This window comes from Arthrobacter sp. 2RAF6 (assembly GCF_052115205.1).
In the GTDB taxonomy this organism is placed as follows: domain Bacteria; phylum Actinomycetota; class Actinomycetes; order Actinomycetales; family Micrococcaceae; genus Arthrobacter.
On the sequence record NZ_JBFRGF010000024.1, the window covers coordinates 1 to 56585 of the forward strand.

Sequence of the window (56585 nt, forward strand, 5' to 3'; positions counted from 1 at the left end):
TGGGGATGTCGGAGGTGATGGTCCACTGCACGTTGTCGCCGAGCTTGAGGACGGAGGCATCGTTGACGGTCTTCGTCGCGGTCGTGACCGCGTTCTTGGGATAGACATTCACGTCATACAGCCAGCCGTTCCCGCCGGCCGGGTCCGTCATGGGAAGCGTGACCAGGAACGGGGCCGAAGGAGTCACACCCGCCGGGTAGCCGGTCTCCGTCACCAGGTACAGGCCCAGGGGAAGGTTCCCCAGGGTCGCCGTCCCGGCCGCGCCGGTCGTGGTGGTCGTGCCGGGGCTGGCCGCCTGCGCCGCGGCCTGGGCCGGCGTCAGGGCTGCCGCGGCGGTCCAGCCCGCATTGGTCGTCAGGTCGATGTTGTTCACCTTCTGCACCGTGAACGTCACCCCTGCCATCGGCGTCAGTCCCTGCAACTGGGCCGCGCTCAGAGCCGTTCCGTCATGGGGCAGGTTGGTCGGCGCGGCCGGCTTCTCATACTTATGGATCGTGAGCGAACCCATCCGCGGAACAGGGTTCGTGATGCCGGTTCCGGAATCAACCACCCTGGCCGTCTCCTGCGGAGCAGGAACCGCTTCGGGCACGGCTGGCGCGGGCGCCAGAGGCCGCGGCTCGGCCAGGGCGGGAGGGCCCGACGTCGGCGCCGGGCTTGGCGCGGGCGCCGTGGGGGTGCGTTCCGGCGCGGACTGCTGGGCTGACGGCACGCTGCTCGGAACATTGGCTTCAGCGATTGGCGCCGGGCTGGTCTGACCAAGCCACATGAGGATGCCTACAATCGCGACGCCTCCCAGGACCAGCGCGGCGACCGCGATCTTCCAGAATCCCCCTACCGACCGCAGTCCGGCTGCAGCCGGTTCGGCCCCTCCCTGAAGGAACGGCTCCTGAAGTAACGGCCCCGAAAGGAACGGCTCCGGGAGGAGAACCCCTCCGGGAAGAAGCGACTCCAGCATTACGGTTCCGGGGAGGAATCCGGCGGTCACTGCCGGTGTGAAGACCACCCCGACCACCAAGGGGAAGACGAGCGCCCTCATGCCTGCCTGGACATCGTTGAGTTCCACCAGCACAGCCGTGCACTTCGGACACTCCTCCAAGTGGGCCTTGACCTTCTCGTATGACGCACGTTTCAGGCCGCCTCGGGCGTACTTTCCCAGCTGGCTCGAAAATTCAGCGCATGAGTCGTCACTGGCCACCTTGATGTGGTTCTGCAAGTAGGCCTGCCGGAGCCCCTCACGCGCCCGTATCACGAGCGAGGAGACGCCGTTGGGGCTCAATCCGATGAAGGGTGCGGCTGCGGCGGGTTTCAGGCCTTCGATGTCCACGTGCCAGAGGGCAGCCTGCCAACGTTCGGGAAGCGATTTGAACGCCTTCGCCATGGTGGTGGACTCAAAGGCGTCCAGAACGGTGTCCGCATCGAGGACAGCGGTATCCAAGTCGTCAACGTCGCCGACGACCTGAGTGCGCCTGGCCTTCCGGTTCCGGTCGTAGGCAATTCGCCGCACGGCAGTCAGAAGATAGGAGCGGAAGAACTGGTCCGGTCCCTTTCCCTCAGTGAGGGCTTGGAAAATCGAAGCAAACGCCTCGGACACGACGTCGTCGGCGTCGCTGACATTGTCCGTCTGGGCGCGGGCGACAAACTTGGCCGCTGCCAAATGTCGCTCGAACAGCACATCGAAAGCGGAAGAATCGCCGTCACGCACCATGTCCATGATTTGAGGGTCGCTGTGCCCGACGGCCATCGACGCGTCCCCACCATTCGAACCGTCCTTTGAAACCTGCCCCATAGCAACCCAGTGTGACAGCCGAAATTGCATGTGACTTGAATCTTACGCAAGGACAGGTTCTCAAACGGAGCGAGTTTCACCCTCGGCAACACGATTCCGCCCCGAACCACACTCAACTGGCATGAGCCGACTCCGCCGCCCACCACAAGCAACCGCAGTCGCGCGGGGAGTTCCGGCACGGAGGCGAGCTTGTCAGCGCCATGGAGGTCACCGGCATGTCCCGCGGCCGGGCAATCCGCGACGAACACGACGCCATTGTCGCCCTCAAACAATAGATCCCAGGCAAAACTGCGTCACGATCCCGCCGCTGCGCCCACTTATCAGTGACAGGACCAATCAATGAACGCCAGCCGACGGGAAATTCAGATGATTCAACGCACGCCGCGAGCCCGCGACGGAAGTTCCGGGGTGTTCTATGTGACCCTTGATTGCAGGGACGGGGTTCACGCGGCGTGCACTGTATGCCATTGCCTTTGCCATGCACACAGGCACGCGCCCGGTGTGCTGCGGCAGCACAGCGCGGGGTCTGACTACTCGTTGTCCGGCTCCCCCACCGGCGGTTCCGGCGGCCAATCAACGTCGAGATCGTAGCCCTCATGCTTGCGCAGATAGGCGGCGATGAACGGGCAATGCGGAATGATCCGCTTGCCCGAGGCCAGCACGTCGTCCAAGGCAAAGTGCGCCAGGACCTTGGCCAGCCCGCGGCCTTTGAACTGGGGGCGTGTCTCGGTGTGGAGGAAGTCGATGTGGCCGGGTTTGTCCATAAACTGCGAGATCACGGCTACTTCACCGTCAACCAGAAGCTCGTAGCGGTGGAATTTGTCGTTCCTGAGCGTTGTGACGTCCGGGCTGAACGACTCTGCGGTTGAATCCGTGAACTCAGTCATGAGTCGAGATTCGCACGTAAACCGGGCTCTGGCAATGGCACCGCAGGGGCATCTGAAACCGCGACGGAAAGGACTCGGGCCGGCACCCGTCCCAGCAGCAACACTCCCAGCGCGAAGCATGCCGCGCCCCCACCGAGAAGGGTCAGCGTGAGTCCGTTGAAGGCGGCGTCCACCACCGGAATGAAGACCACGACGCCGGCGGTCACCACCGCGACGTGCGTCCTGCCGCGCGCGTGGCTGGCCGCCGTCGGGCGCTCCTCAAGCCTGCCGCACAGCAGCAGGACCGGGAGTAGAAGCACGAGGACGCCCAGCAGAACCAGCGGGCGGGCCCACCACCATCCGGCGGTACCGGCCTCTGGCTTGGGGAAGTCAGTGAGCAGAAGCACCCCGGACATGGCTGCGAGCAGGGGCAAATGCCACAAATAGACCGTCATGGACCGCCGGCCCGCCACGGCCACCACCCAACGGATCCAGCGCACGCCAGCCACCCAGGCAAGGGCGGGGCGCAGCAATTGGAGGGTTGCCGCCTGGGAGAGTCCCAGTAGCAGCATGCAGAAGTTTGGCGGATTCAGGTCCACGATCATGTTTCCTGAGTAGACCCCGATTCCTGTCACGAACCCCAGCAGCAGGTTGCTACCGACGATCAACCCCGCGAACCAGCCCCGGCTGCGTCCAGCGAAGATGCCGTCGGCGATGAAGAAACCGAATTGCTGGACCGCGCACCACACAAAGAGCATGTTGACGAAGGCGAGCATCGGAAACGCCCCGCGCAGGGAGTCCAGGGTGATCACGGCGGCCACGAGCCCGCCGAGGGTCAACCACGGGGAATGTCCGTGCAGCCGGGCCAGCAGGGGGACGCTCAATTGAGTAGCGAGGTACGCGGCCAGGAACCACAAGGGCATGCCCGCGCCCGTCACGATGAGCTGGACCACTTCCGGGTCGACGCCAAGTAGCCGTGCGACCCACAACCCCACGAACATCGAGGCCAGCAATGCAGTTGCCGGACGGATGAGGCGCAAGAGCCGCAGTTGCGCATAGTCGACGCCGGAGCCGCCGCGCGCACACAAGCGACGCCACGATTCCAGACCCGTGATGCCGCCAAGGACGAAGAACAGCGGCATCACTTGGAACACCCACAAGACGGGTTCGAACCAGTGCTGCTCCATGAGGGTGTTTTCGGTGGTGACGGTGCCATCCGGGTGCAGGACCGGGCTGACCATCATGCAGTGCGAGAGCACCACCAGGATGAGGCAGAAGAACCGGGCGAGATCGATCACGGGATCACGTGAGCGGCCAAATGCGGCCATGCCCGCCGACGTCTTTTGTTGCCTCGAGAATCCCATTGCGCTCCCTCGCGAACTGCTGAGACCATTGTCCGCCCGCTCGACGGCGGGAACCATAGCGGGCGACGGCGTGAATTCGCGGGTGCGGTTCCACAGCTGCGTTCCGGAACGCAGCTGTGGAACCGCACCCACGGTCGCGGCGTTTAGCGAAACAGCCGTTCCCGTTGCCGCGGATCCCTGGCCACCGCGCACGCCGCCAGGGCCAGGCCGAAGGCCCCGTCCAGGACCGCCCGGTCCGCGGAGGCGGAGGAGCCGTGGGCAGCAAACTCGGCGGTGTGGTGGGCGGCCCCGCCCACGTCGTAGCCGAGCAACGGATGGATGCTTGGGACCAATTGCGAGACGTTGCCCATATCCGTGGAAGCCACTGGATCTTCGTTGAACGCAACAGCCCTCCCTCGGGCCGACATCGCTTTCCGGTAGGCTTCGGAAAGGTACCGGTCCTGCCTGAGTTCGGCGTAGGCATTGCCCGTGGGCGTGACCTTGAGGGCGCTTCCGCTGGCAAGTGCGCCTGCCTCCAGGCAACGCCGCACGCGTTCCTCGATGATTCGCAGATTCTTAATGCTGGGTGAACGCATTTCCACGCTCGCCCGGGCCCGCTCCGGTATGACGTTGACGGCGCTCCCGCCTTCCGTCACGATCAACGAAACAACCGAGCCGGACGGAAGTTGCTGCCGTGCCAAGGCAATGGCCGTCTGTGCAATCACGAGCGCATCGAGGGCATTGACCCCCTCGGACGGAGCGGCCGCGGCATGCGCGGGGCGCCCTTCATAGAGCACGTCCCACATACCCATAGCCAGGGACGAGCCGCCGATGACGTCCTCGGCGCCGGCATGGGCCATCATCGCCAGGGATACGTCGTCGAAAAAGCCCTCGCCGATGAGATCGACCTTGCCGCCGCTCGTCTCTTCCGCCGGAGTGCCGAGGACCTTGACAGTGATCCCGAGCTCGTCGGCGACGGAGGCGAGCGCGAGTGCCGCCCCCACAGCGCAGGCGGCGTTCACGTTGTGCCCGCAGGCATGCCCGATGGTCGGCAACGCGTCGTACTCAACGCATAGGGCGACCACCAGCTCACCCGTCCCGAACCTCGCGCTAAAGGAAGCAGGGAGCAGCGGCTGCGGTCCGTCAAAGCTGAAGCCCGCGCTCCGGAGAAGCCGGCTAACCCGCTTGGCGGCCCGGAACTCCTGTCCGCTGAGCTCGGGATCGGCGTGGATCGCGTGGCTCAGGCCAAGGACTTCCGGCTTCCACCTTTCCAGCGCGGCGGAGACGGAGCGCTCGACGGCGGCAGGCGAGGTCGTCGCGGGCGTTGCGGTTTCCGGGGACCCGGCTTTCATGGCGGCGGCTTTCATGCGGCTGTCACCGCGGCTTGGCGCTTCGGGTAACGGGCGGCGGCTGCCGCAGCTATCAGGGCCGCGACGGCCAGCGCAATCCAGATCGACAGGAGGCCACCCTCGCTGATGTGCCCGGACTGGACTGAAGACGAGGAGATGAGCTTCACGACGGCGGCACCCACCGCAATGCCCACGGAAAGCGCCAGTTCGTTGAGGCCGGCCGCCGTCGAGGTTTCCTCGAGCGGAACGCCCTCGACGGACAGTGCCCGGGTTCCTGCCTGGTACATGCCAAGGCTCAGGTTAAACATGGCGAAACCGGCGCAGTAGCCGGCCAGGGAGCCGTGCGCAACTGCCATGACCAGGAAGCCGCCCGCCAGCAGGAGACCGGCAAAAACCAAGGTGGCACGTTCGCCGAAGAGGCTGAGCGCCTTTGAGGTCAAAAGGGAAGAGAGCAGAGAGAGCACCGATGCCACCGCCAGAACGATGGCGATCATGAGGGGACTCAGCGCGAAGCCGTAGCCGGTCTTGTCCGGATTTGAATACAGGAAGATCCCGTTGGTGCCGAAGTAGCTGATGGAGGCAAAACCGAAGAAGAAGGTGGCCAGCGAGACCGTCCGGATGCGCGGGATGGCAAGCATCCGCAGGTCCATGAAGCGCTTCCCGTTGACGTTGCGGGAGTCCAGGACCACCCAGTAGGCCAACAGCGCGAGCCCGATGATTCCGGATCCGAGGGTCTTGGCATCCAGCCAACCCCAGTCCGGGCCCATCGAAAGAGCCACCACGAAGCCGATCAGTCCGAGGGAACATGCCAGGAGCGGCACCAAGGCGAGTCCTTCGCGGGTGGGGGTCCCGGCGTCGGGCAGGACGAAGGAACAAAGCAGCCCCACAACCGCGAACGGCACCGCTACCCAGAAACCGAGGGTGGGATCGTCGACGCCGATGATCCCGGCAAGCAGGCCGCCTGCGCCAACCATGATCATGAGCATGCCGATCATCACGCTGACTCCGGTGCGGGTCTGCGCCGGGCTGCTCACCCGCAGGATGCCCATCATCAGCGGGATGAAGCCGACCACGCACGTGAGCATGACGACGCCGATTGTCACCGTCCACAGCGACGGCCAGAACGCCATCATGAGCACGCCGGCCGCGACTACCGCCGTCGACCAGCGGAGTACGAGCCTGTAGCCATAGCTGTCGCCGAGCCGCGAGATGATCGGCGTGAGCACGGCAAAGCTCACGTTTGAGATCAGGAAGATGCCGTTGATGGTGGGGTCATCGATCGAGAAGTTCGGCCCCAAGGCGGGGAGGATGGGGTTCAGGTAACCCTGGGTGACTCCACTGAGCGATTCGATCAGGGCCATCGCCACGATCATTCCAGTGATGGTCCGGCGAGCGATGGCCGCCGTCGCTGGAGGTGCTGTCTTGCTTGCCATGTGCTTCCTTGAGTGTTGGGGGCGTCGTTGCCTGGGTCTTCGGATGCGAGCGGGTGATGCGAGTCACAACGTTAGATCCGCCGTCTACACTGGCTAGGAATTTGTTTGAAACCATCTGAGAATCGTAAATTTTGAAGGAATCATCCATGATCTCCGAAATTGATCTTGAAATCGTCAATGCCCTGCAGATCAATCCACGTGCCGATTGGAGCCGCGTCGGGGATGTCCTGGGCTTGTCCGGGCCTACTGTCGCGCGCCGCTGGAACTCCCTTGATGAGCACGGACTGGCTTGGATCACCCCGGCTCCGGGTCCGCGCTATCTGAGTGCTGGCTGGTCGGCGTTCATCAGCCTTTCTTCACTTCCAAGCGAGAACGAAGCCCTGGTTCAAAAGCTGTGCGCGGAGCCGGCATTCGGCACCGTTTCGCTGGTGTCCGGCTCGCACGACCTCTTCGTGGACTGCTTCGCCTCAAGCCACGAAGAGCTCATGGACATCGTCACCGGCTCCTTTGCAGGCCTCCCCGGAGTGACTCACCGGGAGGTCGTTTTCGTCACCAAGCTGTATCGGCAGGCTTCCGACTGGCGCAGCGGCACCCTTGAACCGGCGAGGGCCCGGCTCATGTCGGCAGATCCCCTGCCCGCCCCGGCCGCCTACGCTCCCGACCGGCTGGATGCATCCCTCCTGGAGGAACTGGCCAAGGACGGGCGGGCCAGTTGGGCGGACCTGGGAGCCGCCTGCGGCGTCTCTCCCCAAACGGCACGACGGCGGGTGGAGCGGTTCCTCGCGTCCGGATACATGACGCTGCGGTGCGATACGTCCGTTTCCGCCCAACAAGGACTGAGGGAAGTGAGCCTGATCCTCAACGTGCCCGCCCACCATGTTGACGCCGTCGGGCGCTACTTCGCTGCCCTGCCGAACTGCAGGCTCAGCGCCCAGGTTCTGGGCGCCCAGAACCTCCTCGTGACACTTTGGGTCCGCGACTACTTGGAGGTCCAGGGCCACGAGCGCGAACTGGCGGAGCGCGCGCCAGGGAGCGCCGTGATCTCCCGGCAAGCCGTGGTCCGGAATTACAAACGCCTCGGGCACGTGTTGGACGAGTCCGGATGCAGCCGCAGCGTTGTCCCGTTGCCGCTGTGGCGTGAAGGGTAGCTGCCCGACCCGTCCCCAACGCTCGCTCACCTATGCCGCCAAATCCCCCAACGCTCGCTCACCTATGCCGCCAAATCCCCCAACGCTCGCTCACCTATGACCGGAAGAGCCGCGCCCATCTGGAAACCCAGACGGCAACCCGAACATTTGCCGTACACCGCGACGGCCCGCGGCGTTTAGTAGAGAGTGCTATCAATCCATGACAAAGGAGTCATCGTGGCACGCGCCGATTTCGCGACAGTGCAGTCAGCCCCATTTCCTCTCGCTCCAGCCGCCCTCGCCGGCGGCGCATCGCTTGGCCTCGGTTTGGCGGCGCGGCCAAACGCCGACGACGATTCAGCGGCCGGCGGCGAAGTACCCAGCAGTGCCTGGCGGGTGCGCGCCGACACCTGGGAGTTCCTTGGCTACGCCGTCAAACAGCTTTCCGCCGCCACATCGCGTTCCGGGGGTGGTCGAGCGCCGCGGGAATTGCCGCGGGATGTCCGAAGGCTGTTGCCGCTGCTGGAATCCCTCGAAATGTATTGGGCGTCTCCGGGGCAGCAATATGTCATGGAATTGCGGCGAATCCTGGAGGCCGGGGACTACCTTGAGGCGCTAAGCCTCATCGAACCGGTCGCGCGACGCGTTGCCGGCCACAACCAACACGCCCAGGAACGCTCGCCGGACCCGGAACGCGAAGCGGACCGGGTTGAAGAACCCACCGAATCGCGCAAGCGATTCGAGGTCCTCGTGATCGATGACGTCTCCAGCGCCGACCGTGAAGCCCTTCAAACAGAACTGTTCAGCCAGCGCCGCCCCGCCGACGCCTTCAACTACGAGCTCGTGTTCGTGCCGAGCTTCGAGGACGCCGTCGTGGCAATCCTGCTCAACCCCGACATCCAGGCGTGTGTGTTGCGGCCGGGATTCGTCCCCAAGAGCAAGCAGGGCCTGAGCCGGGATGTGCGCAGCTTCCTGGATCGGTTCTAGGCGAAGTCGCTCCCCGAGCGCCCCTTGGACCGCATTCTGAGCTTGGCCGAGAAACTGGGCGAACTCCGCCCCGAACTTGATCTCTACCTTGTGGCGGGAGTAGGAATCGAAGAACTCGCCGGTTCCTTGACCCGCCGATTCCGCCGGATATTCCGCCGCCAGGACGGACTGGAACTCCACTTGTCCTTGCTGGCCGGCATCGCGGAACGATACGAAGCGCCGTTCTTCCACGCTGTCCAGCAATACAGCCGCAAGCCCGCCGGTGTTTTCCATGCCCTGCCGGTGTCCAGGGGCGGATCGGTCATCCATTCCAAGTGGATCAACGATCTCGGCGAGTTCTACGGTCTCAACCTGCTTCTGGCAGAAACTTCCGCCACGTCCGGCGGACTCGACTCGCTCTTGGATCCGCATGGCTCCCTCAAACAGGCCCAGAAGCTGGCGGCCCGGGCATTTGGTGCCCAAAAATCGCTCTTCGTCACCAACGGAACGTCAACGGCCAACAAGATCGTGCACCAATCGATCCTGGCTCCCGGCGATGTGGTCCTGGTCGACCGGAACTGCCATAAATCGCACCACTACGCCCTCATGCTGGCCGGCGCGCAGGTCTCATATTTGGATGCGTACCCGTTGAACGATTTCTCCTTCTATGGCGCGGTTCCCTTGGAAAGCATCAAGCGGATGCTCCTGGATTACCGCCGGGCAGGCAGGCTCCACGAGGTCAAGATGCTGGCCCTCACCAACTGCACATTCGACGGCATTGTGTACGACGTCGAACGAGTGATGGAGGAGTGCCTCGCCATCAAACCGGACCTGGTGTTCCTCTGGGACGAGGCGTGGTTCGCGTTCGCAGGCTTCCACCACATCTACCGCCGTCGCACGGCCATGGCTTCGGCCCGGTCGCTTGAAAGATCGTTCGCGGATCCGGCCTACGCCCGGCGCCACGCCCAGCAATTGCGCGAGCTTGGGGCGGCTGACGTCGCTCCGGCAGGGGTCCATGATCCACATCCATGACCAGGACTTCGGACAGTTGAACGAGGAGAGCCTCCGGGAGGCATACATGACGCACACCTCCACCTCGCCCAACTACCAGATCCTGGCTTCCTTGGACATGGGACGGCGGCAGGTCGAGTTCGAAGGCTACGAGCTCGTGCAACGGCAGGCAGATCTCGCGGTCAGCATCGCCCACGCGGTGGCGAGGCATCCCTTGCTGAGGAAGTACTTCCGCGTCCTCGGCACCCGGGACCTTATTCCTGAGCAGTACCGCGAAACCAGCCGGCAAATGCCGCTCCGCGACGGGTTGGCAGCCATGTCAGAGGCTTGGGAGCGTGACGAATTCGTTGTTGATCCGAGCCGTTTGACCCTGCACATCGGCCTCACCGGCGTGGACGGCGATACCTTCAAGCACGACTACCTGATGGACAAGTACGGGATCCAGGTCAACAAGACATCAAGGAACAGCGTTCTCTTCATGACCAACATCGGCACCTCGCGGAGTGCCGTCGCCTACCTCGTCGAGGTCCTGGTCAAGCTTGCCGAGACCTTCGAAGACGAGCAATCCGGCCTGAGCGGCCTGGGGCAGCGGGCCCGCCGTGCACGTGTCGCGGCGCTGACCAGCACGCCGCCACCCTTGCCGGACTTCAGTCGCTTCGCCGAACGATTCCGGGTAGATGCGCAGACGCCGGACGGCAACATGCGGGACGCCTATTTTGAGAGCTACAAAGCCGGATCCTGCGAGTATTTCAGCGCGGCCGAACTTGCACGGAGGGTGGCCGCGGGAGAGGAAATGGTGTCCGCCTCCTTCGTCACCCCCTATCCGCCCGGATTCCCTGTCTTGGTTCCCGGGCAGGTGATCACGGAGGAGATCCTGGCCTTCATGTCGGCATTGGATACGCGGGAGATCCATGGATTCAACCCTGAATTGGGGTTCAGGGTGTTGACGGGTGAGCTAGCGTCACCCCAAAAACCCGCATAAGTGAGCTAGCGACCGGCTTGGAGGGCACATACGTGAGCGAGGATCCGCTTAGCCGAGCGCCACGGCCAGGATGCCGAGCACGACGGCGAGTAGCGGCGTCGTGCCCTGAAGAACCGCGGCGCGGAGGTACTTTTTGCCGCTCAAGGCAAGCACGATTGCCGCCAGCAGCATGGAGCCGCACGAACTGAAGACGAGGGTCCAGCCCACTTGCGGATGACCAACCGCGACAACGATGATCCCGGCGAGCGCCCCGATGGCGAGGAAGAGGTTGTAGAAACCCTGGTTGTACGCGAGGGGCTTGGTGGTTTCGGCATCGGACTGGGAAGCGACGCTGAACCGCTTCCACGTGGCCGGACGGGTCCAGGTGATGGACTCCAAGCTGAAGATGTAGACGTGCAACAAGCCGGCAACGAGGGCGAAAATCAGGGAGGCCAGGATCATGTGCTGATCCTAGCCTCCCAACGTCGCGGCCGCCCCGCGAGCCGCGCCTAGCTACTGAGCGTGTCCAGCGTTGCTCCGGCGAACGTCGAGGCGGAGGCACTCCAGCGGCCCAGCAGGCCCTGGAGGTTCTCGCCGTCGGCCCGGTGCATAGTGGTCTCGGCTTCGAGCGTGGCGAGGATTCCGGTGCGGGGCTCGGTGTTGAAGTTCACGCATCAGTGGGCCAAACCTCCCACCAGGATCCAGGCGACATAGCTGAGCAGGAAGCCGGCGACGCCCAGGATGGTCGTAAGCACGGTCCAGGTCTTGAGCCCGTCGGACACCGTGAGGCCGTAGTAGCGCACCACCACCCAGAAACCGGCGTCGGTCACGTGGGACAGGCCCAGTCCGCCGAAGCCGATCGCGATCACGATGACGGCAATCTGCGCCGGGGTGTAGCCGCCTTGCGCCACGGCAGCCGAGAGGAGCCCGGTGGTGGTGACGATGGCAACCGTCGCCGAACCCTGCGCGGCACGCAATGCCAGGGAGATGATGAAGCCGAGCAGGATGATCGGAACGCCCAGGGAGTCCAGCGTCTGCGACAGGGCCGCGCCGATGCCCGAGACCTGCAGGACGCCGCCGAACACGCCGCCGGCAGCCACAACCATGAGGATGGATGCGATGGGAGGCAACGCGCCTTCGAAGATCTCGCTGGTTTCCTTGAGCGACCACTGGCGGCGCACTGCCAGCAGGAAGAAAGCAAGCGCAACGGCCACTAGCAGGGCGAAGAACGGGTTGCCCACGAAAGAGGCGACGCCGTACCAGTAGTCCTTCTTGTTGATCAGGAGGGTACCGGCCGTGCCAAGCAGGATCTGGACGATCGGAGCGGCGATGAGGAACATGATCAGGCCCGGACGCGGCGGGGCGACCGCGCTGGCACCGGGACCGTCGTGGCCCACGCGCACCAGGGAATCGGAGCCGAATTCTTCAATCTGGTCACGGACGCCCGGAAGCAGTTCGTAGTCCTTGCGGTTCATGATGCTGGCGACCCAGTAGGACAGGAAGCCCAGGGGCACGCAGATGATCAGCGAAATCATCGCGATGAGTCCGATGTCGGCACCCATGACGCCCGCCCCGGCAACGATGCCCGGGTGCGGGGGAACGGCGACGTGGATGGAGAGCATGATGCCGGCCATGGGAAGGCCGAACTTGATGGGGTGCAGCTTGGCGATCTTCGCGAAGGCGTAAACAATCGGCACCAGCACGATAATGCCCACTTCGAAGAACACCGGAATGGCAACGAGGAAGCCGACGGCAGTGAGTGCCACGGCGACTCGCTTGGCACCGAGCTTCGCGGTGAAGTGGTTGGCCAGCGATTGCACGCCTCCAGACACCTCGATCATGCGGCCCAATACGGCGCCGAGGGCAATCAGCAATGCGACTTTGCCCATGGTTCCGCCCACGCCGTTGGCCACAACGGTGAAGACGTCTGCCAAGGGGATCTGAGCGGCGACGGCCACAAGGATGCTCACGGCCAGCAACGCCACGAAGGCCTGGATCTTGAAGCGGATGATCATCAGCAACAGCAATGCGACGCCCGCGACGGCGATGGTCAGCAGCAGCGGGGTCCCAAGCTCCACGGCCGGCTTGATGGCAGGGGCATCAGCTGCCCGGACCGCCAAGGAATTGATGAGGGGATTCATCGGGGGTTGTCTCCTTTGACAGAGCCAGCCTTTACTCGAGGCCGGCATGAAGGGCGACGACGGCGGAGGGGGGACCGCCGTCGTCGCACGTTGTGCGAGGGGTTAGATCGTGCGCCTGGTGGGCGCGACGACCTTGATGACGGCGGAGTCGTCGGCGGCGGCGAGGCCCTGGGCCTGCCCGAGGAGGTAGAGCTGTTCGGCAGCGGCGGCAACGGGTGCTGCCAGGCCTGCGGCGCGGGTGGCCTTGCCGACGATGCCCATGTCCTTCACGAAGATGTCCAGGCGGCTGAGGACCTCGGCGCCTTCCGCGTCGTAAGCCTCGAGGATGCGGGGGCCGCGGTTGGACAGCATGAACGAGCCGGCGGCACCTGCCTCCAGGGCGGCGAGGGTCTTGGCCTGGTCCAGTCCGAGGGCGTCCGCGAGTGCCATGGCCTCGGCGGCAGCGGCGATGTGCACGCCGCAGAGGAGCTGGTTAACGGTCTTCAGCGCCTGGCCGTCACCGGGCTTGTCGCCCACGATGCTCAACGTGGAGGCCAGCAGTTCCAGCGCCGGCCGGGCCTTTGCCTGGGCGGCCGGCGTCGCGCCCACCACGATCAGGAGGTCGCCTTCGCCGGCACGCTTGGGGCCGCCGGAGAGCGGCGCGTCTACGAGCTCGACGTCGTACTCGGCCAGGCGGGCCACGGTGGCGGGAATTGCTTCGGTACCGACTGTGCTGCCGAGGATCACGACGGCGCCCGGCTTGAGCATGGGGGCGACGCCGTTCTCGCCGAAGAGGACGTCATCGAGCTGTTCGCCGTTGCGCACGGCAAGGAGCAGGGCGTCTGCGCCTTCGGAGGCCTCACGCGCTGAGGCGAAGGTGCGGATCCCGGCGTCGGCGGCGAGCTGCAGGCGCGGTTCGGCGATGTCGAAGCCGTGGACGGTGAGCTGGGTTGCCAGGCGGGTGGCCATCGGCAGGCCCATGGCGCCGAGTCCCAGGACGGCGACGGTGTAATTGCTGGTCATGGTGTTCTCCATCGAATTTGGGGTCGGCTAGAAAGTGTTGCTGAGCTTGCGCGTGACTTGCGCCAGGGATTCGTCGTCGCCCACGTTGCCGGCGAAGACGATGTACGGGATGCCTTTCGCAGGTCCGTCCACCGGTTCCCACAGTGAGACGATGCCGGGCAGCATCGGGCCGCGGACAATCGCGTGGCGGATTTCCAGGCCGTGCGCGGCCACGTCCGAGGACGTGATGCCGCCCTTGGCGATGACGAAGCGCGGCGGGAAGGTCTTGAGCGTCCGGTTCACCACCGCGACGACGGCGGCGGAGACGGTGCGGGCGATCTTCAGGCTCGCTGCGGCGTCGTCGGTCTTGATGAGCAGGCGGCTCGTGTGGACGATGACGTCGCCGTTGCGAAGGGCGTCGACGACGGCGGCGACCGTTTCGTCGAGGTAGGCTTCAGCGCCGCTAGCCTCGGCGTCGGGAGCAACGAGCTTTTCAACGTCGATCTCGATGATGCGGGCGGCGCTGTGCTGGGCCGTCAGGACGTTGAGTTGGCGCGTGGTGAGGCCGACATGCGAGCCAACAACGATCAGGCCACCGGCTGTAGAAGGGGTGTTGCCTTCGTAGGCTTCCTCTCCGCTGAGCGCCTCGCGGATTTCCTGGCCGATCCGGCCGCGGACGAAGGGCGGGCCCACCCGGTAGAGCAGCTTCTTGCCGCGGCGTTCGGCTTCTTCCAGGCCGAGGGCCAGTGCGCGGAGGTCGTTCTCGGTGACGATGTCCGCGACGATGGGCGTGGAGTTCGTGGCGGGTTCGATCGCGTCGGCGATGGTCTTGGCCGAGAGTTCGGGATCTCCGGCGGATCCGTTCGCGGCAGCCGCGCCCGCGCGGATGATGTTCAGGTCGAGGACGATCACGTCGCTGGTCGGGAAGCGGCCCTGCGACTTTTCCTCCACATATTTGGCCAGCTCGGAATTGGCGAAGCCGAAGCTCGCATCCTTGGCGAATTCGGTCTCGGCAATCGGGGTGAGCTTGCCGGCGTCGTCCCCGGTACCGCGCATGTAGTGCACGCCGCCAATGGTGATGCGCCCGGCGTCGGGGAAGGCGGGGACTATGACGACGCCGTCGGTCGTTTCGCCGGTCACGTCATCGATCGTGGCGGCAATGACGTCCGGTTCCAGCGGGTAGTGGCCGCGGAGGGTGGAGTCGGAGCGGCTGACGAACCCCAAGCGCAGCCTGGAACCAGCAGGGTCCGTGCCGGCTGCGGCGAGGGCGTTCCGCACGATTTCCTCGTTGCGGGCAGCGGCCTCAACCGGGTCCAGGCTGCGCGTGTTGGTCAGCACGTAGACAGCGGGCTGGGACTGGCTTTCCACAATGTGGGCGAATGCCCACGTGAAATCAGCGACCTCCCAGCGGGTAAGCACCGGCAGGTTGGCGACTGATTGGGTGCCCGTGGGGTCGTCGTCGAGGACCACCAGGACGCGGGGCGAGGCTGTGGAAGACGCTGCTACGGCGTCGGCAACCAGCTGAGCGGGGATCTGGACTTCCGCCGGGAAGGCTGCCAGAACATCGGCTTCAAGGGTCACTGTGCACTCCATCGTGGTTTTGAAAGTAAATGTAAGATGTCAGACATCTAATATTTGAATGCTAGTGTGACACACCCGCTTTCGGCTGTGCAAGTGTCAGTCGTCACTATGCTTGGCGCATGCCCGAAGAGCCTCCCGCCGTCGCAGAACTACACGTGGACATGCGCCCTCCAGAGGCCGCTGCCATCACGACGCCGGGCCCTCAGCCCCAGCCTCCCGTCCTGTTGCTGCATGGCTGGGCCTCGACGTCCGCCTATTGGGAGCCACTCGCCGCGGAATTGCTCGACGCCGGGCGAATCGTCTGGATCGTCGATTTTCCCGGGTATCACCGCGGGGACGTATTGCCTCCGGACTTCCAATGGACCCTGGAATCAGCGGCCGATTCCGTGGCTGCCGTTGCTGCACGGCACGCATCGCCCGTCCACATTGTGGGCCATTCGATGGGCGGCAGCGTCGCGTTGACACTGGCGGCCGGGTATCCGGAGCTCGTGGCCAGCGTGGCCCTGATCGGCATGGTTCCGGCTCCGCCGAACGAAGGCTTCAAATCGATGCTCGAATCCCAGCTACGGCAAGGCTTCATTGACGACGCGACGCGCGCCAAGTGCATGAACGCCTGGTTCGGGGCGTTGTCCCCTGAGGACCATCGCTTGCTGAGCCAAGGATTTGAACTGCCTTTCGAGATCCTCGGCCCCAGCGGCCTCGCAGCGATGGCCGGCGTCGCTCCAGATGTCCCCGAAAAGGTGACGGCACCGACGCTGGTGATTGCCGGCGTCGGGGACCGCTTACGCTCGCTGGACCAGGCGGAAGCCTTCGTGGCAGCCGACCCGCTACGGAGGCTCGCGGCAATCCCCGACGCCGGGCATAGCGTGCATTGGGAACAGCCCCATGCTTGCGCCCTGGCGCTCGGCGCGTTTTGGAACGATAGCCGGCAACCGTCAGCGTAAGATGTCAGACATCTAGGAATGGAGCACCATGGCACGCAAGTCGCTGGTCGGCGTCGTCGCTGACGAGCTGCTGGACCGTATCGTCGCGGGCGAATTTCCGCCGGGAACAGTGGTTCCCGGCGAACTCGAGCTAAGCGCCAAGCACGAAGTCAGCCGCATGACCGTCCGCGAGGCCATGAAGACCCTCGAAGCCCAGCGAATCCTCAGCGTGGAACGCGGCCGGGGAACATTCGTCAACCCGCTAAACCGCTGGGCGTCCCTCGAAGCTGTATTGCGTGCGGCTTCGGAGGGAAAGAACGACGCAGCAGCGTCCGTCCAACTCATCGAGCTGCGCCGCATGCTCGAGACCGGCGCCTGCGAACTCGCCGCGTCACGGGTCTCCCCCGAGGAGATCGACCAACTGCAGGTTTACTTGTCCGCCATGCAGAAAGCCCACGATTCCAATGATGTGGGCGCGTTCGTCGAAGCGGACCTCGGCTTCCACGATGTCATCCTGCACGCGTCCGGCAACGTCTTCGTGGCCGTGCTTTTCGAACCCCTGCACCGCGTCCTGGAAACCCGGCGCACCCAGACCTCCCAGATCCCCGATATCCAGCGGCACGCGATCGGACATCACCGGGCCATCCTGAAAGCCCTCGAAGCCGGCGACTCCCCCCGCGCCCGCGAGGCCATGGACGCGCATATGCAGCAGACCCTGGACGATCTCAGGACGTACGTCCTCGAGGCCTAGCTTTCAGGACGCTCGCTCACATCTACGGGCCATTTCCCTAACGCCCGCTCACATACGCGGGCCGATCCCAGCAATATCCTGCGGTGTTGTCCTGCAACACCCGCCGATAAGCCGAGCACCGAGTTTTTGCCAGATGCCGACTCCTTCCGCAATGCTTGCAGGCTGCTTGCTATCAGCGCTGCGCATGGCTGGGCCAGGTGCCCAGGTCTTGGTTCGCGCGTCATAGCTTTCGCCGGAATTCGGATACGCGATCAGGGGGGTTGAGGTGACTTTGCGGAGGGCCTCAAGCGCTGGAGACACCAAGTCCAACGGCACACAATTAACACCGATGGCGACAACCCTGGGCTGCGTCAAACAGAGCCTTGCGACGTCGGCAAGAGGCGTGCCGTCACTGACGTGCCGCCCGTCCCGTAGCGTGAAGGAGAACCACGATTCGACGTCGAATTCTTCCACTAGTGCCAACAGAGCCACCGTCTCCGACACTGATGGCAACGTTTCTAATGCCAGTAAGTCCACTCCAGCCTCCACCAGCGCCGCGATCCGAGGCCGGTGGAACTCCATGAACTCGCTCCGACTGAGGGAGTAGTCGCCCCTGTACTCCGACCCGTCCGCGAGGTAGGCGCCATAAGGTCCCACGGATCCGGCAATCAGCAAGGGTCCCGCTTCCGGGTTTTCAGCCAGGTATTCGCGCCTCGCCTCGTCGGCCAGGCGTACGCTCAATGCCACCAATTCCAAAGCTTCCACTTCGCCGACGCCGCGCTGTCCAAATCCTTGTGGCGTGGCCTGATAGCTCGCCGTGATTGCGACTTTGGCGCCTGCTCCAAAGTAGTCGCGGTGCACCTGCCTGATCAGTTGCGGTTGTTCCCGAAGCACTTTGGCCGACCAAAGAGAGTCCTCCAAATTGCAGCCGCGCGCCTCGAGTTCAGTGGCAAGCGCGCCGTCCACCGTCAGGTTCGACCCGGCGTCGAGCATGTGGGACAACGTGGTGATACGGGGCATCGTTCGGATCTCCAAGCAGTTGATGTTAATTCAAGCCTGTGCGGACGAGATGTCCTTGGCGTGACCACTCACTCAATATAGTGATCATAATAAGCATTTGTAAATGCTTGTAATGATCAACCTTGCTGTGCCACCATGGCAGTCAAGCAATCTGCGATCTGCGGAGGGAAGAGGAATCACCGTGGGTATCAAAATGAAATCAGTGCGCAAGCTGCGCGTGCATTGGCCTATCACGTCGGAGACTTTCTCCGGGCTAACGAGGGGCGAGGACGGGGCGTTGAGGAACGACCACGGCATCACGGCGCTGCTCCGGGCCCTGGCGGACTCTCCGGAATTGGGGGACTTCGGAAACTACAGGCATGTTTTCGAGTCTGGCGTGGGATTCGAAGGATTCACCGTGGGGCCAGGCGCCAACCCTACGTTGGGGGAAATAGGCGAGCGGACCATTTCGCCGACTTTTGTCTTCACCACCTATTTCGACGCATCACTTGACGATGCCGGTGTGGAGCGGTTCATGCGTCGCCTTGTCGAAATCCATCCCTGGGAGGTTCCCGTCATAGAGCTATCGGGAGTCGTAAGTGTCTCCGCCACTGTGCCCCTTGCGGCATATGAGAGCGAAGCCGCATCGTGACCGAACACGCCACGACGGGATTTTGGGACGGACTCCGGCCTCTGCTAGCGGGAAGGACGTTCACCGACTTGACACATGCATTCCACCCCGGCCAGCCGCGCTTCGCCGCCTTCCCCAACGAGACCAGGGAGGCCGTGTTCGATCTGGAGAAGGGCGACGGTTTCACCGCGCATCGCTATTCGATCGTCGGGCAATGGGGAACCCACGTTGATCCCCCCTCGCATTTCATCCGCGGGGGCCGGACCCTGGACCAAATCCCGGTAGAGGACATGGTCCTTCCTCTGGTTGTCCTGGACATCACCGAAAGGGTCAAGGCTGATGCCGATGCGACCCCCACAATGGAGGACCTCCAATCATGGGAAAGCCGAAACGGTATTGTCCCGACGGGTTGCTTTGTCGCATTGCGGACGGGCTGGAGCGAACGTTGGCCCGATGCCGAAGCCATGGCAAACAGGGACAGCGGAGGCGTGAGTCATACGCCTGGCTGGTCGCAAGAAGTCCTCACGTTTTTGCTTGAACAACGGTCGATTGCGGCCGTAGGTCACGAACAGACGGACACCGACCCGGGGCTGGCCACTTCCCGCAAGGACTTCAGTCTTGAGACCTACGTGCTGGAACAGAACCGTTGGCAGATCGAGCTATTGGCGAACCTGGGCGATCTTCCCGAAAAAGGGGCCGCCCTTGTTGCAACGTGGCCAAAGCCCCTTCATGGCAGCGGCTTTCCCGCCCGGGTGTTTGCGATCCACTAAGGTGCGCCATCTGGTGGCTAGAATCGGATCCATGCCTAAGACATCCAGCATGGGACGGGGAATCATGGCTCTCCTCGCAGTTGGCTCCCGCAACGCCGATGGCCTCCCCGGCGGAACAGTCGCCGACATTGCAGGGGATCTAAGCAAGGACCGCAGCCAGGTTTCGCGAAGCCTCCGGGGCGCCGAGCAGGAAGGCTTTCTGGAACGCGCGGACGGGCGGTCCTACACCCTGAGCTGGTCACTATTTACCGACGCCCAGCTTTTGACCGAACAACGGCTGCAGACCGACGGAATAACCGCCTTGGAGGGGCTTGCCGGTGAAACGAACGAAGGATGCTTCCTCGGAGTTCTGAGCGGCGACAGCACGGTGACGGTCGGTGAGCGCATTCCGGCGAGCAGCAACATGGTCGGTTCGTGGTTGGGCCGGCCGTACCCGGCCTACTGCAGTGACGCCGGCCAGGCACTGCTTTGGGAGTCGTCCGACGCCGAGGTACGAACAGTTTTCGGGTCTGCTGCGTTTGTTCGTCACGGCCCCAAAACTCCAGTGGATGTCGAGGACTTCCTGACGCGGCTGCATGAGGCTCGGAGCCGGGGGTACTCCATCGTCGATGAGGAAGCCGAACCAGGCTTGTATTCTTTGGCAGTTCCGGTCCGGGATTTCAAGGGGGACGTAGTGGCGGCCTTGCAGGTCGTGGGTCCTAAGACACGGCTGGAGCCGCGGCGGGAGCTCTGCGCCTCGGCTCTTGTGTCGTGGGGAAAGTGGCTCGAATCGACGCTGGGTCAGTCGTTGGCGCAGGCGTAGGCCTAGCTCACAAGGCCTGCGCCTCCCGTACTGTCTCCCTGCGGTGATCGCGAGATCCCAGCCGGTCGGCTGACTCAGTCAGAACCTTGGCAATTTTCCCGGCCCTGGGTTCGATCTCGGACCTGTTGCCCAGAACACTGAGTGAAGCAAGAATCGTTCCTTCACGGTTGCGGATGGGGAGGGCCAATTCGTAGACGCCGTGCTCGAATTCTTCCGCTGCCAAAGTGAAGCCACGGACCCTGTCCCGGTCCATTAGTTCGCAGACCTCTTGGGCCGAGTGGGCTGCGCCCGGCCCGCCGACGCCGATGAAGTTGACGTCCTTGAGGAGATCTTGAATCGCGGCCTGCTCGAGGTCCCACAAGAGAGCGCGGCCAGACCCTGTGCACCATGTGGGCGTCACCATGCCAGGCTTTACGAAGCCGCCGGGGAGCGCGTCATTGCTGGACGCGCGCAGGAGAATTACCCGGAAGGCGTCCCTGACGGAAACCCTGGATCGGAGGTTTAGCGTGGCCACCAAAGCCTCCAGCTCGGTTCTTGATTCGCGAACCCAGCCAGTATTAAGTGAAGCCGCGAGATCGAAAAATCGTGGGCCCGTCCGGAACGGACCCCGTTCGACCCGTTCCAGAAGCCCCAGATCACACAGTTCCTGGGTAAGCCGGGATACGCGGCTTTGTTCCATGTCCAGGTCGGAGGCGAGCTGGGAAACGCCGAGAAGCCGTCTGCCCCACTTCTCCCGGTCAGCGACCAGCCGCACAATCCGAAGTCCTTGTGCCATGGACGACGCTTCCGAGGGAGAATCCATTGTCAATGCTCCTTCCGACGATCAGTCACGCCTATTCTCACACGTCGCCATTGATCGGAATGCGGCGTGCTCCTTCCCACCCGGTGCAGAGATCAGCGAGGATCGCCGAGTTCGCGTGTTGTGAATTGATTTGTCATCCGTTGGATGGCTTCTCGGCCGGGGACGGCGGTCCCCCCGGCCGAGAAACGGGCAGACAATGGTCAACGGTCCAGTAATGAAGGCTGTGCTGTACGCGCCTTGCGTCCGTACTTGAGATAGAAAAATGCATAGCAGGCTCCCACAAAGGGAACTCCGAAGTAGAGAGCGGCCACCTGGTTCGGGTCAAACGCAATGCCGATCAGCGAAATGAAGCAGAGCGAGAAGGCCAGGATCGGCACGAGGGGGAACAACGGGGCCTTGTAGGGAAGGGCTGCGACATTGCCGCCGTTCTTGACGTAGGTCCTCCTGTGGAAGAAATGTGATGCGGCGATGGACATCCACACGCCGACGACGGCGAACCCTGCCACGGACACGAGGGCCAAGTACACCGTCTCCGGAGCAACCACGCTGCTGATGAGCGATGCCAGGCCTCCCACCATGCTCACGGAGAGCGCGACCATGGGGATGCCGCGTCGAGTGAGCTTTCGCAATACCCGAGGGGCATGTCCTTCATCCGAGAGTGAGTACAACATGCGGGCGCAGGAGAAGAGACCGCTGTTGCCGGCAGAAAGGAGTGCCGTGATGATGACGAAATTCATGGCATCGGCAGCAAAGGGAATGCCGATGGAAGAAAAGACCGTCACGAACGGGCTCTGGTCCAGGCCAACTTGGTCAAAGGGGATGGTGGCGGCGATGACCGCGATGGCCCCGACGAAGAAGATCAGCAGCCGGACAACCGTGCTACGCATGGCTTTCGGAATGCTCGTGGCAGGATCCGCAGTTTCGCCAGCCGCTACACCGATGAGCTCAGAACCGGAGAAGGCGTAGAACACCGCTAGCGCTGTGACCAAGACGCCAGTGAATCCGTTGGGGAAAAGGCCCCCTGTTGTATTGAAGTTTGCCAAGAAGAAGGGATGATTGCCGGTCTCGCTCAGCGGGTGGAAGCCAAACAATGAGGCACCGCCGAGCACGATCAGGACGATGATCGCGCCGACCTTGATGATCGCAAACCAGAATTCCGATTCTCCGAAGAATCGCGAAGAGACGGCGTTGAGGCCAAAAAGCACGGCCGCAAAGATCACGCACCAAACCCACACATCGATACTTGGAAACCAACGCTGCATGAGGAGGCCCGCAGCTGTGAATTCCGATCCGATGGCTACCGCCCAACAAAGCCAATAAAGCCAAGCGGTAGTGAACCCAGTGGCTGGCCCGATCGACCGCGATGCGTAGATGTGGAAGGCTCCCGAGACTGGGTAGGCGATAGCAAGTTCGCCAAGGCACGCCATCACGAGGTAGACAACGAAGGAGCCAATCAGGTAGGCGATGACAGCGCCGAGCGGTCCAGCCTGGGAGATCGTGTAGCCCGAACTCAAGAAGAGTCCGGAGCCGATGACGCCACCCATGGCGATCATCACCAGGTGCCGCGGCCCCATGGACCGGCGTAGCCCGGATTCAAGCGGCGGCGGGTCTGAGCGTTGCGGTTCTAGCGTGACGGATGAAGAGGGTTCCATTGTGTCTCCCGGGTCGGCGGTCAGGTCGGTGGTCGAATCAGATGCGAAGGATGCGCGTGATACCTCGGAGATCGAGGGTCCTCAGGATGGCCGGAGCTGCGCAAAGGGATGGTGATGAAGATAACACGGCAACACCAATCTGGTCATTAAAAACATTTGAACATGCATATATTGCACACATATTTCTTGGGGGTGCTCATGTCGAATCGGAACGTGGTTGGTCATTTCGCCCTGTCCTTCAGTCAGAATCACATGCCTTGACTGACAAGGAATGCGGCCAACATTGGAAGACCGATGTAACTGACTGAAGGAGCAGCATGACTACCTATGACATTGCCTTGATCGGCTTCGGCGGCGTCAACAGGACCCTGGCCGAATTGATCGCAACACGCGGCGAGGCCCTTCGTTCGGGGCTGGGCTTTGGCCTCCGGGTCGTGGCGATCACCGACCTTCGCCTCGGATCCCTGGTTCAGCCTGAAGGTATTGACCTCTCGATGGCCCTTAGCCTCGGAGGCGGGAGCGAAACCTTCGCCGAACACGGCGGATCCGCTGACACGAACAATGAGTCGGTCATCCGCTCCTGCACAGCAGACATCATCTGCGAAGCCACCTTCACGAACCCGCACGACGGCGAGCCTGCGGTCTCCCACGTGCGGTGGGCCCTCGAATCCGGCAAGAGCGTGTGCACCACGAACAAGGGACCGGTTGCCCTCCGTGGGGGCGAGCTGAATTCTCTCGCCAAGCAGAACGGCGTGCACTTCGAATACGAAGGCGCCGTCATGAGCGGCACTCCTGTGATCCGTCTGGCAAAGAAGATGTTCTCCGGACTCCGATTGAATGGTTTCGAGGGCATTCTCAATGGCACCAGCAACTACGTGCTCGGCCGGATGGAAGCCGGCCTGGACTTCGAAGCAGCCATCAGCGAAGCACAGGAACTCGGATATGCGGAGGCAAACCCCGCGGCGGACATCGAGGGCCATGATGTCCAGCTCAAAGTCCTCATCCTTGCCAACGAGCTGCTCGACGCGGGCATCGAACTCAAGGATGTCCAGCGCCAGGGGATCTCGACGGTCACGGCGGAAGATATTCGTAAGGCATCCCAGGACGGACGCCGCTGGAAGCTCATCGGTTCGGCACGGCAGAATCCCGATGGGACTGTCACAGCAGGCGTGGCTCCGGCCGCGCTTCCCCTTGACCACGGGCTTGCCGGTGTTTCGGGCGTGGCGAACGCGGTCTCCTTCGATACTGACCTCCTTGGATCTGTCACCGTCTCGGGACCCGGGGCAGGGCGTATGGAAACCGCCTACGCCTTGCTTTCTGACATCATCGCCATGCACTCCGCCAAGACACCGGTAGTCGCACATGTCTGAGTCAACTCTTTGCGCCACGGAGACGGTGCTGCCACGGTTCCGTGAGGTGACCAGCCCCTACGATGGCAGGGTCGTCGGCGCGGTTCCTCTGACCGATGCTTCTGCCGGCGAAGCCGTTCTCGACGTGGCCCGGTCCGGTGCGCGGAAAGCCCAGGCTCTGTCTCGCAACGCACGCGGCAAAATCCTCGATGCCGCAGCCACGGACATCGAGCGCCGAAACGAGGAGTTCGCACAGATCATTGTTGCCGAGTCCGGGAAAACCATCCGCCAGGCACGAAAGGAAGTACTGCGAGCTGTCAACACACTCCGGCTGTCAGCAGTCGAAGCACGCAGGAACGCGGGCGAAGTCATTCCGTTTGACTCATACGAGGGCTCGGAAGACCGGACGGGGTGGTACTCACGGGAACCGCTTGGCATCATTGCAGCGATCACGCCCTTCAACGACCCCCTCAACCTGGTGGCGCACAAGATCGGTCCGGCCATCGCTGGGGGAAACGCCGTGGTCCTCAAGCCATCTGCCCTTGCTCCCCTGTCGGCCCAGCTGCTCACAGACGCCCTTGTGGATGCCGGGCTTCCGAGCGAGGTTCTGACTGTTGTTCACGGCGACCGGGAGGTGGCCGAAGCCATCATCCGGTCCCGGGACGTAAGAATGGTGTCGTTCACCGGCGGGTTCTCCACAGGGGAAAGCATCGCCCGCACTGCCGGCTTGAAGAAGCTCTCCATGGACCTCGGCGGAAACGCGCCAGTCATCATCATGAGCGATGCAGACATTGGCGACGCCGTGGAATCCTGTGTCTCTGGGGCGTTCTGGGCCGCAGGCCAGAACTGCGTTGGGGTACAGCGGATACTCGTGGCCACGCCGTTGTACGCCGACTTCCGACAGCGCTTCCTTGAAGCGACCGCCCGATTGGTTACCGGAGATCCATCGGATGAGCGGACGGATGTAGGGCCGATGATCAGCCCCGCCGCGTTACGCGAACTCCAAGCCAAGCTGGATGAGGCAATCCACGACGGCGCCGTACTTCTCGCCGGCAACGTGACCGACGGCACTGTGCTTCAGCCGACCGTTCTGGAAGCCGTCCCGGCGGACAGCAGGTTGTGGAGCGAAGAAGTGTTTGGGCCTGTGGTCATGCTGCACGCCTTCAACACGTTCGAAGAAGCTATTGAAGTAGCAAATGCCATCGAATTCAGCCTTCACGCCGGCATCTTTACGGACTCCCTGAGTAACGCCATGGACGCTGCCCGCCGCCTCGACGCAGGCGGCGTCATGATCAACGATTCGTCGGACTATCGGTTCGACGGCATGCCGTTCGGTGGTTCCAAATACGGAAGCCTAGGCAGGGAAGGTGTCCATTTTGCCTATGAGGAGATGACCCAGCCCAAAGTCATCTGCATCAAGAAATAGAGGATTTAATGCCATGACCACCCGCACCGAGACCGATTCGCTCGGGAGCATTCCCGTACCCTCGAACGCCTACAGAACTGAACCAAGAATTGGGCAGGCTTGCCGAAACTGCCAGATGCAAGGGCACCGAATTTACAGACGTCGTAAAGATGGGCAGAACGCAGCTTCACGATGCCGCGCCGATGACCCTGGGTCAGAGTTCAATGCCTTCGCCGCGACGTTGGAGGAAGATCGCTCCAGGCTCTTGGAGTCCACAGAGCTGATGCGCGAGTGCAGCCTGGGCGCCACCGCCATCGGAACCGGCATCACTGCCGAGCCGGGCTACCAGCAATTGGTTCTGCGGGCACTCTCCGAGGTTTCCGGTGTCGAGGTCTTTCCTGCCAACGACCTGGTCGAAGCGACGTCCGACGTCGGCGTCTTCATGCACATGTCGGGCATGCTGAAACGGACCGCAATAAAGCTGTCCAAAATCAGCAGCGACCTCCGGTTGCTGTCCAGCGGACCGCAAAATGGCTTTGGTGAGATCACTCTGCCTCCCCGCCAAGCCGGGTCGTCAATCATGCCCGGAAAGGTCAACCCCGTTATCCCGGAGACCATGAATCAGATCGCTTTCGCGATCGCTGGCGCAGACACCGCCGTAACGATGGCGGCAGACAATGGCCAGCTCCAACTCAATGCCTTCGAGCCGGTCATCGCGCATGACCTGCTTCAAGGCGTTTCGTGGCTCAAACAAGGAGCAAGCATTCTCCGGACACATTGCATGGAAGGCATCGAAGCGAACACCGGCCGTCTCGCCCGCCAGACCGCTGGCTCCGTAGGCCTTGCAAAAGCACTGGTTCCGGCCATCGGCTACGTAGCGGCGGCGGCAGTAGCCAAGGATGCACTGCGGGATGGGTCAACCATTCTCGACGTCGTCACGGACAGGAAACTCCTAGACCGGGCCGTTGCTCAATCGATCCTTGAATCCGCTGCATTTCCAGCCAAGGGCACCCACATAACAGTGGGTTGATTGCTGATCCGTCACGTGGTCGGCTCCGCACCACGCCGGATGAGACTGGAAAGCGTCATGGCCGTCACCGTATCCGTGACACCGGGAAGGGCGGCAATCTGCTCCCAAATCTCCTGGACTCTCTCCAAAGACCGGGCTTCAAGCCTCACCAGAAGATCAAAGTCACCGCTGACGACGTCGCACAAAACCACTTCCGGAATCGAACGCAAAACAGTGACGACGTCTGAACCCCGAACGCGGTCCTTCCTGTAAACCATGAGAAAAGCTGAGACAGGACTTTGCCCCGATGTGCCTGCAACCACCGTATATCCCTGGATATACCCTTGCCGTTCCATCCGGTCGACCCGCTGCCGCACGGCATTCCTTGAAAGCAGGACTTTGGTCGCCAGTTCGGCATGACTAATGCGTGCATTCTTGGTGAGCTCCGCAAGGATCCTCTGGTCTATGTGATCAAGACTCACTCGGTCGATGTCCACCCTTCAAAAGTAAATTCCCAAGCAGAACCAGATCCACGACCGAAAGTTCCAAAAAGATGATACTTCCGCATCACACCCGCCCGCCGTTCGGTGACATCACCTGCGTCCTGTTCGACATGGACGGAACCCTTATCGACTCAGCTTTAGGTGTTACTTCGAGTGCTGCCCAGGCTTTGGAATCCGTAGGTGCGCCTGTCCCGTCGCCGGATGAACTGCTCAGGTTCGTCGGTCCGCCGATGGTGGACTCATTCAGAACAGTCTCAGGGCTGAATGAAGCGACGGCCCAGAGAGCCCTTCAACATTACCGCAAGGCATACGCGGATCACGGCGCTGAGCAATCCAGTCTGTACGAAGGGGTCATCGAGTTGCTCGAGCAACTGCAGTTGGCAGGAATCCCCATGGCTGTTGCTACCTCCAAAGTGGAAGATCAAGCACTGCGACTCGCACGACGCTTTGGAATCGAGAGCAACTTCATCAACATTTGCGGGGCGTCGGACGTCGAAAGAAGGGCGACTAAGGCAGAAGTCATCGGTGAAGCGCTGCTCCGCCTCGCCTCCCAAGGCATCGACATCTCCAACCCGGTAATGATCGGCGACAGAAGCTACGATGTCGCGGGAGCAGCCGAACACGGAATTTCCACGCTGTTCGCGCTCTGGGGATACGGGGGAAAAGAGGAAGCGTTGCACGCTGTCGCCGTTGTCGCCTCACCCGCAGCCTTGCTGCCGATGATCCTAGCCGCGGTGCCACCCCTGTTCCCCCGGCCTTGCGTGGGCTAGTCTGCTTTCACGGCCTGCCAGGCCCGCAGTTCAGGCATCAAGGACGATCATGAGGAGCAAGAATGGCTGACCACACATATAGCGTTTCCGAAATTGTCGGAACTTCGTCCGAGGGCGTCGACGCCGCCATCAGGAACGGGATTGCGGCTGCGAGCCAGACCCTCCGGAATCTCGACTGGTTCGAGGTCAAGGAAATCCGCGGCCACCTTGGCGAGGGCGCCGTTGCCGACTGGCAGGTAACCATCAAGCTCGGCTTCCGCCTGGAGCGTTAAGAAGTCGTCAAGACCCCCAAAACGATGATGGCCGCCAGCCTTTCTGTGGAAAGGCTGACGGCCATCAGTTGCGAGGCTGGACTCACCCGCGGGTCCAGACTTGGACGGGGTCACCGCCACAGAGGAGTCGCCGGCCACGGCCGGCAAATTCGATCCACAGGAATTCGTGGTCAGAGGAAACTTCGTCCACGAGGCCGGCGTCGAAGCCCCATTTGTCCTCGTGGATCCAGACAGTTTCGCCGCAGGTGAGTTCCGACCATTTCGACGGCGGCAAGCGAATTGCCGCTGCAGCGGGCCGTTGGGCCGACGTCGTGAAGTGGCTTGGGCCCCACACGCCTAAGGTTTCGGGACTCATCGGGACTCGGCGACCAAGTACTGGCGGTGCCAGACAGTTGCCGCGCCGTTGTGGGACGGGAAGACGTGGCCTTCGAAGAACGTGTGCACTACGTGGGGTTCGCTTTCAGGGCTCCACTGTCCAGATGCCGGGCAATGCGAACCCGTGGATCCAGCGGACCCGGCGGTGGTTGCCCGTTCCCTCAGCAGCGCGATGCGTTTCATCGTTGAATTCCATCCTTGATATGCGAAAAGGTCTGGATTCAGCGTAAACGCGATTCAAAAGCCGCCCAATGGGCACATAGACAAATTCACGCCGATTCACTATGCAGCAGCACAGTGACGTGGAACACTTCTTGCTGAAACTCCCTCAGCTCTCGTCCATCGCATGACGCTCTGACAACTCCGGGTTCGTCGTCGCCGTTCCCGCACCAAACGCCGTTCCCGCACCAAAGCTGCCCAGCAACTTCAGGGCATCGTCCGACGGCGAACCCGCCTTCGCGGAGTAGACCCGCAAGACCTGGTCAGGGTCCTCCGGCAGGGCCAGATTCTCGAAGTTCAGTTCCACCTCCCCCACGGCGGGGTGGTGCAGGCGCACAGTTCCGGCTGAACGCGCGGCTACTCGATGCCCGGCCCACCATTGGCGGAAGTGTTCGCTGTTCACGGCGAGTTCGCCCACGAGCTGGTTGGCTTGGGGATCGTCGGGGTGCCGCCCGGTATCCGCACGCAGGGAGCCGGCGGCTTCCGCGGCAACCGTCTTCCAGTCCCGGAACAGTTCGCGTGCCTGGGGGTCCAGGATCAGCCAGCGCGTGAAGTTCCGCTCGGCGGGAGGCATGGACGGGAAGTCGGCAAACAGCAGGACCGCCATGCGGTTTGCTCCGAGCACGTCACTGCGCCTGCCAAGCAGGAGCGCCGGAACGTCGCCCACAGCGTCCAGAAGCTGGCGCAAGGCCGGCCGCACCCGTGGCGTGGGAGTCGGCGCTTTGGCGCTCGACGCGCAGTGCTCCAGGAGGTCCATCATGTGGGTGTGCTCGCTTGAGTCCAGGCGAAGTGCCCGCGACACGGATTCAAGGACTGCCCGGGACGGATGGATATGGCGGCCCTGTTCGAGGCGTGTGTAGTAGTCGGTGCTGACATCGGCCAAGCGGGCAATCTCTTCCCTGCGCAGCCCTGGAACGCGGCGCGCGCCGGACGCTTCCGGCAATCCGGCATCCTCCGGCGACATACGGGCACGCATGGCTTTGAGGAATTTTCCGAACTCGGCGCTTTGACCCATGTCCCCATTCTTCCCTCCCTAGGGGCTTGTTTCTACGGTCAAGGTAGGACTGTGAGTCCTAGGAAAAACAGGGGGCGTCAAAACTGCTGATTGCTGTGCCGAAAGTGCATAGGCTCGAAGAAGCCAGTCAGGCAATCCACCCACCAGCGACGAAAGGGCCGGACATGTCCAACGCTCAGAATTCAACCGTTCCCGGGCTCGTCCTGAACAACGAGGTCACCATCCCCCAGCTCGGCTTCGGCGTCTTCCAGGTCCCACCTGGCGAGACCCAGAAAGCCGTAGAGGACGCCCTTGAGGCCGGTTACCGGCATATCGACACCGCCGCGGCGTACCGGAACGAATCCGGCGTCGGCGCGGCAATCAAGGCTTCCGGCATCGCCCGGGAAGAACTCTTCATCACCACCAAACTCCGCAACGGCGAACAGGGACGGGCCGCGTCAGCGTTCAACCACAGCCGCCGCGAACTCGGCCTCGAGGTCATCGATCTCTACTTGATCCACTGGCCCGTACCGTCCCAGGGCCTGTTCGTGGATGCATGGAAGGCCCTGGAAAAGATCCACGCCGACGGCGGCGCCCGGGCAATCGGGGTGTCAAACTTCCTGGCGGATCACCTCGACACGCTCCTGGCCTCGGCCGACGTCGTACCCGCCGTCAACCAGGTCGAACTGCACCCGACCTTCCAACAGCGGGAACTGGCAGCGAAGAGCCGCTCGCACGGGATCGCCGTCGAGGCTTACAGCCCGCTGGGGCAGGGAGCGGACCTGGGATCGGCAACGGTCACCGAACTTGCCGAAATGCACGATGCCACCCCCGCACAGATCGTGCTGGCCTGGCACCTGGGCATCGGCAACATCGTCATCCCCAAGTCCGTCCACCCGGAGCGCATCCGCCAGAACCTCGCGGCGGCGTCGTTGCAGCTCACCCCGGACGAACTGGGAGCCATCAGCGCGCTCGACGCCGGTGCGCGCCTCGGCGCCGACCCCGCCGTCGCGTCCTTCAGCCAGATGTAGAACCACCACAGCGTAAGGAACCCAAACCATGCAGTACACCCACTTGGGCCGTTCAGGCCTCAGCGTCTCCCGCTTGTGCCTCGGAACCATGAACTTCGGCCCGCAGACGGAGGAATCGGCTGCGCACTCCATCATGGACTCGGCTTTGGATGCCGGCATCAACTTCTTTGACACCGCCAACGTCTACGGAGGCACGCAGCACCGGGGATGGACCGAGGAAATCCTGGGCCGCTGGTTCGCCAAGGGCGGCGAGCGCCGCGAGCGCGTCGTCCTGGCCACCAAGCTCTACGGAACCATGACGGACCGTCCCAATGAATCGAAGCTCTCCGCCCTCAACATCCGGCGCGCCCTGGACGCCAGCCTCAAGCGCCTGCAGACCGACTACATCGACATCTACCAGTTCCACCACGTGGACCGGAACACGCCGTGGGACGAGATCTGGCAGGCCATCGAGGTTGCCGTCCAGCAGGGCAAAATCCTGTATTCCGGAAGCAGCAACTTCGCTGGCTGGCACATCGCCCAGGCACAGGAGGCAGCCGCGAGGCGCAGCTACAACGGACTCGTGAGCGAGCAGTCCATCTACAACCTGCTCACCCGCAACGTGGAACTGGAGGTCATCCCGGCGGCCCAGCAGTACGGCCTCGGGCTGATCCCGTGGTCGCCCCTTCACGGCGGGCTTCTGGGCGGGGTGCTCAAGAAAGAGCGCGACGGCGTCCGTCGCCTTGAGGGCCGCGCGGCCGAGACCCTCAAGAAGCACGAAGACCAGATCCGCCAGTACGAGGACCTTGCCGACGACCTTGGCCACGCGCCCGGCGATGTGGCCTTGGCCTGGTTGCTGCACCAGCCGGCCGTGACCGCACCGATCGTGGGTCCGCGCACGCAGGAGCAGTTGGACGCTGCAATCAGGGCTTTGGATGTCACCCTCGACGCCGATGCCCTCAAGCGGCTCGACGATATCTTCCCGGCCCACCGGACCGCGCCGGAGGACTACGCGTGGTGACTTCGGCACCGTTGCGCCTGCTGTTCATTGGCGGGACCGGGACCATCAGCGCGGCGGCGGCGGAGCGCGCCGTCGCGCTGGGTCACCGGCTCACCGTGCTCAATCGCGGACTGAGCTCGGAGAGGCCGGCCCCTCCGGGCACGGAACTGCTCCAGGCAGATATCCGCAACGCCGCCGAGGTGTCGGAGGTGCTGAACGGTCGCGAGTTCGACGTCGTCGCGGACTTCATCTCTTTCACGCCGGAGCATGTGTCCACCGCGGTGGAGCTGTTCCGCGGCCGGATCAGTCAGTACGTGTTCATTAGTTCGGCTTCGGCATACCAGAAGCCGCCCGCCCACCTGCCGATCCTTGAGTCGACCCCTTTAAGGAACCCTTTCTGGAAGTACTCGCAGGACAAGATCGCGTGCGAAGACCTTCTCACCCGGGCCTACCGGGAAGAGGACTTTCCCGTCACGATCGTCCGGCCGTCGCACACCTATGACCGCACGCGGATCGCCCTTCTGGGTGGATGGACGGACATCCATCGCATGCGGGAAGGCCTGCCTGTGATAGTCCACGGCGACGGCACCTCGCTGTGGACCCTCACCCATGCGGATGATTTTGCAGTCGCTTTCGTTGGCCTCCTCGGCCGGCCGCAGGCTGTGGGTGAAAGCTACACGATCACCTCGGACGAAGCGCTCCCGTGGGACCAGGTCTACCGCCTGTTCGCCACGGCGGCAGGAGTGCCGGAACCCGAACTGGTGCACATCGCCTCGGACACCATCGCCGCGCTCTCCCCGGAGCTTGGCCCCGCGCTTCTCGGGGACAGGGCCCACTCCGTGGTCTTCGACAACACCAAGATCAAGACCCTGGTGCCCTGGTATCGGGCAGAAATTCCGTTCCCGGCAGGCGCGCGGGAGATCGTGCGGTGGCATGATGAACATCCAGGCATCAAGCACGTAGACCCGGACTTCATGAAACTCAGCGAGCAACTGGTCCAATGGGCACGGAGGCCGATCTAGCAACTGAAAGGACAGGACCATGGCACTTGCTCCGACCGTCAGGCTCAATGACGGTAATGCCATTCCGCAGATCGGCCTCGGAACCTGGCCGCTCGACGACGCCCAGGTCGCCACAGCGGTGGTGTCCGCCGTCGAGCTGGGCTACCGGCACGTCGACACGGCGTACCGCTACGGTAACGAGTCCGGCGTCGGGCAAGGCGTGCGGGACTGCGGCGTCCCGCGCGAGGAACTGTTCATCACCACCAAACTGGACGGCACCCACCAGGGCCGCGATCGCGCCGTCGACGGTCTTGAGGGCTCCCTCAAGCGCCTCGGGCTGGACTACGTGGACCTCTTGTTGATCCATTGGCCGCTCCCTCAACGGAATGAATTCGTGTCCACTTGGGAGACTTTCGAGCGGCTTCAGGCTGAGGGGAAAGTGCGCTCGATCGGCGTGTCCAACTTCAAGCCCTCGCATCTCGAACGGCTTCTGGAGGAAACCTCGGTGGTGCCGGCCGTCAACCAAATCCAGATCTCGCCGTCCATCACGCGGATCGACGAGCGGGCCTTCAACGGCAGCCATGGCATCGCCACGGAATCGTATAGTCCGTTGGGGGCCGGTCGCGATCTCCTGAATGCCCCGGTCTTGGCCGCGATCGGGAAGAAACACGGGAAGACTCCCGGTCAGGTCGTGCTGCGCTGGCACGTCCAGGAGGGGCTCGTGGCCATCCCGAAGTCCGCCAATCCACTGCGCATGAAGGAAAACCTGGGCGTTTTCGACTTCGCCTTGGACCACGACGACCTGTCCGCGATCGCCACCTTGGACGCGGGTGCCGATGCCGGTGTCGACTCGGACGTGCAAGGACACTGACGCAGTATTCCATCACCAACACTGAGGACGGCATGGCAGAGAACATCGACGGAGCGCTCATCTGGGCAGGCGCATACACTGCGGACAGCGACGGGAACGGAACGGGCATTGGGGCAGTTGGCGCCCGGGAAGATGGCAGCCTTGCTTGGATGGGCACCGCCGTCGAAGCGCCGTCGCCGTCGTTCCTTGCCGTGCACCCCACCCTGCCAGTGGTCTACGCCGTAGCCGAGGCCGCCCAAACAGTCCGGGCGTACCGGAGGACCGGGCCGTTCGGCCTTGAACCCTTGGGCGAGGCCTGGCCGGCCGGAGCTGCGGCCTGCCACGTCGCCGTCGACCCTTCCGCGCGCTTCATCGTGGTCGCCTGCTGGGGCGACGGTAACGTGCTGCTGTACGGGCTCGACGACGACGGCGGGATCACCTCGCGCTTTGCCGCTCCGCCGGCGAAGGACCCGCACGCCGGCGTCGACGGCGGGATCGACATCGCCACGGGCGGCCCTCGCGCTAGCCGCGCCCACGCAAGCCTCATGCTCGAGGACGGCCGGATCATGACCACCGACCTCGGCTTCGACCTTGTACGGGTGTGGAACTACTTCCCCGACTCCGGCCTCCTTCCCGACCACCAAATCGCGCTCCCCCTGGGCAGCGGTCCGCGGCACTTGGTCCAGCACCCCTCCGTCGACGCGGTATTCGTGGTGACCGAATATTCCATCGAGGTGGTGGTGCTCCTGCCCGGCGCGGACGGCCGCTTTGTGCTCCACAGGCGCGGTCCCGCGACGGCGGGTGGAGCTGACGACGGCGATGCAGCCGCCGAAATCGCGCTGTCCCCGGACAATCGCTTCGTCTACACCGGCATCCGGGGCTCCAACCGGATCTCGGTACTGGCCGTCGAAGGCAGCGGAACCCGGCTCCGACCCGTGGCGGACATGCCCAGCGGAGGAGACTGGCCCCGCCACCACCTGGTCCGTGACGGCTGGCTCCACGTGGCGCACGAGCGTTCCAACCAAGTCACCACGTTCGCACTGGACCCTGCCACCGGCATCCCGGGCGAAGTCCTCGACCAGCTGAACGCGGGTTCCCCGACCGCGTTGCTCGTAGCTCCCTGAGCGGCTGATCAGCAGCAGGCTTCCGGCGCCGTGTCCGACTGGTGTGACAGACTCGGTCACATGAGGAACCAGCGCAAACTACGGCAGCAACCGGGAGAGAGCTTGGAGCAATGGCTGAGGCGTCGGGCCGCCAACCCGGCGCACGGCATACCCATTGATCCACGAATGACGCTCGACCTGTACGATCGCATTGCGATCCTGGAAGCGCGCGTGCGTGAACTTGAGCCATCTGCCCAGGAACAGACTCCAACCGGGGAACGGCCACTAAATTCCTCGGACTAGCGTCTGGAGTAGGTACCAGCGGCCGGCTAGCCCCGTACAGCCTCGTCGAAGGCCGCCAGAAGGGAGTTGAACCGCGGGTTCCCGTCGAGGTCGTCGATGAGTACGGCCCTGCCGCGTTCATCGGCTAGTGGCACTTGCCAGTTGGGATAGACCTCCGAGGTCGTACCGGGCTGGTTCTGCACTCTCCGCTCGCCCACGGCGTCCACCAGCGCAACGCCCAGCAGGACCGATGGCGCAAGGGCCAGCAGCCGGTGCAGCGCCTCAATGACCCGCTCCTCACCAAGCTCCTGGCTGCCCCCCTCGAATCCGGCAGTATCGAATCCGGCAGGCAACAAGTTCCGTTCCCGCAGCAACCCCATCATCTTGTCCAGGCTGGCCTCGTGCTCGGCCCGTTCCTCTGCCACGCTGCGTACAAGCAAGCCCAGTTGACTCCGGAGTTCCACGTGATCGCCGGCGAGGTACCCGGCGGTCGGGGGGAGGTCGTGGGTGTTGACGCTGGCGAGTGCCTGGGTTCGGTAACGTTCGGGCGGCAGGGGCGAGTCGCCGTCGTACTCGAACCAGAGGATCGACGTGCCCAGGATGCCGCGGGCCGCTAGGTAGTCCCGCACCCACGGTTCAAAGACACCCAGGTCTTCGCCGATGACCACTGCGCCCGCGCGGTGAGCTTCCAGAGCGAGGATACCGATGAGGGCCTCGTGGTCGTAGCGGACATAGGCGCCGTCGCGAGCGGAGTTGCCGGCGGGCACCCACCACAAGCGGAACAGGCCCAAGATGTGGTCCACGCGGATTCCGCCAGCATGGCGGAGGACGGTGGAGAGCATCGCACGCAGCGGCGCGTAGCCCGCCTCGGCCAAACGGACCGGGTGCCACGGCGGCTGGTTCCAGTTCTGGCCGAGCTGGTTGTACATGTCCGGTGGTGCGCCCACGCTGACACCCGGCGCGAAGCTGCTGCGCAGGGTCCAGGCGTCGGCGCTGCTGAGGTCCGCCCCGACGGCGAGATCGTGCACAACCCCCAGCCGCATGCCGGAACGCTTCGCCGCGGCCTGGGCTGACTCGAGCTGCTCATCGCAGATCCACTGAAGCCAACGGTGGAACCCAATCCGATCGGCCAATGCCTGGCGCATCGATTCAATCTTGGGCGAACCGAGGGTGGCCGCCGGGTCCTGCCAGAAGGGGTCGTCCGGCGACCGGTCCTCGCGGATGGCGCACCAAAGGGCGAAATCGTCCAAGCCCGGGCCGGACTCACGGCAGAACTCCTCGAACGCGCGTTGCCGGGCCGGAGAAAGGTTGACCGTGTGAAGGAGTTCCAGGGCAGCGAGTTTGGCGGCGAAGATCTGGTCCCGGTCCAGCCGTTCCGCGTCCTTGTTGAGTGCATGGACGTGATCCAGCAGCCGGTCCACTGTGGCCCGCTTCCGGGGCTTGACATATGCCAATTCGGGAATTTCTTCAATGCGAATATAAAGGGGGTTGAAGAACCGCCTGGTGGACGGAGAATACGGCGACGCTTGAACCGGAGGCACAGGATCCGCGGCGTGCAGCGGATTCACCAGGACGTAGTCGGCGCCGCGCGCGCCCGCCAACGACGCCAAATCGGCCAGGTCCGCGAAATCCCCGATACCCCATGAGCGCTTGGAGCGTACCGAGTACAACTGCGTGGCGAGTCCCCAGCCGCGCCGCTCCTCGAGCTGCGCTGCGGTCTGCAACTTGACTGGAACCACGGCGAGCACCGCGGTGGCCGTCACGCCGTCGGACTCGGCCGTGAGCGAGTGCCAGCCGAGCGGCAAACCGGCCGGCACCTCAAATGTGGCACGGCCTGTGGGCACTCCATCCACGTCGCGCGGCGGCGCCCAGTCCTCCTGCTGGGTCGCAGCTAGTTCCGTCCCGTCCTCGAGCGAGATCGACAGGCGGGCCGGCGAACCGTCGCGGACGTGCACATGAACCGCCGTCGTCGTTCCCTCCTGGACGACGACGGCGGGCGGCAGCATCCGTCGCCACGGCGCCACTTCCGCGTCCGCGAGGGCCGCCTTGATCTGCTCGTCGGAATGAGCGGCGACTCCCAGTGCGCCCAGCACCTGGATCAGTGTGGTGGGTGAAACGTCGTGTTGCAGCCCATCCCAGCCATGGAACGACGTCCCGACGCCATGAGCGTCCGCGAGCCGGTGAAGCAGGTCCTCGTCAATGGCGGTGTTCGGGGCGGCTGGCATCGCCGTGGGGTCGGTGTCCTGCTGGATGGGAGTGTTGGTCATGTCCGCCTCGTCTGCGATGTGATTCGTCCGAAGGTGCATACCGCCCCGCGTGCAACTCGAGCGAGGCAACTGGTTCCGATTATTGCAGGGCGGTGGGGGCCGTCCCAGTTATTCCGACAGCATGACGCCCCCAAACCCAAACCCTCGCTCACATAGAGGCCCCCAAACCCAAACCCTCGCTCACGTAGAGGCCCCCAAACCCAAACCCTCGCTCACGTACGTCTGGGCCGGCGTGGTACATGATTGAACCATGGACGCCGTAGACGCGCTCAACGAAACCGCCTTCTGGCTGGAACGGGAACTCGCGGACAGCTTCAAGGTCCAGGCATTCCGCCGGGCTGCGAACATCATCGCCGAGCTGAGCCAAGAGGAACTGGCTGCCCGGCTCAAGGACGGTCGTCTCAAGCGAACCAAGGGAATCGGCAGCCGGACGTTCGAAGTGATCAGCCAGACCCTGGGGGGCGCCGTTCCGGACTACCTTGAGAACCTCCGCCGCCGTGGTGCAGAACCCTTGGTCAAGGGTGGACACAAGCTGCACGCGGAGATCCGGGGCGATCTGCACAGCCACAGCAACTGGTCGGATGGCGGCTCGCCGATCGAGGTTATGGCCAACGCGGCTCGTATTCTCGGATGGGAATATCTCGCTTTGACCGACCACTCCCCCAACCTCACCATCGCCAACGGACTCAGTCCGGAGCGGCTAACGGAGCAGCTCACCGTTGTGGATGGGATCAACGCGCGATACGGGCAACAGCCCGGCTTTCGGCTGTTGGCCGGCATCGAAGTCGACATCCTTGAAGACGGCGGGTTGGACCAGTCCGCTGAGCTGCTGAGCCAACTGGACGTTGTGGTGGCCAGCGTCCACTCGAAGCTCCGGTCCGACAAGCGGTCCATGACCCGGCGCATGCTGTCAGCCATCGAAAACCCGCACACGAACGTCCTCGGCCATTGCACCGGCCGCTTGGTCAAGGGATCGCGCGGAACAAGGCCGCCGTCGGAGTTCGACGCCGAGAAGGTGTTCGCGTCGTGCGCGGAACACTCAGTCGCCGTCGAGATCAATTCGAGGCCCGAACGCCAGGACCCGCCGGACGAATTGATTCGAATTGCCCTCGGTGCCGGCTGCCTTTTCAGCATCGACAGTGACGCCCATGCTCCCGGCCAGCTCGATTTTCTGCAATACGGAGCGGAGCGGGCGGAAGCCAACGGCGTACCCGCCGATCGGATCATCACGACGTGGCCATTGGATCGGCTCCTGGAGTGGCTCCAGCCCAAGCAATAGTCCCCGCCGTCGCGGCAAACTATTTAATGCCCGACAGCGACTTCCGCACCCAGTGCCGACCCCCGCCGTCGAACCCTGGCGATGCAACTGCAGGAGGGTTCACAAAAATGGCTTCATGGGTGAGCGAGCGTCGTCGACTTTCCCGATTTAGGTGAGCGAGCGTCGTCGACTTTCGCGATTTAGGTGAGCGAGCGTCGTCGAGTTTCGCGATTTAGGTGAGCGAGCGTCGTCAGGGCTTCCCACGGAGGGCCGCGCCACCCGGAACCGCACAGCCGCGACCGCCCCCACGACGGCGAACAGCGCAATCAGCACCAGCCCGGCGTCGCCGAGGTCTATCTCGCCCAGCCACGTGGTGACAGGATCGCTCAGGCCAAAGACCGCATTGAGGAAGCCGCCCAGCGTGATGACCGAGATGAAGAGCGCCGAAAAGGCCGAAATACCGGTGATGATGGCGTTGAATCCAAGCTTGCGCTGGGGATCATGAATGGCGGACTTGTACATTCGCATCATGGCAACGCCGTTGATGGAATCGCAGAGAGTCATTGCCGCGGTGAAGGCCAGCGGCAGAGCCAAGAGGGCAAGCACAGACACACCCGCGAGCGACGCCGCCGTCGTAAGCACGAGCAGCCCGATGGTGGTGGCGGTGTCGAAGCCCAGCCCGAACAAGAACCCGATCACGTAGATGTTCCGCGGACGCTGGACCTTGGATAGCGGCTTGGCCAAGAGCCGCGCGATGAACCCTTTGGTTTCGAGGTCGTCGACGGAGATCGCGCCGCCAGCCTGGGCGGCGCGGTACAGCTGCATCGTGCGGAGGAACGCAGACCCGTTGAAGATGCCCATGGCGAGGAGGAAGAGCCCGGAGATGCCGCTGCCGATTAGCCCCAGGACGACGTGTCCGGTGGTGCCGTCCTCCATGAGCTGGCCCACCATGCTGGCGCCACCGACCACCATCACACCGGCCAGGACTACCACGGAGCTGTGGCCCAGGCTGAACGCGAAGCCGACGCTCACTGGGTCCTTGCGCTGTGCCACGAACTTTCGTGTGGAATTGTCGATCGCGGCGATGTGGTCCCAGTCGTAGCTGTGCTTGATACCGGCCACATATGCCGTCAGCACGAGGCCGAGCGCCAGAGGCTGCCCTCCACCGGCGCCACCCACAAGCAGGAGAACGACGGCGGCAAGGTGCAGGAGGACGACCGAACCGAACATGAACGCGAGGCGCGACCTCATCGGGAGATGCTCGCGGCTGCGGTACATCGCGGCGAACTCCGCGAGTGAGGTCATCAGTACTTCCTGAGGTTCAGGGGCGCCCTGCCGTACCAGCGTTCGCGCAAAAGCCCGGTACAGGCACCAAGCAACCGATTCAGTTCCTCGGTGCTGTTCGAGAGGGATCGCAGGACCAGGCCCGTTGTGCCCGCAAGCGTCCGGGTCAGCGACAAGCCCGAGTACGCCTCGTACCCGGTGGTCAGCCGGTGCAGTTCATCGGCGAGCGCTTGGTCAACCCGCGGATCCACCACAATGAGCGATCCCAGGTGGCTGTACCCCTCCATGAAGCCCATTCCGGTCACATCGCCCAGAGGCGGCCGAATCAGGAGGTTGTCGAGCGCAAGCAGCGCCGCGCCGTCGTCGCTCTCCACCTGGATCTCGTTCCGTAGACGGAGTTCCCGGTACCGGAAGGAGGCGCCGTCCGGCGACCAGCCGGGAGTGATGACTTCCGCCATGATGAGGCTCGACGTCGGATGCACAGTGATGTGCGTATTCTGCCGATAGCTGGCCTCCCGGTAGGCGATGAGCTGGTCGGGAGCCAATTCCAGATCCGCCCCCTCCCCCAGACGGATGGTCATCCGCTGCTCGGCAAAGGACCCCGGCGTCCGATAAATCTTCGTAGCCGACTGAGTGGTCAAAAGCAACGAAGCCCCGTCCACTACCTCCACATCGACAACATAGAGATCCGCCCCCAAATACGCCCCGCCCGGATTGACCATGACATAACAAACCTGCCCGGACCCATCCAAATAGTGCGGCCTCAAAACCCGCAAGGCACCCTGATGAAACTGCTGCACGGCCACGGAACGACCAGCACGTTTCCCTATGACGAGCGCAAGGCGACCCATCTCGGGCCGATCAGCGGACGCGGATGAAGGGGGCCGCGGCGTGGCGGGCACCGCGAAGCGGGCACGGCCCCCTTTATCCGCGGGCGCAGGCCCAGGTGAGATGAGAGCGTTCGCGAGTGAACTCATTGCGCCAGGTCGAGCATCAGGACGTCGTGCCGCATCCATGCGATGACCTTGTCGAGCCCTTCGTCGGTTTTGAGGTTGGTGAAGCAGAAGGGCTTGTCGCCCCGGAATTCCTTGGAGTCCCGTTCCATGACGGAGAGGTCCGCGCCGACGAAGGGGGCGAGATCGGTCTTGTTGATGATGAACAGATCCGACTTGATCATGCCTTGGCCGGCCTTGCGGGGGATTTTCTCTCCCTGGGCGACGTCGATGATGTAGATCGAGAAGTCCACGAGTTCGGGGCTGAACGTCGCGGAGAGGTTGTCACCGCCGGATTCGACGAAGATGACCTGCAGCTCGGGGTGGCGTTTCTTGAGTTCCTCGATGGCCGCGGTGTTCATGGAGGTGTCTTCGCGGATGGCGGTGTGCGGGCAGCCGCCGGTTTCGACGCCGATGATGCGGTCTTCGGGCAGGATGCCGTTGGCCGCGAGGATTTTGGCGTCTTCGATCGTGTAGATGTCGTTGGTGATGGCGGCCATGGAGATTTCCCGGCTCATGTGGCGGGTCAGGCGCTCCACGAGCTGCGTTTTGCCGGCACCTACCGGGCCGCCGATGCCGATCTTAATGGGTTCAGACATGTGTCCTCCTATTGTTCTAGCTCATGAACATGCGCGCGCGTTGCCATTCGTGCCGCATCTGCGAAATTTCCAGGCCTGGGCTGACGGCTCCGAAGTCGTCCCCGCCGAGGTGCTGGACATGCTCGACGGCGGCAGCGACGTCGTCGTGCGCTTTGCGCAACAGCCGTTGCCCGGAGTTCTGGCCGAGCGGGATGGCGCGCACGGCGTTCTGCGTCAGTGAGGTGACCGTCGCGAAAAGGTACGCGGCGAGCGCTTCTTCGAACGGCACGCCCAGCGAGCGCGCGACGACGGCGAACGCCAGCGGCTGATGACCGGCAGCCCGGCCCGTGGTCACCATAGCCCGGTAAGCTTCCAGCTCGGCCGACGGAAAGACTTCGGTCCCGATCTCGATCAGCCGCCCACCCATTTTGGTACTGGCCTCCCGCAACTGCCGAGGCAAGAGCTGAGCACTCAAATGAGCATCCAACTCCCCCAAATCCACCCCTTCATAAAGGAACCGAATGGCCAAGCCATCGGAATAAGTCAACTGCTGCCCCGCAAACGCAGACAGCCAAACCCCGAAACTCCCCTCATCAGCCACGACCCCCCGCTCGATGTACGTCTCAAACCCCAAGGAATGAGCAAACGCCCCGGTAGGCAACGCGGAGTCAGTCAGCTGCTGGAGCGCTAATTGATAAGCGCTCACTGTTGCTCCCCGAAGGTGACGTGTACGGCGTAGGTGGGTGATAGGGGCTGCGGTGTGGAGGGCACCGCGGGGGCCCACTGCCGCGAGGGCCCCGACCCGAGCTTGCGAGGGTTGGGAGCGGCTGGGGACGGGCACGGCCCCAAATCCGGGGCGGCACCCCAGACGGTGCCCGGGAGCTCAGTGCGCGTGTTCAGCATGGCGGAAAGGCACCGGCATTACGCGTTCCTGGCGGTCGTAAGGCACCCCGACGTGCTTGAGGTAGTCCTCGACCGTGTGGTCGTACTGGCACACCATGACTTCGGCCCCATACTCGGACGCCGCGTCGAAGAACTGGGCCTGCAGGTGCCGGTTGCCGAGGGAGTGCGCCACCACACCCATTTCGTAGATGCTGCGGGCAGCGATGACCAGGACGTCGCTCGGCAGCACGGACACCACGATCAGGTTCGCGTCCTCGACGGCGAGGATGTCGCCGTCGCGCAGGTCCCCGGATCCGGCCGGGAGGCGGATGCCTAGCTCCTTCCCGTGGTCCGTGGTGACGCGCTGGATGCGTTTGACCAATTGGGCACTCGGCAGCACGACCTTCTCCTTGTGGAGGCCGGCGTACTTTTCGGGGTCGGGCAGTTCGTGCAGGTTGCCGAGGATTTTTTCGATGATCATGTGGTTCTCCTCCGGCGATCTAGAAAAGGAAGTAGCGCTGGGCCATGGGCAGCACGTCGGAAGGTTCGCAGGTGACGTCTTCGCCGTCGACCGTCACTTTGTAGGTTTCGGGGTCGACGGCGATGTCGGGCGTTTCGCCGTTGAACTTGAGGTCCGCTTTGCTCAGGTTCCGGATGCCGGACACGGGCCGGATGACGCGTTCCAGGCCAAGCTCTTCCGGGACACCGGCGTCGATCGCCGCCTGGGACAGGAAGGTGATGGAGGACTGCTGCAGCCCCTTGCCGTGGGTGGCGAACATCGGGCGCATGGTGCGTGGCTGCGGGGTGGGGATGGAACCGTTGGAGTCGCCCATGAGTGCGTAGGCAATCTGGCCGCCCTTGAGAACCAGTTCCGGCTTCACACCGAAGAAGGCCGGATTCCAGAGGACGAGGTCGGCGAACTTGCCCACTTCAACAGAGCCAATGGAGTCGGCCATACCCTGCGCGATCGCCGGGTTGATGGTGTATTTGGAGATGTAGCGCTTGATCCTGAAGTTATCGCTTTCCTCGCCCAGGCCGTCTGCAGCACCGTGGCTTGCGCCTGTGCTGTCCCTCCGGGGGTCCTTCAGGACGCCCCGCTGCCGCTTCATGGCGTCGGCCACTTGCCAGGTGCGGATGATGACTTCGCCGACTCGGCCCATGGCCTGGGAATCAGAGGACGTCATCGAGAAGATGCCCAGGTCCTGGAGCACGTCTTCGGCGGCGATGGTTTCGGCCCGGATGCGGGAATCGGCGAACGCCACGTCTTCCGGGATGTCCGGGTTGAGGTGGTGGCACACCATGAGCATGTCCAGGTGCTCTTCGATGGTGTTCCGCGTGTACGGGAGCGTCGGGTTGGTGGATGCCGGGAGTACATTGGGCAATCCGGCGATCTTGATGATGTCGGGAGCGTGCCCGCCGCCGGCACCTTCGGTGTGGAAGGTGTGGATCACGCGGCCGTCGATGGCCTTGATGGTGTCCTCCACGAATCCGCACTCGTTGAGGGTGTCGGTGTGGATGGCTACCTGCACATCGTATTCATCCGCTACGCGCAAGGACATGTCGATCGACGACGTCGTGGCGCCCCAGTCCTCGTGGACTTTGAGGCCCACTGCACCTGCGCGGATCTGTTCAGCGAGCGGCTCGATGGCAGAAGCGTGGCCTTTGCCGAGGAGGCCGATGTTGATCGGCAGCCCCTCCGCAGCTTGCAGCATCCGTGAAATGTGCCATTTGCCGGGCGTGATGGTGGTGGCCTTGGTACCTTCGGCCGGTCCCGTGCCACCGCCCACCATGGTGGTGATGCCGCTGCACAGTGCCGTGGGGATTTGGTCCGGGGAAATGTAGTGGATGTGGGTGTCCACGCCGCCTGCGGTGAGGATCTTGCCCTCGCCCGCGATCATCTCGGTGCTGGCCCCGATCACGATGTCCACGCCGTCGGCGATCTGGGGGTTGCCGGCCTTGCCGATCTTGAAGATGTGCCCGTCTTTGAGCGCCACATCGGCCTTGTAGATTCCGGTGTAGTCAAGGACCACGACGTTCGAAATGACGGTGTCCGGAACGTCGAGGGTCTGGTCCGAGGCTGCGTTGGTCTCAGGCAAACGGCCGTCGCGGGTCACCTGGCCGTTCTGCCCCATGCCGTCGCGGACCACTTTACCGCCGCCAAACATGACCTCTTCGCCGTAGACCGTGTAGTCCTTCTCGATCTCGAGGAAAAGTTCGGTGTCCGCCAAGCGGATGGAGTCGCCCGTCGTCGGGCCGTAAAGGTCTGCGTATTGCTTGCGCGAAATTTCAAAACTCACTGGGCTGTCCCTTCGGTGCTGTTCGCGGAGGCGGGAGCGGAATCAAGCGATCCGTTGACGGCGTTCCGCAGGCCGTAGACTTGGCGGCTGCCCGCAAGCGCAACGAGTTTGACGGTCTTGGAATCGCCCGGCTCGAAGCGCGCTGCCGTTCCGGCGGGGATGTCCAGGCGGCGGCCGTACGCGGCTTCGCGGTCAAAATCGAGGGCCGGATTCGCCTCGGCAAAGTGGTAGTGAGAGCCCACCTGGACTGGGCGATCGCCACGGTTGACGACGTCGACGGCGATTGCCTCGCGTCCGCTGTTGCAAGCGATGGGCTCTGCTTGGAGACGGTACTCACCGGGAATCATGTTGGCCTCCTAGCGGATCGGGTCGTGGACGGTGACGAGCTTGGTGCCGTCAGGGAAAGTGGCCTCAATCTGGACGTCATGGATCATCTCCGGCACGCCCTCCATCACATCCTCACGGCGAAGCAGTGTGGTCCCGTAGCTCATGAGTTCAGCGACGGTTTTCCCGTCGCGGGCGCCCTCAATCAGCTCGTAGCTGATGATCGCCACGGCTTCGGGGAAGTTGAGCTTCAGGCCGCGGGATTGCCGACGGCGGGCGAGGTCGGCCGCGACCACGATCATCAGCTTTTCCTGCTCACGGGGCAAAAGATGCATCGGTTCTCCTTAAAGTTGCGTGCTGCAGAAGCGGACATCAGATCACTCGAGGCTCAGATAAGCCGAGGACGTCGGGGCAGCTACTACGGTTATAACGCCAAACATCAGACATATCCAGCTCGACCCTTCACTGCCCCTCCCGAACGAATTGTGACCAGCCTAAAGCCTTGAGGTTTCCGCCAGATTTCCGTGCTCCTGCGGCATCAGGCCTTCTTAGCGCGGTGCTTCCTGACCTGCCAGACCACCAGAATCGCCACCACAATTACTGCCACCACGGCCGCGGCATCCCGGCCCACCACGCGCGCCACCTCTTCGTACGAATTTCCGGCCACAAAGCCGAGCGTCACGAACAAAGACCCCCAGATAATGCCGCCGCTGAAATTCCAGAACGCGAAGCGCCGGTAGGGCATGCGGCTGAGCCCGGCGAGCGCGGGCATGACGGCACGAAAGAAAGCGGTAAACCGGCCCAGAAGCACCGCGACGCCGCCTTTGTCTTTGAGGAAGTCTTCGGCCTTTTGCAATTGGGCGCGTCTTTTGTCCAGGATCTTCAAGGCCATCACGCGTGGGCCGAAGTGCTTGCCTATTTCGTAGCCCACGGTGTCTCCCGTGATCGCGGCGGTCACCACGATGGCGATCATGGCCCACAATTCGAAAAGCCCGCGGCTTGCAATCACCCCGCCGACCACCGCCGCCGTTTCACCGGGGATCACAAATCCCACAAAGATTGCATCCTCAGCGAACACGAGGGCGAAAACGATGCACGCGATCACGAGCGGGCTGGTATTCAGGAGTCCGTCCAAAAGCGCTTGCATGAAGAACAGTCTGGCAGTTGAGGTCCTCCTTGGGCAGGAGGCGTCAGATCCGGCTGCCGTTGCCCGTCCTGTGTGGGCCAGTCGAGAATGGTGAGTGTGAACGACAGTTTCGCTGACGCGACCTCCCGCCTGTGGCACGCAATCGGCGCCGATGATGCGGATTGGCCCGCCGCCCAGCTAACGACGGGGCCGCGGGCGGTCCTCCCGGCAGCTCTCGACGTGACAGGGCTGGCGACGGGGGCGGTTGCCGTCGCAACCGTGGCCGCAGCGCAGTTTCTCGCGGCTCGCCGCCAGTCAAAGCAGCCAGCGGTGACGGTAGACAGTCGCGAGTCGTGCGCAGCGTTCGCGTCCGAGAGGCTGTTCACCCCGGTCGGCTGGACCCGGCCACCGCTGTGGGACCCCATCGCCGGCAACTATCGTGCAGCGGACGCCTGGATCAGGCTGCACACCAACTACGCCAGCCACCGCGCCGCCGTCGAGCGGGTGCTTGGCGCCCATGACCGCGAAACAGTGCAGGCCGCAGTGGCCGGGTTGCGTGCCGGGGAATTGGAGACGGCGATCGTGGAGGCGGGCGGATGCGCCGGCGTCATGCACAACCGCAGCCAATGGCTCGCCTCGGCTCCGGGGATGGCGACCGCGGGCGCGCCGCCGCTGACCGTCGTCGAGCGCCGCTCATCCGGCGCCGGCACACCGAACGCGATCGGGCAACTGCCCTTCGACGGAGTGCGCGTGCTTGATCTGACGAGGGTGATCGCTGGACCGGTGTGCACCAAGTTCCTTGCCGGCTACGGTGCGGACGTGCTGCGGATCGACCCGCCGGGCTTTGACGAGGTGCCCTCGCTACTGCCTGAGACGACGCTCGGCAAACGTACCGCCGCTTTGGATCTCACGGCCGCAAGCGACCGCGCGATATTCGAGGAACTGCTCGCGGGTGCCGATGTGCTCGTATCGGGACTGCGGGCCGACGCCCTGAAACGCCTGGGCTACGATGACGAAGCCCTGACCTCCGTGAACCCCGGCTTGATCATCGCCAGCCTGGACGCCTACGGCTGGGATGGCCCTTGGCGCAATCGCCGCGGGTTCGACAGCCTGGTCCAGATGAGCTGCGGGATCGCCGACGACGGAGCCACCGCCACGGGCCAAGCGGAGCCGACCCCGCTTCCCGTTCAAGCCCTCGACCACGCGACCGGCTGGCTATTGGCCGCAGCCGTCGCCCGCGCCCTGGCCCGGCGCCTCACCCATACGGTAACGGCCCGCATCCAGGGCTCACTCATCGGCACGGCCAACCTGCTGTACTCGCTGACCCCGCCGAACGACCACCTATCGGTACCTACACCCAACGACTTCACCCTCACAGCAACCACCACGGACTGGGGGCCGGCGCGACGCGTGCCTCTTCCGGGGCGAATCGACGGCGTCGCCGCGCACTGGTCGCAGCAGGCCGGACCGCTCGGTCGCCACGCGGCCGTGTGGGCCACGGCCTAGTTTTCGCTTGGCACAAGTAAACCCCCGGAACCGTGCGGTTCCGGGGGTTCTAGGGTGGGCCCTGTGGGGATCGAACCCACGACCCACGGATTAAAAGTCCGATGCTCTACCAACTGAGCTAAAGGCCCCTGCCGACTGTAGAAACAGCCATAAATACTGTACCTCAAGCTCAAGGCCGTTTTGACACGGGCAGCACCCGCGCCGTCGTGACCTCTTTTAGCGCAAACCCCGGCGCCGCCCCGAGGGCCACTACAGGTGCGCCCCGAGCCCCGCGCAACAGACACTGCGACGAGCCCCAGTCAAGAGTGCACGAGCGAAAACACAGGAGTAGCGTTGGGGCATGAGCGAACAATCGGGACCTCCTGTGTACGGCGGAGCAAATAGGCACCACAAGCCGAAGCCCTTCGCGCCGGTTGACTTCGAGCCGTTTGCCGGCGGAGCGGACCCCGCGCGCGTGTCCGAAGCCGCGCACCTTGCCGCCCAGGCCCTCGTGCGGCGAGGTCGGGATAGCGATGATCCCAAGATCACCAGACGCCTAGTGAAGCTCGCTGACGAGCAAGGCCTGGAAGCCATCGCTGAAATGTGGGCCGAGAGCCCCGCCCGGTCCTTGCCCGGCGCCTTGTGGCGGCTCTATGCATTGCGCGCGGCCACCATGCAGGACTCCGAGCGCATCTCCGTGTACTTCAGGGCCGGCCGGGACACCGCCCAGGTTTCCCACGTTGTGGCAGGCGCCGCAGAGCCGCCGGGAGCCGATGAAATGAAGCAAATGGCGGACGCTATTCTTTCGGGAGCGTTCGACGGCGATTTCGACGTCGCGCTGGAACGCTCAGCCGCGTTTTGCCGCGTCGTCGCGCTCGGCCAAGCCACCCTGGCGGACAGTGCAGAGCATTCCAACGAAGGCCACGCAAGCAAGCTGACCCGGAACTCCCACCAGCTCGTGAAGACTGCGGAAGATCTCGAGCACGCGGCCAATGCGTGGCGCCTCGGAGAGCTGGATTGACATGAAATATAAGGGCGGGGGGCCGTCACAACCACCTCCGGCGCCAACTGTCAATGTTGACTTAGCTCGGACGACGTAGAAAACTGAAACTGGTGTCGAACCGCGAAACCCCCGGGCTTCAACTTATAGCCGCTTCGAGCGGCCTACCGCCGAGAGGCGTATCCGGTTCGGCACCATTTTTATGCCCTTCGGCGAAGACGCCGCCCCACCCCCATCCCTCCCGCCTACCGGAAGCCAAATGAAGCTGCGTCTCTTCCCCCAGGAACCCGCCGGTTTGCAGTTGTTGTCGCAAATGGCCCGCCAGATTCTTGAGGCAACCGGGACGCTTTCTGAGATCTTCGGAGCACCTGTCGCGGAGCACGAACGGCTTGTGGAGGAGATGCACGAACACGAGGCGAAATCCACGGACCTGCATTTCGCCCTCCTGACCCACATGCGCACGAGTTTCGTGAACCCGCTCCCCCGCGAGGACATGTACGCCCTTTCCCGTTTCCTCAACGAGGCGATGGAAAAGCTGGATGCCGCGGCTGAGCTCGTAGCCCTCTACAAACTGGACCGGGTGCCCAAGCGCGCGGCGGACCAGTTGGAGATCATCAGCCGCCAGGCAGAACTCACGGTTGATGCCATGCGCCAGCTGGACGATCTGGACGAGCTCGAGGATTACTGGATCGAGGTCCTGCGGCTGGCCAAGCGTGCTGAGCGCAGCCACCGGACCTGGGTGGCCGAGATGCTCCGCGACATGAAGTCCACCCAGTTTTCGAGGAACCGCGACGTAGCCAACCAACTAGTGGACGTCACCAAGGACATGCGCCGTGTCGCAACGCAGGTAGGCAGCATCATCGTCAAGGAAGCATGAGGTGGCGGTCGCGTTCTTCGCCCTTGTGGTGGTCCTGGCGGCTGGCTTCGCATTCCTGAACGGCTTCCGCGATGTCTCCACCGCCGTCGCGCTCTCCGTGCGGACGCGGGCCCTCACTCCGTCAGTTGCGGTTGTGTTGGCGGCCATCTTCAACTTTGCCGGGGTGCTGCTCAGCGGCGGTTTCGCGCTGGTCTTCAGCCAGGCGTGGGTGGTTCTCCCGTCGGGAATGAACGGGCTCACGATGCTCGCCGCAGGGCTGTGTAGCGCCATCCTATGGGGAATCTACGCTTGGTGGCGCGGCGTGCCGCTCTCGTCAACCCATGCCTTGGTGGGAGGCTTGGTGGGCGCCGGTGCTGCAAGCACAGTGATGGGAGGCAGCTCCGTCAACGAAGTAGACAGTATTTTGCTCGCGCAAGTAGTCTTGCCGTTGCTGCTTTCCCCCCTGATTGCCTTCCTTGGCGCCTATCTTCTCGTGTGGCCTGTCACGTGGGCGGCGCGCTACACCCAGCCCGATGTCGTGCATGGCCGCTTCCGCCATGCGCAGTCCGTCTCGGCCGCTGCCGTCGCGTTCGGTCATGGCCTGCAGGACGGGCAAAGATCCGTAGCGGTGATCCTGTTGGGCGCCGTTGCGGCCGGGGTGTCCGACCCCAATGACCTCCCGTTCTGGGTCATCTTGTTGGTGGCTGTCATGCTCACGGCGGGAACGCTTTGTGGTGGTTGGCGCATCTCGTACACCTTGGGTTACAAGCTGACGCGGGTGGACCCGATGCGGGGATTCATCGCCCAGAGCCTGACCTCGCTGATGTTGTTCGTGGGTGCCATCGGCTTCCACTTGCCGCTTTCCACCACGCACACTGTGACGTCTGCGGTGCTCGGCGCAGGAACCAACCAGAACTTTTCCGTCACAAACCGTCGGATGGTGCTGCGGATCCTGGGGTTCTGGGTCGCGACGCCGTTCGTAACCGCCGCAGTGGCGTGCGTCCTTGGGCTGGCGCTCTCGCCGCTGTCCCGCTGAGTTCAGCGGACCCTTCGCGTCGATTGCTCCGTAACTGCCGTTATGAGCCGCCAAAACGGCAGTTAAAGGAGCAATCGATTGGGCCCACGCCGCCAGGGTTCCCCGGCCGGGGGCCTTCACCGGCGAGGGTGGCGGTGGGGCTTATCCGAACCGGCCGGAGACGTAGTCTTCCGTGGCCTTCTGGGACGGGTTGTTGAAGATGGTAGTGGTGTCCGCGAACTCGATGAGCTTGCCGGGCTTGCCTGTGCCGGCGATGTTGAAGAACGCGGTCTTGTCGGAAACACGCGCAGCTTGCTGCATGTTGTGCGTCACGATCACCACGGTGTACTCGTCCTTGAGCTCATTGATGAGGTCTTCGACTGCCAAGGTGGAGATGGGGTCCAGCGCCGAGCAGGGCTCGTCCATAAGGATGACCTGCGGTTCCACCGCGATGGCTCGGGCAATGCAGAGCCGCTGCTGCTGGCCGCCGGAGAGTCCGGAGCCGGGCTTCTCGAGGCGGTCCTTGACCTCGTTCCACAGGTTGGCGCCGCGCAGGGACTTCTCCACGAGTGCGTCGGCCGCGCCCTTGCTGATCCTCTTGTTGTTCAGTTTCACGCCGGCCAGCACGTTGTCGCGGATGGACATCGTGGGGAACGGGTTGGGCCGCTGGAACACCATGCCGACTTGGGTGCGGACAGTCACGGGGTCCACGCCGGGTCCGTAGAGGTTGTCGCCGTCGAGCAGCACTTCGCCTTCAACGCGCGCGCCCGGAAGCACTTCGTGCATGCGGTTCAACGTGCGCAGGAAGGTGGACTTGCCACAACCGGACGGGCCGATGAATGCCGTGACCGATTTGGCTTCAATGTTGATGTTGACGCCTTCAACGGCCAGGAAGCTGCCGTAGTAGACGTTCAGATCCTTGACGTCGATCCGCTTAGACATGGTGTTCCTTCGGTGCTGTGGTTGGAAGTTTGCTGGTGGCCTGGTGGCTCAACGGCCGGCCTTGGGGGCGAAGATCCGGGCGATCAGCCTGGCGCCGAGGTTCAGGAGCATCACCAGGATGATCAGGACCAGCGCGGCACCCCATGCCCGCTGGCTCGATGGGTCCGGGTTGGACGGCGAGGTCGGGTTCAGGATCTGCGTGTAGATGAACGTCGGCAGCGAGGCCATCCAGCCGCCGAACACGTTGTTGTTGATGGTGGTGGCGAAACCCGCGGTGACCAGGATCGGTGCAGTCTCGCCAATCACGCGGGCGATCGCCAAGGTGACGCCGGACGCGATGCCGGAAATCGCCGTCGGGATGACCACCTTGAGGATGGTGCGCCACTTGCGGACACCCAGCGCGTAAGCCGCTTCACGGAGCTCGTTCGGGACGATCTTGAGCATTTCCTCGCTGGAGCGGACCACCACCGGGATCATCAGGACTGAAAGCGCGACGGCGGCGACCGCACCCGTCTTGGTGCCCGGGCCGACCACTGCGAAGAAGAAAGCTGCGGAAAAGAGACCTGCCACGATCGAGGGGATACCCGTCATGACGTCGACGAAGAACGTAATGGCACGGGCGAGGGCCCGGTCGTTGCCGTACTCAACGAGGTAGATAGCCGTCAGCAGGCCCACCGGAACCGAGATGACTGTGGCGAGCAAGGTGATCTGCACGGTGCCCAGAAGCGCGTGGTAGATGCCGCCGAGGACCTTCGTGCCTTCATCGACGCTCTTGTTGTCGAGGGAACCTGTGACGCCGTTCATGGAAGTCGTCAGGAAGCCGGGGGTGATGATGCCCGGGATGCCGTTCACGAGGACGGTCCAGATCACCGAAATCAGGGGCAGCAGCGCCACAAGGAACGAGCCGACGATCAAGCAGGTGGCGAGCTTGTCGCTCGCCTTGCGGCCGCCTTCGACCGCCGCGCTCCAGCCGACCAGGCCGATCGCGAAGAGGATGGCGGACACGAGGCCCCAGCCGAAGGCGTTGAAGCCGATCAGCGCAAGGATCGCTGCGCCGAGCACAAGCGCGACGGCGAGGACGACATACGGTGCGAATGCGGGCAACTGGCCCTTCGTCAGTGCGGAGCGTTTGCGCGCCACGGGGGCTGTGACAGTCATTAGTTGGCTCCCGAGAATTCTTTGTGCCTGGAGATGATCCAGCGTGCAATCATGTTGACACCCAGGGTGATGACGAACAATACCAAGCCGGCTGCGATCAACGTGCTGACCTTGAGTCCGCTGGCTTCAGGGAAGTTCAAGGCGATTTCCGCGGCGATGGTCTGGTTGCCGGTCTGGATCAGGCTTGCGGTCAGGACGCCGGAGGACAGGACCAGTGCGACGGCCATGGTCTCGCCAAGTGCACGGCCGAGGCCCAGCATGATGGCGCTCACGATACCCGGGCGGCCGAAGGGCAAAACAGCCATCTTGATCATCTCCCAGCGGGTCGCGCCGAGGGCCAGGGCGGCTTCCTCGTGGAGCTTCGGGGTCTGCAGGAAGATCTCCCGCGACAGTGAAGTGATGATCGGCAAAACCATGACGGAAAGGACGATGCTCGCGGTCAGGATGGTCTTGCCGGTAGCCGAAGCCGGGCCTTGGAAAATCGGCAACCAACCCATGTTGCTGGCCAGCCAGCCGTAGGCGGGCGAAATCTGGGGGGCGAGGAACGCCGCGCCCCATGCGCCGTAGACCACGGAAGGAATGGCAGCGAGGAGGTCCACCACGTAGCCAAGGCCCGAGGCAAGCCTGCGGGGCGCGTAGTGCGAGATGAACAGGGCGACGCCGATGGCTACGGGAGTGGCGATCACAAGGGCGATGACGGCGGCAATCAGGGTTCCCACCACGATCGGCCCAATGTAGGCGAAGAAGCCTTGGCCGCCTTGGATGTCCGCGGGTGGAGCCACAAGCGCCGGAATGGCCTGGATTACAAGGAAAAGTGCGACGCCGAAGAGAACCACGAGGATCAGGCATCCCGCGGCCAGGGTGGCTCCGGAAAAGACCTTGTCCCCGGCGCGTCCGGCACCTTGGGAAGTGGTCAAGGAGTTGGTGGTCACTTCACGATCCTTCAGATTCACTCAAAAATGGCCAAGTTCCCCGCCCCGTCCGGTGATGTTTCACCAGCGCGGGACGGGGAACCTCGATATTCAGGGTAGTGGTGCCGCGGTCCGCAGCACCACTACTCCATTGTGGTCCTTAGGCCTTGGCCTTGATGGAGTCAAGAGCGGCCTTTGCCTTGTCCTGCAGCGCCTTGGAGAGCGGAGCGGACTTGGCGGAGCCGGCAGCAGCCTGCTGGCCGGCGTCGGAGACTACGTAGCTCTCGAATGCCTTGACCAGATCAGCGGTTGCCTGCTTGTCGTAGGTGGTGCAGACGACGTGGTAGGAAACCAGGACTACCGGGTAGGCCGAGGAATCCGTGGTGGTGCGGTCGAGCTTGATGGAAAGATCGCCGGTCGGGCGGCCGGCAACAGGCTTGCCCAGTTCAACAGCCTTGGCAGCAGCGGCAGGGGAGATCTTGACGAAGTCCGAGCCAACCTTGATCTGTGCGGTGCCAAGCTTGCCGGAGACTGCGGAGTCGTCAGCGTAGGTCACGGCACCCGGGGTGTCGGTGACGGTCTTGACGACGCCGGAGGTGCCCTTGGCGTTTTCGCCCTTCAAGGATGCCGGCCACAGGCCAGCAGCCTTGTCGGTCCAGACCGAAGGAGCAGCAGATGCGAGGTAGTCCGTGAAGTTCTGGGTGGTGCCGGAGTCGTCAGAGCGGTTGACCGGGGTGACCTTGAGGTCCGGAAGCGTGACGCCGGCGTTCAGGGCGGCGATTGCCGGGTCGTTCCAGTTGGTGATCTGGCCGCGGAAGATCTTCGCAACGGTGTCGGCGTCGAGCTTCAAGTCCTTGACGTTAGGAATGTTGAAGGCAACGGCGATCGGGGAGATGTACACCGGGATGTTGATGGCACCGTCGGTGCCGCACTTGGTCTTTGAGGTGGCCAGCTCAGCGTCGCTCAGGTAGGCGTCAGAGCCTGCGAACTGTGCGGAGCCGTCGAGGATGGCCTTACGGCCTGCGCCCGAGCCGTCCGGGGAGTACTGGACGGTGGCACCCGGGTTCGCGGAAGCGAAGTTGGTCTTCCAGGCGTCCATTGCGGCGCCCTGCGCCGATGAGCCGATACCGGTCAGGGTGCCGGTGACCTTGACGCCTGCGGTGCTCTGGGTGGCTGCCGGGGTGGCGCCGGTTGCGTTGTCTGAACCGCAAGCGGTCAGCGCAAGGGCGCCGACTGCGAGGACCGCGATTGCCGCATTGCGGCCGAAGCGAGTTGCCTTCACTGGGATGTACCCCTTCCAGGGATTCTCTGATGCGTACCGAGGGAGAAAGTCGGCATACGAAAGATTTGCGTACGTGTTTGTACCTTGATTGACGGTAAGAGCCGCAGGTAACGGGATCGGCGGTCCAAAGTGAACGGAAGGTGAACGGCTGTGGACCATTGGCTTACATGTGCAGCGTCGCCCTTGCGCATGGCGTGTCATGAGGGATTAAGTGACGCCCCTCACTTTGTGGCTCGCCCGGCGGGCCGCACTCCGTAAGCCGCTCCTGAATAGACTTGAGCCATGACCGCGCCCCAAGGACTTTCAGCAAGCAGGAAATTCCTGCGGGCGCGGCTCCGCACCGGCTTCATCCGCAGCCGGAACTCGTTGGTTCCGGCCGTCCAGATGACCGTGTGCGCCGTGGGCGCCTACGCGTTCGCTGAATATATCTTGGGGCACTCGGGACCCCTTTTCGCCGCGACCTCGTCGCTGATCGCGCTCGGTTTCTCGCGGGATCCACGGCTTCGCCGGGTGGTGGAAGTCGGGTTTGGCTGCACCCTCGGGATCGTCGTGGGTGATCTGCTCCTTCACTGGCTGGGTTCGGGGATCTGGCAGGCCGCCGTCGTCCTTCTTTTCTCCATCCTGTTGGCACGTTTCCTGGACGGTGGCTCCATTTTCACCACCCAGCTCGGCCTGCAGTCGCTGCTCGTCGTCTTGCTGCCCGCGCCGGCCGGGGGACCGTTCACCCGGAGCATCGACGCCGTCGTGGGCGGGGTTTTCGCGCTCCTCGTCACCATGCTGGTCCCGAAGGACCCACGCAGGGAGCCGCGCCAGGACGTCCGCAAACTCCTGCACGAACTCTCGGAGGTGCTCCGTGAGTGTGCCGACGCATTGATCAACAGCGACTCGACCCAGGCCTGGCATGCCCTCATCCGGGGCCGGAATTGCCAACCCCTCGTGGATCGGATGCGCCAATCCCTCAAGGCCTCCGGTGAGGTGGCCACGCTGGCCCCCGCCTATCGTCGGCACCGCGACGAGCTGACCATGCTGGAGGAATCACTGGATTCCATCGACCTCGCCCTTCGCAATGGACGGGTGTTCGCGCGGAGGCTCACGAGCGCCATCAACCATGCAGCCTTGACGGACGAGGCGACGGACAGCATTTCGGAGGTCCTGCAGGACACTTCTGCAGCCGTCGAGGAGCTGTCGCTCGGTCTCGCGGAAGTGCACGACGGCGCCCGCCGCGCCCACCTGCGCGGTGCTCGGCAGGACTTGGCTGACATTGCCACCCGGCTGCACCCCAAAATGCTGCACGTCCAAAAGCTCGAGGGCGAAACAGTGGTGATGCTCTTCCGGCCGCTCATGGTGGACCTGCTCGAAGCCGCGGGCATGGACCCCCGGGAAGCCCGCGACGTGCTTCCTCCCTTGCAGTGAGTCGCACCTGACTGTCCTACCCCTCCACTAGCCTTGTACGCATGGCTTCCAAGACCTCACGCACTTCCAAGACACCCGCGTACAAATGTGCCGAATGCGGGTGGACCACGGTCAAGTGGGTGGGGCGCTGCGGTGAGTGCCAGGCGTGGGGCACCGTGGAGGAGACCGGCGCCACGGTAGCGCGTACGACGGCGGCAACAACGGTTTTGGAGCCGGCCCGCCGCATAGCCGAGGTAGACGGGACCACGGCCGCTTTCCTGCCCACCGGCGTCGACGAACTGGACCGCGTCCTGGGTGGAGGGCTGGTTCCCGGCGCGGTGATCCTGCTCGCCGGGGAACCCGGCGTCGGGAAATCCACCCTCCTGCTGGATGTCGCTGCGAAGTTCGCCCGCACGGGGCAGGACGTCCTGTACGTCACGGGCGAGGAATCGGCGGCCCAGGTCAAGCTCCGCGCGGAACGGATTGACGCGGTCGCGCATACCCTCTATCTCTCGGCGGAAACGGACCTCGGGCAGGCGC

The 56585-nt window shown here is 63.6% G+C and carries 55 protein-coding genes, 1 tRNA gene and 2 pseudogenes (1 of these 58 running past the window's edge); 26 read left to right on the forward strand and 32 right to left on the reverse strand.

The features are described from left to right. The 5 genes from AB4Z38_RS16415 to AB4Z38_RS16435 form a co-directional block, all read right to left on the reverse strand. Positions 1–1786: SpaH/EbpB family LPXTG-anchored major pilin (locus tag AB4Z38_RS16415; protein ID WP_441430694.1), on the reverse strand; the 1786-nt coding region annotated here is incomplete at its 3' end. 530 nt (positions 1787–2316) lie between these two features. Next, positions 2317–2673 carry a GNAT family N-acetyltransferase gene (locus tag AB4Z38_RS16420; RefSeq protein WP_441430695.1) on the reverse strand — a complete coding sequence of 119 codons (357 nt, stop codon included), beginning with the start codon at positions 2671–2673 and terminating at the stop codon, positions 2317–2319. Beyond that, positions 2670–4016: an acyltransferase family protein gene (locus tag AB4Z38_RS16425; protein WP_441430757.1), complete on the reverse strand. Its 1347-nt coding sequence runs from the start codon at positions 4014–4016 to the stop codon at positions 2670–2672. Before AB4Z38_RS16425 ends, AB4Z38_RS16420 begins: the two co-directional genes overlap by 4 nt. Positions 4017–4159: 143 nt before the next feature. Further along, positions 4160–5362: an amidohydrolase gene (locus AB4Z38_RS16430; protein WP_441430696.1), complete on the reverse strand. Its 1203-nt coding sequence runs from the start codon at positions 5360–5362 to the stop codon at positions 4160–4162. Then, entirely contained in the window at positions 5359–6777 is a 1419-nt protein-coding gene (locus tag AB4Z38_RS16435; RefSeq protein ID WP_441430697.1) for an MFS transporter, read from the reverse strand. Before AB4Z38_RS16435 ends, AB4Z38_RS16430 begins: the two co-directional genes overlap by 4 nt. Before the next feature lie 146 nt (positions 6778–6923). On the opposite strand from AB4Z38_RS16435, the gene AB4Z38_RS16440 reads away from it, so the two are divergent. The 4 genes from AB4Z38_RS16440 to AB4Z38_RS16455 all read left to right on the forward strand — a co-directional run bounded on the left by AB4Z38_RS16440 (position 6924) and on the right by AB4Z38_RS16455 (position 10863). Then, on the forward strand, positions 6924–7925 hold the full coding sequence (locus AB4Z38_RS16440; protein WP_441430698.1) for an Lrp/AsnC family transcriptional regulator: 1002 nt from the start codon (positions 6924–6926) through the stop codon (positions 7923–7925). Positions 7926–8141: 216 nt separating this feature from the next. After that, complete coding sequence (locus AB4Z38_RS16445) at positions 8142–8891, forward strand: hypothetical protein (RefSeq protein WP_441430699.1); 750 nt, start codon at positions 8142–8144, stop codon at positions 8889–8891. Positions 8892–8915: 24 nt separating this feature from the next. Continuing rightward, a complete protein-coding gene (locus AB4Z38_RS16450) occupies positions 8916–9902 on the forward strand; it encodes an aminotransferase class I/II-fold pyridoxal phosphate-dependent enzyme (RefSeq protein ID WP_441430700.1) in 987 nt (328 codons plus the stop codon). After that, positions 9886–10863, forward strand: a complete 978-nt coding sequence (locus AB4Z38_RS16455; protein WP_441430701.1) for a hypothetical protein — start codon at positions 9886–9888, stop codon at positions 10861–10863. Before AB4Z38_RS16450 ends, AB4Z38_RS16455 begins: the two co-directional genes overlap by 17 nt. Before the next feature lie 48 nt (positions 10864–10911). Here the strand turns inward: AB4Z38_RS16455 and AB4Z38_RS16460 are convergent, their stop codons facing one another. From AB4Z38_RS16460 to AB4Z38_RS16480, 5 genes and pseudogenes are all read right to left on the reverse strand, one after another. After that, complete coding sequence (locus tag AB4Z38_RS16460; RefSeq protein WP_441430702.1) at positions 10912–11304, reverse strand: DUF1304 domain-containing protein; 393 nt, start codon at positions 11302–11304, stop codon at positions 10912–10914. Positions 11305–11351: 47 nt separating this feature from the next. Then, positions 11352–11513, reverse strand: a pseudogene (locus tag AB4Z38_RS16465) (class II fructose-bisphosphate aldolase); the annotation flags it as partial. Between the two features lie 3 nt (positions 11514–11516). Further along, complete coding sequence (locus AB4Z38_RS16470) at positions 11517–12983, reverse strand: GntP family transporter (RefSeq protein WP_441430703.1); 1467 nt, start codon at positions 12981–12983, stop codon at positions 11517–11519. Between the two features lie 102 nt (positions 12984–13085). Beyond that, positions 13086–13985 (reverse strand): NAD(P)-dependent oxidoreductase, encoded by a 900-nt coding sequence (locus tag AB4Z38_RS16475; RefSeq protein ID WP_441430704.1) that lies wholly within the window; start codon positions 13983–13985, stop codon positions 13086–13088. A gap of 27 nt (positions 13986–14012) precedes the next feature. Further along, a complete protein-coding gene (locus AB4Z38_RS16480; RefSeq protein WP_441430705.1) occupies positions 14013–15545 on the reverse strand; it encodes a four-carbon acid sugar kinase family protein in 1533 nt (510 codons plus the stop codon). Positions 15546–15664: 119 nt separating this feature from the next. Here AB4Z38_RS16480 and AB4Z38_RS16485 point away from each other — a divergent pair, with 119 nt between their 5' ends. Continuing rightward, positions 15665–16489 (forward strand): alpha/beta fold hydrolase, encoded by an 825-nt coding sequence (locus tag AB4Z38_RS16485; protein ID WP_441430706.1) that lies wholly within the window; start codon positions 15665–15667, stop codon positions 16487–16489. Positions 16490–16517: 28 nt separating this feature from the next. Further along, on the forward strand, positions 16518–17219 hold the full coding sequence (locus tag AB4Z38_RS16490) for a FadR/GntR family transcriptional regulator (protein WP_441430707.1): 702 nt from the start codon (positions 16518–16520) through the stop codon (positions 17217–17219). Between the two features lie 48 nt (positions 17220–17267). On the opposite strand, the gene mmuM is transcribed toward AB4Z38_RS16490, so the two are convergent. Continuing rightward, positions 17268–18218, reverse strand: a complete 951-nt coding sequence (gene mmuM, locus AB4Z38_RS16495; RefSeq protein ID WP_441430708.1) for a homocysteine S-methyltransferase — start codon at positions 18216–18218, stop codon at positions 17268–17270. Between the two features lie 181 nt (positions 18219–18399). Between mmuM and AB4Z38_RS16500 the strand changes: the two genes are divergently transcribed. From AB4Z38_RS16500 to AB4Z38_RS16510, 3 genes are read left to right on the forward strand one after another with little or no spacing between them, the layout of a single operon-like run. Beyond that, complete coding sequence (locus tag AB4Z38_RS16500) at positions 18400–18849, forward strand: hypothetical protein (RefSeq protein WP_441430709.1); 450 nt, start codon at positions 18400–18402, stop codon at positions 18847–18849. Continuing rightward, positions 18846–19598, forward strand: coding sequence for a cyclase family protein (locus AB4Z38_RS16505; protein WP_441430710.1), 753 nt, complete (start codon positions 18846–18848; stop codon positions 19596–19598). The genes AB4Z38_RS16500 and AB4Z38_RS16505 overlap by 4 nt, the downstream gene beginning before the upstream one ends. Before the next feature lie 31 nt (positions 19599–19629). Beyond that, complete coding sequence (locus AB4Z38_RS16510; RefSeq protein WP_441430711.1) at positions 19630–20400, forward strand: IclR family transcriptional regulator; 771 nt, start codon at positions 19630–19632, stop codon at positions 20398–20400. A gap of 7 nt (positions 20401–20407) precedes the next feature. Here AB4Z38_RS16510 and AB4Z38_RS16515 read toward each other — a convergent pair whose 3' ends face one another. Together AB4Z38_RS16515 and AB4Z38_RS16520 are read right to left on the reverse strand one after the other, a co-directional pair. After that, positions 20408–21202, reverse strand: a complete 795-nt coding sequence (locus AB4Z38_RS16515; RefSeq protein ID WP_441430712.1) for an IclR family transcriptional regulator — start codon at positions 21200–21202, stop codon at positions 20408–20410. A gap of 200 nt (positions 21203–21402) precedes the next feature. Next, entirely contained in the window at positions 21403–22854 is a 1452-nt protein-coding gene (locus AB4Z38_RS16520) for an amino acid permease (protein WP_441430713.1), read from the reverse strand. A 317-nt stretch (positions 22855–23171) separates the two neighbouring features. Between AB4Z38_RS16520 and AB4Z38_RS16525 the strand changes: the two genes are divergently transcribed. The 3 genes and pseudogenes from AB4Z38_RS16525 to AB4Z38_RS16535 form a co-directional block, all read left to right on the forward strand. Continuing rightward, positions 23172–24224, forward strand: coding sequence for a homoserine dehydrogenase (locus AB4Z38_RS16525; RefSeq protein WP_441430714.1), 1053 nt, complete (start codon positions 23172–23174; stop codon positions 24222–24224). After that, entirely contained in the window at positions 24217–25629 is a 1413-nt protein-coding gene (locus tag AB4Z38_RS16530) for an aldehyde dehydrogenase family protein (RefSeq protein WP_441430715.1), read from the forward strand. The genes AB4Z38_RS16525 and AB4Z38_RS16530 overlap by 8 nt, the downstream gene beginning before the upstream one ends. Before the next feature lie 77 nt (positions 25630–25706). Next, positions 25707–26638: pseudogene (locus AB4Z38_RS16535) on the forward strand (lyase family protein); the annotation flags it as partial. Between the two features lie 11 nt (positions 26639–26649). Here the strand turns inward: AB4Z38_RS16535 and AB4Z38_RS16540 are convergent. Further along, positions 26650–27108 carry an Lrp/AsnC family transcriptional regulator gene (locus tag AB4Z38_RS16540; RefSeq protein WP_441430758.1) on the reverse strand — a complete coding sequence of 153 codons (459 nt, stop codon included), beginning with the start codon at positions 27106–27108 and terminating at the stop codon, positions 26650–26652. 62 nt (positions 27109–27170) lie between these two features. On the opposite strand from AB4Z38_RS16540, the gene AB4Z38_RS16545 reads away from it, so the two are divergent. Continuing rightward, positions 27171–27890, forward strand: coding sequence for an HAD hydrolase-like protein (locus tag AB4Z38_RS16545; RefSeq protein ID WP_441430716.1), 720 nt, complete (start codon positions 27171–27173; stop codon positions 27888–27890). 62 nt (positions 27891–27952) lie between these two features. Continuing rightward, positions 27953–28162, forward strand: a complete 210-nt coding sequence (locus AB4Z38_RS16550; RefSeq protein ID WP_441430717.1) for a dodecin — start codon at positions 27953–27955, stop codon at positions 28160–28162. Between the two features lie 82 nt (positions 28163–28244). Here AB4Z38_RS16550 and AB4Z38_RS16555 read toward each other — a convergent pair whose 3' ends face one another. The 3 genes from AB4Z38_RS16555 to AB4Z38_RS16565 form a co-directional block, all read right to left on the reverse strand. Continuing rightward, the gene (locus AB4Z38_RS16555) at positions 28245–28517 is read right to left on the reverse strand and encodes a hypothetical protein (RefSeq protein WP_441430718.1); all 273 of its coding nucleotides are present in this window, start codon (positions 28515–28517) and stop codon (positions 28245–28247) included. Then, the gene (locus tag AB4Z38_RS16560; RefSeq protein WP_441430719.1) at positions 28514–28720 is read right to left on the reverse strand and encodes a hypothetical protein; all 207 of its coding nucleotides are present in this window, start codon (positions 28718–28720) and stop codon (positions 28514–28516) included. The genes AB4Z38_RS16555 and AB4Z38_RS16560 overlap by 4 nt, the downstream gene beginning before the upstream one ends. Positions 28721–28865: 145 nt before the next feature. Then, entirely contained in the window at positions 28866–29771 is a 906-nt protein-coding gene (locus AB4Z38_RS16565) for a helix-turn-helix transcriptional regulator (RefSeq protein ID WP_441430720.1), read from the reverse strand. 164 nt (positions 29772–29935) lie between these two features. Between AB4Z38_RS16565 and AB4Z38_RS16570 the strand changes: the two genes are divergently transcribed. From AB4Z38_RS16570 to AB4Z38_RS16590, 5 genes are read left to right on the forward strand one after another with little or no spacing between them, the layout of a single operon-like run. Beyond that, positions 29936–30781 carry an aldo/keto reductase gene (locus tag AB4Z38_RS16570; RefSeq protein WP_441430721.1) on the forward strand — a complete coding sequence of 282 codons (846 nt, stop codon included), beginning with the start codon at positions 29936–29938 and terminating at the stop codon, positions 30779–30781. Positions 30782–30809: 28 nt separating this feature from the next. Further along, positions 30810–31781, forward strand: a complete 972-nt coding sequence (locus AB4Z38_RS16575; protein WP_441430722.1) for an aldo/keto reductase — start codon at positions 30810–30812, stop codon at positions 31779–31781. After that, positions 31775–32782: an SDR family oxidoreductase gene (locus AB4Z38_RS16580; RefSeq protein ID WP_441430723.1), complete on the forward strand. Its 1008-nt coding sequence runs from the start codon at positions 31775–31777 to the stop codon at positions 32780–32782. The genes AB4Z38_RS16575 and AB4Z38_RS16580 overlap by 7 nt, the downstream gene beginning before the upstream one ends. A gap of 19 nt (positions 32783–32801) precedes the next feature. Continuing rightward, entirely contained in the window at positions 32802–33632 is an 831-nt protein-coding gene (locus tag AB4Z38_RS16585) for an aldo/keto reductase (protein WP_441430724.1), read from the forward strand. A gap of 32 nt (positions 33633–33664) precedes the next feature. Continuing rightward, on the forward strand, positions 33665–34735 hold the full coding sequence (locus AB4Z38_RS16590) for a lactonase family protein (RefSeq protein WP_441430725.1): 1071 nt from the start codon (positions 33665–33667) through the stop codon (positions 34733–34735). A 308-nt stretch (positions 34736–35043) separates the two neighbouring features. On the opposite strand, the gene malQ is transcribed toward AB4Z38_RS16590, so the two are convergent. Beyond that, the gene (malQ, locus tag AB4Z38_RS16595) at positions 35044–37263 is read right to left on the reverse strand and encodes a 4-alpha-glucanotransferase (protein ID WP_441430726.1); all 2220 of its coding nucleotides are present in this window, start codon (positions 37261–37263) and stop codon (positions 35044–35046) included. A gap of 250 nt (positions 37264–37513) precedes the next feature. Between malQ and AB4Z38_RS16600 the strand changes: the two genes are divergently transcribed. Then, positions 37514–38542, forward strand: a complete 1029-nt coding sequence (locus AB4Z38_RS16600; protein ID WP_441430727.1) for a PHP domain-containing protein — start codon at positions 37514–37516, stop codon at positions 38540–38542. Positions 38543–38689: 147 nt separating this feature from the next. Here AB4Z38_RS16600 and AB4Z38_RS16605 read toward each other — a convergent pair whose 3' ends face one another. The 9 genes from AB4Z38_RS16605 to AB4Z38_RS16645 form a co-directional block, all read right to left on the reverse strand. Continuing rightward, positions 38690–39826, reverse strand: a complete 1137-nt coding sequence (locus tag AB4Z38_RS16605; protein ID WP_441430728.1) for a HoxN/HupN/NixA family nickel/cobalt transporter — start codon at positions 39824–39826, stop codon at positions 38690–38692. Beyond that, on the reverse strand, positions 39826–40656 hold the full coding sequence (locus AB4Z38_RS16610; RefSeq protein WP_441430729.1) for an urease accessory protein UreD: 831 nt from the start codon (positions 40654–40656) through the stop codon (positions 39826–39828). Before AB4Z38_RS16610 ends, AB4Z38_RS16605 begins: the two co-directional genes overlap by 1 nt. A 122-nt stretch (positions 40657–40778) precedes the next feature. After that, positions 40779–41396 (reverse strand): urease accessory protein UreG, encoded by a 618-nt coding sequence (ureG, locus tag AB4Z38_RS16615; protein ID WP_184740682.1) that lies wholly within the window; start codon positions 41394–41396, stop codon positions 40779–40781. Between the two features lie 16 nt (positions 41397–41412). Further along, a complete protein-coding gene (locus AB4Z38_RS16620) occupies positions 41413–42081 on the reverse strand; it encodes an urease accessory protein UreF (protein WP_441430730.1) in 669 nt (222 codons plus the stop codon). A 177-nt stretch (positions 42082–42258) separates the two neighbouring features. After that, the gene (ureE, locus tag AB4Z38_RS16625; protein ID WP_441430731.1) at positions 42259–42738 is read right to left on the reverse strand and encodes an urease accessory protein UreE; all 480 of its coding nucleotides are present in this window, start codon (positions 42736–42738) and stop codon (positions 42259–42261) included. A 19-nt stretch (positions 42739–42757) separates the two neighbouring features. Beyond that, on the reverse strand, positions 42758–44554 hold the full coding sequence (ureC, locus tag AB4Z38_RS16630; RefSeq protein ID WP_441430732.1) for an urease subunit alpha: 1797 nt from the start codon (positions 44552–44554) through the stop codon (positions 42758–42760). Beyond that, positions 44551–44901, reverse strand: coding sequence for an urease subunit beta (locus AB4Z38_RS16635; RefSeq protein ID WP_441430733.1), 351 nt, complete (start codon positions 44899–44901; stop codon positions 44551–44553). The genes ureC and AB4Z38_RS16635 overlap by 4 nt, the downstream gene beginning before the upstream one ends. 9 nt (positions 44902–44910) lie before the next feature. Then, positions 44911–45213, reverse strand: coding sequence for an urease subunit gamma (locus tag AB4Z38_RS16640; RefSeq protein WP_078106942.1), 303 nt, complete (start codon positions 45211–45213; stop codon positions 44911–44913). Between the two features lie 203 nt (positions 45214–45416). Next, complete coding sequence (locus tag AB4Z38_RS16645) at positions 45417–46025, reverse strand: DedA family protein (RefSeq protein WP_441430734.1); 609 nt, start codon at positions 46023–46025, stop codon at positions 45417–45419. Between the two features lie 96 nt (positions 46026–46121). On the opposite strand from AB4Z38_RS16645, the gene AB4Z38_RS16650 reads away from it, so the two are divergent. Beyond that, positions 46122–47510, forward strand: coding sequence for a CoA transferase (locus AB4Z38_RS16650; RefSeq protein ID WP_441430735.1), 1389 nt, complete (start codon positions 46122–46124; stop codon positions 47508–47510). A 55-nt stretch (positions 47511–47565) separates the two neighbouring features. Here AB4Z38_RS16650 and AB4Z38_RS16655 read toward each other — a convergent pair. Further along, positions 47566–47638: transfer RNA gene (locus tag AB4Z38_RS16655), tRNA-Lys, on the reverse strand. Between the two features lie 212 nt (positions 47639–47850). Between AB4Z38_RS16655 and AB4Z38_RS16660 the strand changes: the two genes are divergently transcribed. From AB4Z38_RS16660 to AB4Z38_RS16670, 3 genes are all read left to right on the forward strand, one after another. Beyond that, a complete protein-coding gene (locus AB4Z38_RS16660; RefSeq protein WP_364542128.1) occupies positions 47851–48510 on the forward strand; it encodes a hypothetical protein in 660 nt (219 codons plus the stop codon). Positions 48511–48748: 238 nt separating this feature from the next. Then, positions 48749–49366: a DUF47 domain-containing protein gene (locus AB4Z38_RS16665; RefSeq protein ID WP_364542131.1), complete on the forward strand. Its 618-nt coding sequence runs from the start codon at positions 48749–48751 to the stop codon at positions 49364–49366. A 1-nt stretch (position 49367) separates the two neighbouring features. Further along, complete coding sequence (locus AB4Z38_RS16670; RefSeq protein ID WP_441430736.1) at positions 49368–50381, forward strand: anion permease; 1014 nt, start codon at positions 49368–49370, stop codon at positions 50379–50381. 141 nt (positions 50382–50522) lie between these two features. On the opposite strand, the gene pstB is transcribed toward AB4Z38_RS16670, so the two are convergent. The 4 genes from pstB to pstS all read right to left on the reverse strand — a co-directional run bounded on the left by pstB (position 50523) and on the right by pstS (position 54653). Then, positions 50523–51302, reverse strand: coding sequence for a phosphate ABC transporter ATP-binding protein PstB (pstB, locus tag AB4Z38_RS16675; protein WP_059388353.1), 780 nt, complete (start codon positions 51300–51302; stop codon positions 50523–50525). Between the two features lie 48 nt (positions 51303–51350). Further along, positions 51351–52460, reverse strand: a complete 1110-nt coding sequence (gene pstA / locus AB4Z38_RS16680; protein ID WP_284980614.1) for a phosphate ABC transporter permease PstA — start codon at positions 52458–52460, stop codon at positions 51351–51353. After that, positions 52460–53392, reverse strand: coding sequence for a phosphate ABC transporter permease subunit PstC (pstC, locus tag AB4Z38_RS16685; RefSeq protein ID WP_441430737.1), 933 nt, complete (start codon positions 53390–53392; stop codon positions 52460–52462). Before pstC ends, pstA begins: the two co-directional genes overlap by 1 nt. 139 nt (positions 53393–53531) lie before the next feature. After that, complete coding sequence (pstS, locus tag AB4Z38_RS16690) at positions 53532–54653, reverse strand: phosphate ABC transporter substrate-binding protein PstS (protein ID WP_441430738.1); 1122 nt, start codon at positions 54651–54653, stop codon at positions 53532–53534. A 282-nt stretch (positions 54654–54935) separates the two neighbouring features. On the opposite strand from pstS, the gene AB4Z38_RS16695 reads away from it, so the two are divergent. After that, the gene (locus AB4Z38_RS16695; protein WP_441430739.1) at positions 54936–56066 is read left to right on the forward strand and encodes an FUSC family protein; all 1131 of its coding nucleotides are present in this window, start codon (positions 54936–54938) and stop codon (positions 56064–56066) included. A gap of 41 nt (positions 56067–56107) precedes the next feature. After that, on the forward strand, positions 56108–56585 hold the 5' end (the start) of the coding sequence (gene radA / locus AB4Z38_RS16700) for a DNA repair protein RadA (RefSeq protein WP_441430740.1). It continues 896 nt past the right edge of the window; only the first 478 of its 1374 coding nucleotides appear in the window; it begins with the start codon at positions 56108–56110; the stop codon falls past the right edge of the window.

Coding starts and splice junctions, on each gene's coding strand:
- AB4Z38_RS16420 (WP_441430695.1), bottom strand. CDS start 2,673: ATGACTGAGTTCACGGATTCAACCGCAGAGTCGTTCAGCCCGGACGTC.
- AB4Z38_RS16425 (WP_441430757.1), bottom strand. CDS start 4,016: ATGGGATTCTCGAGGCAACAAAAGACGTCGGCGGGCATGGCCGCATTT.
- AB4Z38_RS16430 (WP_441430696.1), bottom strand. CDS start 5,362: ATGAAAGCCGCCGCCATGAAAGCCGGGTCCCCGGAAACCGCAACGCCC.
- AB4Z38_RS16435 (WP_441430697.1), bottom strand. CDS start 6,777: ATGGCAAGCAAGACAGCACCTCCAGCGACGGCGGCCATCGCTCGCCGG.
- AB4Z38_RS16440 (WP_441430698.1), top strand. CDS start 6,924: ATGATCTCCGAAATTGATCTTGAAATCGTCAATGCCCTGCAGATCAAT.
- AB4Z38_RS16455 (WP_441430701.1), top strand. CDS start 9,886: ATGATCCACATCCATGACCAGGACTTCGGACAGTTGAACGAGGAGAGC.
- AB4Z38_RS16460 (WP_441430702.1), bottom strand. CDS start 11,304: ATGATCCTGGCCTCCCTGATTTTCGCCCTCGTTGCCGGCTTGTTGCAC.
- AB4Z38_RS16470 (WP_441430703.1), bottom strand. CDS start 12,983: ATGAATCCCCTCATCAATTCCTTGGCGGTCCGGGCAGCTGATGCCCCT.
- AB4Z38_RS16475 (WP_441430704.1), bottom strand. CDS start 13,985: ATGACCAGCAATTACACCGTCGCCGTCCTGGGACTCGGCGCCATGGGC.
- AB4Z38_RS16485 (WP_441430706.1), top strand. CDS start 15,665: ATGCCCGAAGAGCCTCCCGCCGTCGCAGAACTACACGTGGACATGCGC.
- AB4Z38_RS16490 (WP_441430707.1), top strand. CDS start 16,518: ATGGCACGCAAGTCGCTGGTCGGCGTCGTCGCTGACGAGCTGCTGGAC.
- mmuM (WP_441430708.1), bottom strand. CDS start 18,218: ATGCCCCGTATCACCACGTTGTCCCACATGCTCGACGCCGGGTCGAAC.
- AB4Z38_RS16510 (WP_441430711.1), top strand. CDS start 19,630: ATGCCTAAGACATCCAGCATGGGACGGGGAATCATGGCTCTCCTCGCA.
- AB4Z38_RS16515 (WP_441430712.1), bottom strand. CDS start 21,202: ATGGATTCTCCCTCGGAAGCGTCGTCCATGGCACAAGGACTTCGGATT.
- AB4Z38_RS16520 (WP_441430713.1), bottom strand. CDS start 22,854: ATGGAACCCTCTTCATCCGTCACGCTAGAACCGCAACGCTCAGACCCG.
- AB4Z38_RS16525 (WP_441430714.1), top strand. CDS start 23,172: ATGACTACCTATGACATTGCCTTGATCGGCTTCGGCGGCGTCAACAGG.
- AB4Z38_RS16530 (WP_441430715.1), top strand. CDS start 24,217: ATGTCTGAGTCAACTCTTTGCGCCACGGAGACGGTGCTGCCACGGTTC.
- AB4Z38_RS16545 (WP_441430716.1), top strand. CDS start 27,171: ATGATACTTCCGCATCACACCCGCCCGCCGTTCGGTGACATCACCTGC.
- AB4Z38_RS16550 (WP_441430717.1), top strand. CDS start 27,953: ATGGCTGACCACACATATAGCGTTTCCGAAATTGTCGGAACTTCGTCC.
- AB4Z38_RS16555 (WP_441430718.1), bottom strand. CDS start 28,517: ATGAGTCCCGAAACCTTAGGCGTGTGGGGCCCAAGCCACTTCACGACG.
- AB4Z38_RS16560 (WP_441430719.1), bottom strand. CDS start 28,720: ATGAAACGCATCGCGCTGCTGAGGGAACGGGCAACCACCGCCGGGTCC.
- AB4Z38_RS16565 (WP_441430720.1), bottom strand. CDS start 29,771: ATGGGTCAAAGCGCCGAGTTCGGAAAATTCCTCAAAGCCATGCGTGCC.
- AB4Z38_RS16570 (WP_441430721.1), top strand. CDS start 29,936: ATGTCCAACGCTCAGAATTCAACCGTTCCCGGGCTCGTCCTGAACAAC.
- AB4Z38_RS16575 (WP_441430722.1), top strand. CDS start 30,810: ATGCAGTACACCCACTTGGGCCGTTCAGGCCTCAGCGTCTCCCGCTTG.
- AB4Z38_RS16585 (WP_441430724.1), top strand. CDS start 32,802: ATGGCACTTGCTCCGACCGTCAGGCTCAATGACGGTAATGCCATTCCG.
- AB4Z38_RS16590 (WP_441430725.1), top strand. CDS start 33,665: ATGGCAGAGAACATCGACGGAGCGCTCATCTGGGCAGGCGCATACACT.
- malQ (WP_441430726.1), bottom strand. CDS start 37,263: ATGACCAACACTCCCATCCAGCAGGACACCGACCCCACGGCGATGCCA.
- AB4Z38_RS16600 (WP_441430727.1), top strand. CDS start 37,514: ATGGACGCCGTAGACGCGCTCAACGAAACCGCCTTCTGGCTGGAACGG.
- AB4Z38_RS16605 (WP_441430728.1), bottom strand. CDS start 39,826: ATGACCTCACTCGCGGAGTTCGCCGCGATGTACCGCAGCCGCGAGCAT.
- AB4Z38_RS16610 (WP_441430729.1), bottom strand. CDS start 40,656: ATGGGTCGCCTTGCGCTCGTCATAGGGAAACGTGCTGGTCGTTCCGTG.
- ureG (WP_184740682.1), bottom strand. CDS start 41,396: ATGTCTGAACCCATTAAGATCGGCATCGGCGGCCCGGTAGGTGCCGGC.
- ureE (WP_441430731.1), bottom strand. CDS start 42,738: ATGATCATCGAAAAAATCCTCGGCAACCTGCACGAACTGCCCGACCCC.
- AB4Z38_RS16635 (WP_441430733.1), bottom strand. CDS start 44,901: ATGATTCCCGGTGAGTACCGTCTCCAAGCAGAGCCCATCGCTTGCAAC.
- AB4Z38_RS16640 (WP_078106942.1), bottom strand. CDS start 45,213: ATGCATCTTTTGCCCCGTGAGCAGGAAAAGCTGATGATCGTGGTCGCG.
- AB4Z38_RS16645 (WP_441430734.1), bottom strand. CDS start 46,025: ATGCAAGCGCTTTTGGACGGACTCCTGAATACCAGCCCGCTCGTGATC.
- AB4Z38_RS16660 (WP_364542128.1), top strand. CDS start 47,851: ATGAGCGAACAATCGGGACCTCCTGTGTACGGCGGAGCAAATAGGCAC.
- AB4Z38_RS16665 (WP_364542131.1), top strand. CDS start 48,749: ATGAAGCTGCGTCTCTTCCCCCAGGAACCCGCCGGTTTGCAGTTGTTG.
- pstB (WP_059388353.1), bottom strand. CDS start 51,302: ATGTCTAAGCGGATCGACGTCAAGGATCTGAACGTCTACTACGGCAGC.
- pstA (WP_284980614.1), bottom strand. CDS start 52,460: ATGACTGTCACAGCCCCCGTGGCGCGCAAACGCTCCGCACTGACGAAG.
- AB4Z38_RS16695 (WP_441430739.1), top strand. CDS start 54,936: ATGACCGCGCCCCAAGGACTTTCAGCAAGCAGGAAATTCCTGCGGGCG.